Source organism: Micromonospora vulcania, assembly GCF_042658605.1.
Lineage (GTDB): Bacteria > Actinomycetota > Actinomycetes > Mycobacteriales > Micromonosporaceae > Micromonospora > Micromonospora vulcania.
Genome location: NZ_JBHSQS010000022.1, coordinates 1 through 57,671, shown reverse-complemented (window position 1 = coordinate 57,671; position 57,671 = coordinate 1). Strand labels below are relative to the sequence as shown.

Below are 57,671 nucleotides of genomic sequence, written 5' to 3'. Positions count from 1 at the left end.
TCCACCTCATGCCGTCCTGGCGCAGTCCGCTTGCTGGGCATCGACGGCTGTGTTCTCGCGGCGTACGGTCGGGGTACGCGATGTACCCACTGGGACGAGGTGCCCCCATGGTCGACCAGCAGCAGCCCACTCCCGGCGAGCGCATTGAGCGGCTTCGTCGAGCCGCTGGCCTTTCCCGCGAGCAGCTCGCCGGCCTTGCCGGCTTGTCGCCGACCACCGTCAAGTTCGTGGAGAACGGTCGGCGGAGCCTGACCTTGCGAGTTGCTCAGCAGATCGCTCCGCACCTCGGCGTGCGCGATCTCGGTGATCTGTACGGCCCGCAGGTGACCCTGTCTCTGGACGGACGGCCCAGTCACCCTGCCATCGGCGACGTCCGGCGTGCGTTGACCGCTTGGCACATCACGGTCTCCGGTGAACCGGAGTCCCCTGACTACCTGCGCGGCGCGGTCGACTCAGCCTGGCAAACCTGGCATACCTCCCGACACCAGCGCACCGAGGTCGGCATCCTGCTGCCCGGCCTGCTCGACGCGACCCAGCGAGCCGCCCGCCTACACACGGGCGGGGACCGGCGAACAAGCCTGGCGCTGCTCGCTCAGGCGTACCACCTGGCGCAGGCATACCTTGCCTGGCACGGCGAGCGTGAGCTGTGTTGGCTCACTGTCGACCGCGGCATGGCTGCGGCTCTGGACGCCGACGACCCTCTCGCCATCGCCCAGTCCACCTGGTACGCGGCACATCTGTTGCGCGCCGCTGGTCGTGGTGCTGAGGCGTTGGAGCGTTTGCGGGAGGCTCGTGGGCTGATCGAACCCCGCGTCGCGGACGGTGGCACCGAGTGGGCGGAGATGTTGGCTGACCTCCACCTGTGCACCGCGTTAACTCGGGCTCGCACCGGCGACCAGGGCGCGTGGTCCGACTGGGATGCCGCTCGCCAGGTTGTTGACCGAGCTCTACCAGCGGATTTCGTCGGGCTTCGTACTCGAGTCTCGCGCCCGCTGGTCGACGTGTACGCGGTCATGTGTGCCGTTGACCTGGGTGACCCTGACGAGGCGCAGCGACGTGCGCACTCGCTCGATCCGGCAACGATCCCGTCGACCGAGCGGCGCGGCCGACACTATGTTGAGCTTGCCCGCTCCGCAGATCTGGAGGGAGCGCGCGAAGCGACGCTGCACCTGCTGAGCCTCGCGGAGGCCGTGTCCCCGGAGACGGTTCGATACTCGCCGGCTGCCCAGGATCTGGCCGAGCGGCTGGCCCGGGAGGCACCGGCAGCGATCCGAGCCGAGGCGGCAGAGTTGGCGGGCCGAATCGCGGTTCCGGAGCTCTAGGGGTACGCCCTGTCGCTGGGTACATCACGTACCCAATTCCCATCCTCCCCCTGCATAGCGTGTTGACGCCGTCGCACTGGGGTGGTGGGCCGCCACAACGACGGTGCCCCAATGCATTCAGGGCTCCGAGGCGGAGGACGTATCGATGATCTGGCCGTTCAGCCGGCTTCACCGGCAACCCAAGAAACTGGGTCGGTCCGGTGATAGGTGAGGTGCCAACCACCGTCGAGGCCGCTATGCGAGCACGGTCGGCGCGAGGCGAGCGAGCGGTCGCCGCCTTGGAAAGCCGCCTCGCCGACCTCCACGTACCGCAGCGGCCGGAGTGGACCTGCCGAAGCTGCGAGCAGGACACACCATGGCCCTGCGCTCCGGCACGGGTACGGCTTGCCGAGGCGTACGGCAGGGATCGGGTCGGCCTGTCCATGTACCTCGGAAGTCTGCTCGTGGTGGTGATCGCCGAGCTGCCCGCCATCGCGCCGGACGAGCTGTTCGAACGCTTCGTCAGTTGGACGAGATGAGCAGTGACAGTCCCGCGATGACAAGACACGTCCAGTGTTACGGGTCCTCGCGCTGGCCCTGCTGGCTTTCCCGGATCGTCTGCTCGGCCAGTCGCTCGACCGCGCGTCGGCGTTCCTCGGCGAGGGCCCGCTCGTCCGGGCGTCGGAGCGCGGTGAGGACGGCTGTCGCGAAATCCCGCCAGATCCCAGCCACGATGTCCCCCTGCGACCGTTGCCCGACTTCCACGGTAGCTCCGCAAATCCGCAGCCGGTCGAGGTGTGCTTCGGGTCGTCGGCGGGGCTGCGGAGGGGTAAGAAGGTGCAGGAATCTCCGCACACCGGAAGGACGCGTCACCAATGACTCTGGAACGACCGATCGCCCCGGACCCGTACGAAGTGCTGCCGACGGTGCCTTCGTTCACCCTGACCAGTGACGACGTGCAGAACGGCGAGCCGTTGGACGCCCGGCACGCGCACGGCAGCACCGGAGGCGACAACGTCTCCCCGCAGCTGAGCTGGTCGGACTTCCCCGCCGAGACCAAGAGCTTCACGGTGACCTGCTACGACCCGGATGCGCCGACCGGAAGCGGCTTCTGGCACTGGGTGCTGGTCAACCTGCCGGCTGACGTCACCCAGTTGCCCACCGGCGCGGGTGGCGCGGCGGGCACCGAGCTGGGCGGAGCGTTCTCGGTCCGCAACGACTACGGCGAGCAGGGGTACGGCGGGGCAGCCCCGCCGGCCGGTGACCGACCGCACCGGTACGTCTTCGCGGTGCACGCCCTGGACGTGGACCGTCTTGACCTGACCCCGGAGGCCACCCCGGCCTACGTCGGCTTCAACCTGACGTTCCACACCCTGGCGAGAGCGGTGATCCGCCCCACGTACCAGATCAAGGACTGACCCCGCGCCCGGCGATCTTGCACATGTTGTCGGCAGTAGGGGCAGCAGGTGCAAGATCGCGCGGGGCGGCGGCTCAGGCGGGGACGCGGGCCACGGCGAAGACGGACTGGCCGAACGGGGGGAGGAGGACCTGCTCGGCGGCCTTGGTGGCGGGGAGCACGAGGGTGTCGTACACCTTGACCATCGGGCCCTCCTTCGGCATCAGCCGGAAGACCTTGGTGGCCATGAAGTAGCCGAGCAACCCCAGCGCGTTCGCGTAGTGGATCTTTTCCACGGTCAGGCCCGCCTCGGTCATCGCCGCACCGAGCGTCTTCTTCGTGTAGCGGCGTACGTGCCCGGTGGCGATGTCGGCGGGGCTCATGGCGAACTGGAACGCCGGCACGATGATGATCACGGCGCCGCCGGGCCGGACCAGGTCGCGCATGCTGCGCAGCGCGCCCACGTGGTCCTCGATGTGCTCCAACACGTTGTACGAGACCGCCGCGCTGTAGTCGCCCCGATCGTTGTGCGGCAGCAGCATCTGTCGGACATCGATGCTCGGCTGCGCGGCGAGGCGCTCCTTGAGCTGCACCAGCCGGTCCGGATCGGCCTCGGTGGCGGTGAACCGGGGCAGTAGCTGCGACCATTCCAGCGCGTAGTCACCGAGACCGCTGCCGATCTCGATCGGATCGTCACCGAGGTGGGGCACTGCCAGTTCGACGAACCAGCGACGGTGGTTGACAGCGGTCGCCAGGCCCTCCAGCACCTCGGACTGGACGCGCTGGTCCCCAGTGATTTCTGCCATGCGTCGATTCCTCACAGATGAACTCGACCCGTGCCTGGACCGACAGAGTGAATCATCCGCTCGGATGGCAGAAGAATCGGGGCAGCGGGGTGGCCGAATTGCGGTCGGGGGGGTGGGCACGTGATCGGCGGTCGGCGAACCCGGCACATGGTACGGCAGTACCCCGAAACATGTCACGGCAGCGCCATGCGCTGACTACCCTCAGAATTGTCATGACTACTCCCGAACCGGACGCGCCCAGCGATGGCCCGGCCGCCGCGTCGTCGGTACGGGGGGTCGATGACCGTGCCCGGACGGCGCGCAGCGGGAAGTGGGCCGACCTGGCCGCCGTGCTGAGCTTCGTGGTGCTCGGCTTCTGGGTCACCGGGCGGCTGTGGCTGGAGCCCGGCAGTGGGGTGCGTGACAACCGTTCCGATCAGTCACAGTTCGAATGGATGATGGCGCACGGTGCACGCGTCGTCACGCAATTCGCGTACCCATTCCATTCGGACCAGATGAACGTCCCGGACGGCGTCAACCTGATGGCGAACACGTCCGTATTATCCATTTCATTGCCAATGACGCCGGTCACCGTGCTGCTCGGACCACGTGCGGCATTCCTGCTCTTTCTCACCGCTGGAATGATCGCCACGGCCGCTGCCTGGTACTTCGTGCTCTCCCGCGTCCTGATCGGCACTCGCGGGCCGGCGTGGCTGGGGGCCGGATTCTGCGCGTTCGCACCGGCCATGGTGTCGCACGCCAATGGCCACCCGAACATCGTGTCGCAGTTCGTGGTGCCGCTGATCATCTGGCGGACGCTGCGGCTCGGCGAGCCGGGGCGCTGGCTCCGCAACGGGGTGCTCCTCGCGATCATGATCGTCTGGCAGGCGTTCCTCAACCTGGAGATCCTGCTGATGACCGCGATCGGGCTCGGGGTGATCGTCGGCGCGCTCGCCCTCGGCCGGCCGGACCTGCGCGCGCGGGCCCGGCCCTTCCTCGCCGGGCTGGCCGTCGCCGCCGGGGTCGCCGGGCTGCTGCTGGCGTACCCGCTGTACGTGCAGTTCTTCGGGCCGGGCGCGTACGCCGGGCTGTCCCGCCTGATCCGTGGCTACTCCAGCGACCTCGCGTCGTTCGTCGCGTACTCCCGGGAGTCGCTCGCCGGCAGCCCGCGCACCGCGGCGAACCTGGCCAAGAACCCGACCGAGGAGAACAGCTTCTTCGGCTGGGCGCTGCTCGTGCTGGTGGTCGCCCTCATCTGGTGGCTGCGCCGTTCGGTGGTGGTGCTCGCGCTGGCCGCCCTCGGGCTGTTCTTCGCGGTGCTCTCGTTAGGCCGGGAGATCCGTTTCGCGGGTCGGGGCACCGGCGTGCCAGGACCCTGGGCGCTGCTGGAGAATCTGCCGATCCTGCACTCGGTGGTGCCGACCCGCTGGGCGTTGGCGATCACCCCGATCATCGGGGTGCTGCTCGCGTACGGAGCCGAACGGGCTCGGGAGTTGGCACACTCGCAGCCGGCGGCCCGCCGGCAGATCCGTTTCGCCACCGCCACCGTGCTCACGATGGCACTGCTGCCGATCCTGCCGACCCCGCTACCCGTGGTCCGCCTCGATCCGGTCCCCACCTTCGTGACCAGTGGGGCCTGGCGTCCCTATGTGACGGGCGGTCGCAGTGTGGTGACCCTGCCGCTGCCGGACACCAACTACGCCGACCCGCTGCGCTGGTCCGCGGAGACCCGGTTGGACATGCCGCTGGCCCGTGGGTACTTCCTCGGCCCGGACACCCGGGGCAACGCGCAGGAGCCACGGATCGCGCTGTTCGGCGCACCACCCCGCCCCACCAGCAGCTTCTTCGGCACCATCCGGCGTACCGGCGCGGTGCCCCCGATCACGCCGCAGAGCCGGGTGAAGGCGGTCGACGATCTGCGCTTCTGGCGGGCCGGCGTGGTCATCCTCGGCCCACACGAGTACGAGGCGGCGTTGCGCCGGGGAATGACCGAGCTGACCGGGATCCAGCCGGTCTTCACCGGCGGGGTGTGGGTGTGGGACGTCCGGCCGTTGACCGACTGAGCTGAGGGTCAGGCCTGGCGGACGCAGCAGCCCTGGCAGACCTTCGGGCTGGGCAGGGTGAAGGCGAGGCAGCAGGTGCGCCGCTGCACGCTCGGCTCACCGGTCGGCCCCGGCACCAACTCGACCAGATCCGCCAGGTCGAGCGCGCCGAGCAGGGTGTCGATGGTCTGCACGGTCGAGCCGGGCAGGCCATCCGCAGCCCGCAGGATGCCGTGCGCGATGCCCGAGGCGACCGAGCCGAGCAGCGTCCGGGTGCCCACGCGGACCTCCGCCTGGATCGCCGCGATGAGCGGTGCCAGGTGGGCGTCGAGCAGCGAGGCCCGCAGCACGGCGAGCAACTCCGCCTCGCCGGCGACGACCCGGACCTGAGGGTGGTCGGAGAGCGCCAGCGGGTCGCTCGGCAGCACCGCCACGGTGGTGCTGCGGCGCAGGCCCAGAGTGATCAGCGGCCGGTGGTCCTCGAAGTGGATCAACACGTCGGACGGGTCGAGCAGCGGCACCCGTCGAGCCGAGGCCCAGCCGAGCACGACCGGCAGCGCCGTCCAGTAGCTGTACGACTTCCAGGCCAGGGCGGCGCAGGCGTGCGGCGTGCCGCCCCAGCGCAGGCTGGCCGCGCGCAGCAGCTCCGGCAGCCGACTGCCATCGATCAGGGTGGTCGCGGGCGCCCAGCCGAACTCGTCGTCGACCAGCAGGCCCCGGGCGAGCCCGGGGAGGTCGTCGGTGCCGAACATGGCCCGCAGCGCCGCGGTGACGGGGGCGAGCGGCGCGGCGGTCACGGCCCGCCTCGGCATCACCGCAGTCACCTGGGTTGCCTCCCCGTCCCTCGGACCGGGGGCGTCCCCCGGCGGACGGCCACCGCCATCCTGAGCTAAGGCTAGCCTAACCACATCCGCAAGTCTAAGGAAAGCCTGGCCTTTGTCGGATTGCGGTCCAGGTCACGGCGGCCGTCGGGTGGGCGGCGGCAACCCGCTTCGGCCTCATACCCCGCCCCGACCCCGGGAAACGCCGGCACAGCATCGACGGTCATCGGTGGATTGTCAACCGGTGTGTCGGCAAGGTGGCAGATGCGTGTGCGTCCGGGCACGGAACGTGAAACTAATACTCCCGGCCACGAGGAAGTCATGACCACCTCCCCCCTCGAACGGGCTGCCGACTCCTTCGCGGCCGAACTCGCCCGACAGCGGACCGGGCGGGGGCTGTCCAAGAAACAACTGGCGATCCTGATGGGGTTCGACCCGTCCTACGTGAGCCACGTCGAGGGGCGCAGGCACCGCCCAACCGAGGACTTCGCCCGTCGCGCCGAAGCCGTCCTGGAGGCCAGCGGCGCGATCTGGCAGCGCTACCGGGAGTACGACGAACTGCGGCACGCCCGCGTCGGCCAAGCGCACCGCGAGCCGCACCTGCCCGGCCAGTGGTTACCACCCGGCACCGGCCTCGTCGTGGAACGGGAACTCGCCACCCTCACCCACACCGACAAGGGCTACCGGTGCGTCATCCGCCGCGAGCTGTACAACGCCGGAACCGAGCCGGTCACCCGCTATCTGGTCCGGGTCGCCGTCGACCGCTACCCCAACGACCCCGGCCGCTCCAACCGGCACCACCGGGAACACCCGCTCACCTTCGCCGAGCTGCAACTGCAGGCCCACCGGGACGACGGCAGTGGCGACCCGGAGCCGATGCACTGGCGGGCCAAGCACGACCGGGACGCGTTCAAGGAGATCTGGCTGCTCTTCGAGAACGGTGAGAGGCGCTTCCCGCTCTACCCCGGCGACCGGGCCACCATCGAGTACGCGTACAGCGTCGGGCAGGAGAAGTGGGGCCCCTGGTTCCAGCGCGCCGTACGGCTGCCGACCCGGCAGATCGCCGTACGCCTGGACCTGCCGGCGGCGCTCGACCCACAGGTCTGGGGCGTGGAGACCTCGCTCTCCGCGGAGGAGGGCCCGCTGCGCACGGCGCCGCAGCGACGCGACGAGGGCGACCGGGCGATCTTCGACTGGCGCACCGACGACCCGCCGCTCAACGCCCGCTACCGGATGCAGTGGCGCTTCCGCGCTCGCCCGGAGACCGAGCCGGAGGTCGATCCGGTCGGCACCAGGGCCCGGCCCAGCGACCGGATGCGCGGCATCGGCATCGTCCAGCGCGGTGCCGACCTGCTCCGCCAGCCCGGCCGACCGTTCGACCTGCCCGCCGAGGAGCAGGTGGCCCGGGACGTGATCGACCGGCTGAACGCCGCCCTGGTCCGACTCGACGAGCTGCACCCGTTCAGCAAGGGGGTCGGCATCGCCGCGGCGCAGCTCGGCGTCGGCCGGGCGGCGGCCGTGGTCCGGCCCCCGGACCGGTCGGCGGCGCCGGTCGTGCTGCTCAACCCACGGGTGGTCGACGCGGCCCCGGACACCGACGAGCAGTACGAGGGGTGCCTCTCCTTCTTCGACCACCGCGGCCTCGTGCCCCGGCCGCTGCGACTGGACGTGGAACACGCCCAGTGGGACGGCAGCCGGATCATCACCTCGTTCGAGTTCGGCATGGCCCGGCTGGTCGCGCACGAGATCGACCACCTGGAGGGCCGGCTCTACGTCGACCGGATGGCACCCGGCGTACCGCTGGTGCCGGTGGAGGAATACCGGGAGACCGGCCGCCCCTGGCGCTACTGACGAAGAGGGGGACCGGGGCGCGTGCCCCAGGGGGCAGGGGCACGCGCCCCGGTGTGGGGGGAGGAACGTCTAGATGGCACCGAAGGTGTCGTAGCGGATGTGCGGCGGCGGCACCTCGTCCGCGGCCAGGACCCGAAGCGTGGCCCGGACCATCCGGGCCGATCCGGAGACGTAGCAGTCGTGCGTGGTCCACGGGCCGTACCGGGCCACCACGTCCGGGATCTCGCCCCGCTCGCCGTCGAAGTCCGGGTCGTCACTGCACGCCGGGGTGACGGACAACCACGGGTGTACGGCGACCAGCTCCTGCAACCGGGCCAGGCCGTACAGGTCCGCAGCCTGGCGGGCACCGTAGAAGACGTGCACCCACCGGGTCCGGTTGTAGCTGGCCAACTCCTCGACGAGGGCGTTGATCGGCGCCAGCCCGACTCCGCCGGCCACGCAGAGGATGTCCCGCTCGGAGGCGCGGTCCAGGGTCATCGACCCCATCGGGGCGGCCAGCCGCAGCAGGTGTCCGGGCTTCACCCGGCGGACCAGCGCCCCCGACACCCACCCCGCGTCCGGGGCCCGTACGTGGAACTCCAGCACGTTGTCGTCGTTCGGCGCGTTCGCCATCGAGTAGTTCCGCCACACCCGGGGGTGGTAGCGGGGCACCTCCAGGCTCACGTACTGGCCGGCACGCCAGCGCAGCGGGTACTGCAACGCGCGGCAGGTCAGCACCGCGATGTCCGGGCCGTGTCGCTCGTGGGTGAGCACCTCGGCGTGCCAGAACGGTGGCCCTTCATCGGCCGCCGCCCCGGCCATCATGCGTGCCGAGAGCACCCCGTACGCGTCCCGCCACGCCTGGTCGTACTCCAGATCCCAGCCCTCGCCGGCGATGCTGCGCAGTGCGTCCAACAGAGCCACCCCCACCGTTACGTAGTGCTGGTCGGCCACGTGGTACTTGCGGTGGTCGCGGCCCAACGACCGGAGGAACTCGTCGAAGCTCTCCGGGTCGTCGATCGCGTGGATCGCCGTGATGATCGCTTCCAGTAGGCGGTCACCCTGGCCGGTCATCTGCACCGGGAAGAGCTGCCGCAGTGCGGGATCGAGCAGGAAGAGCCGGGCGTAGAAGTGGCCGCTCAGCCGGTCCCGGTCCCCCTCGACGAGGGTCCAGCTCTCCTTCAGCAACCGCGCGACGTTGTCCACGGGCGCTCCTCCTCCAGACGGCAGCGGATCGGGCGCCCATAGAATCTCCACGGAGAGTGCACACTGGTCGCACAGAATGTGCGATCGGCTCATGCGCGCCGATCAGCAGTGCCGCCGGTGCCACCCGTCGGGCAGAGTGGTGCGGTGACCGTTGAGCTGAACCGTCCGGTGTCCCGCCGGCTGCTGGGGACCGAGACGCTGCTGGTCCTCGGCCAGTCCCTCGGCCAGTCCGCGGTCTACGCGGTGGTTTCGATCATCGCGAAGCTGACCGCCGAGGGGCCGCTCTCCAAGCAGACCGCGTCACTGAACACCTCGGCGTCGGCCCGCCCCTGGCTGGACCTGACATACCAGCTCCTCGGCATCGTCTTCGCGCTACTGCCGGTGCTGCTCGCCGTACACCTGCTCAGCCGCGATCCCGGCGACCCGGCACGGACCCTCGGCCTGGACGCCCGGCGGCCCGGTCCGGACCTGGCTCGCGGTGCCGGCCTGGCCGCGCTGATCGGCCTGCCCGGCCTGGCCCTGTTCTGGGTGGCGGCCCAGCTCGGCATCAACGCCACGCTGGTGCCGGCCTCCCTGCCCGAGGTCTGGTGGGCGGTCCCGGTGCTGATCCTCGCCGCCGTGCAGAACGCCGTGCTGGAAGAGGTGATCGTGGTCGGCTACCTGGTCACCCGGCTGCGCCAACTCCAGTGGCGGTTGGCCGCGATCATCGCGGCCAGCGCCCTGCTGCGCGGCTCGTACCACCTCTACCAGGGCTTCGGCGCGTTCGTCGGCAACGCGGTGATGGGCGTCGTGTTCAGTCTCTTCTACCTGCGTACCCGCCGGGTCATGCCGTTGATCGTCGCGCACACCCTGCTCGACGTGGTCGCCTTCGTCGGCTACGCGCTGCTGCCCCGAGACTGGTTCACCTGGCTCTGAGCGGTCAGCCCGCGGTATCCGCCGGGTCGCGTCGGTAGGCCGCCACCGCGCGGGCCGCGAGCCGATCGGCAGCCGCCGCGTCGCCCAGCGCCGCGGCGAGCACCGCCGCGCCCGGCAGCAGCCGGGACGCCAGCCGCAACACCAGCCACCCGCCGGCCTGCGCCGTGAGCGGTGCGGCCAACCGCCACGCGGCCTCCCCCGCCCGCGGCCACGCACCCTCGACCGGGTCGCCCGCCGCGAGCGCGCCAGCCAGGGCGGTACGCGCACTCGCCTCGTCCGGGTGCACCTGGGTGAGCACCAGCAGCTCGGCGGCCCGGTCCGGATGCGCCGGATCCCGGCCGTACGCCGCCGCCAGGTGCAGCACCAGGTTCGACTGGGTCCACAGCACCGAAGCCAGCTCGGCCAGCGGCGCGAAGAGCCCGGCCAACGCGGCCGCCGCCCCGCCCGCGCCCGCCGACCGCACGAACCGCCGGGTGGCCAGCCGGGCCAGACCGTCCGCCGGGGCGTCCGGATAACGGGCCCGCAGCCGCTCGGCCCAGTCGGCAGCAACCGGCCCGAGCGCACGCACGGCAGCCAGAGCCAACAGCTCCGGCGCGAAGCCCGGGTGGTCGAGCAGCCGGGCGGTAACCGCCCGGAGCTCCGATTCCGGCGTACGCGCAGACGTCGGTTCCGCCTGCCGTTCGACCTGATCGGCGGACGGCTCCGTGGTCTGCTCGATCACGGACTGTTGGACCTGGGCTTGCTCTGCCGAGGGCTGGTTGGCTCGGGCTTGCTCGGCCGGGGCTTGCTCGGCCTGTGGTGTCGGTGCGGGCGCTACAACCGTCTTCGGCGCGACCGTCTCCGGCGCAGCCTTCTTCGGTGCCGACTTGCGTGCGGTCGCCGCTCGCTTGGCCGGCGTCGCTGCCGGAGTGCTCGGGGTCACATCCACCACGGGCGGTGCCGTGGCAGGTGCCTCGCCGGCCCGCGTCCCGGCTGCCTTGCGGGCGGTGGCTTTGCGGGCGGGGGCGGTCCGGCTGGCCCGGGGCTTCGACGCCCGGGTCGGTGGGTCGACCGGCTGCTCGGGGCCGTTCTCGGACGATGGCTCGTCCGCCACAACCGCTGAGCTGATGGGGCCGGTCGGCTCGGCACTGCCCGGCTGCCCGGCACTCGCAGGACCGTTCGGCCGGTCCGACTGCTCGACGTCTCCCGTTGCCGGAGCGTCCGGCGGGCCCTGCCGGTCGGCGCCGGCCGTTTCGCGCGTGGCGGCGTCTTCGCGCGTGGCGGCGTCCGGGGCGCGGCTCGGGGCGGTGGCCGGCGTGCGGCTCGGGGCGGTGTCCGCCGTGCGGCTCGGGGCGGTGTCCGCCGTGCGGTTCGGTTGCCGGGGCAGCGGCCGGTCCGGGTCCGGTGGTTGGAAGAGGACCGGCGGGGCGGCCTTGGCCCGTCGCGGGCGCTGGCTGGCCGGTGCCGCCTTCTCCGGGGCCTGCTCGGCGGCCGGCGGTGGGGTGAAGGTCGCCCGCGTTGGGCGCCGGCGTGCCCGGTCAGCAGGCTCTCGGGGGGTCGGCTCGCTGGGCGGCTGCTCCTGCATATCGATGGAGCGTAGTCGCGATCACGCCGCCGCACAGCGCTGAAACACGGGCGCCGACGGGCTCAGGAGGCGTACCCCGGAAGTCGCTTTGCTCCCCGTGGGTGGTGACCTGTATTCTCGGGCGCGGTGGTCTGCAGGGCCACCGGGGAGACTTCGCCTAGTCTGGTCTATGGCGCCGCACTGCTAATGCGGTTGGGGTCTTAAAGCCCCTCCCGGGTTCGAATCCCGGAGTCTCCGCGCGAAAGCCGGGTGTGTACACTGGCTGAGCACCAGCGCCCGTAGCTCAATGGATAGAGCATCTGACTACGGATCAGAAGGTTAGGGGTTCGAGTCCCTTCGGGCGCACAGGCAGCCCTCTAGCAGGCCGTAAGGCAGCTAGGGGGCTTTTTCTTGTCTAGCCAGGACTGTGAATACCTTCTTACTCTCCGTGCATGGCCAAGATCAACTCGCTCTACCTCAACGCCTATGAGCGTGACTTCAAGATCCGCAACCGGTCGCCCCGCACCGCGCAGAACTACCGGGAGACGCTGCTCCAGCTCTCGGCGTTCGTCGACGAGGCAGACCTCCTGGAGCGAGCAGGGTCGAACACGGCGTCCAGCACTGAGCGGGTGCCGCAGGACAGCAGGGCACTGAGCCGTAGTTGTGGATAGCCGGAACCGCCGTTGTTGCCGCGTTGTTTGGCATAGCGGCAGCTGTTGGCGGCCGATTCCGCGACCGTCAGGAACGTTCCGTCGACCACGGTCAGTAGCAAACCCCGCCAGCGCACCTGGGCGGCGCTGGTGACGGCCGGCCCGCGCAACAGAGCGAACAGGGCCTGCACCGGTTGCGGACCGAGACGTTGCCGGGCTTGGCGCAGGGCGCTGCCGGTGGGTGCCACGAGTGGCAGGCCGGACAACCCGCTGGTCAGCTTGGACCACACCTGCCGGTGACCGAGTTCGGCGAACAGGCATCCCGCGAGCAGCAGATACATCACGACCCGGGCCGGCAACAGCCGAATCCGTGACTGCGTTCGCCTGGTCACGGCCAGGACATCATCGACCATCTCGAACGGCACCAGCCGAGTCAGTTCGCCCAGATGACCCGGCGCGAACACCCCCGCGGCTACCCTCACCGTCCGAGTTATGGCAATCTGATCAGCCAGCGGAACTCCAGGTTCAAGGGCGTCTTATAGTGACCACCCTCTATACCGGAGCTCCGCTGCTTTACGCCTTAGACACGCCTTGACGATCTGCCCAACCGCTTAACTGAACGGCGTTGCGTCTAGCCCTCGACGGTAGCCCCGGACCCGTGCGTGGAAGCCGCTAGGCGTACGCCTCGGGGGCTGCCTCGTCTCCGGGGTACTCCGGGAGGGGTGAGGGCTACGGCTTCTCGGCGACGAACGTCCCGCGAGCCGGGAGGGTTACGACGAGACCGCGCTCCCGCAGCAGGCGGATAGCCGCTCGGACCGTGCCGCGAGCTACGCCGTACTCCTGCTGGAGGTGGGCCTCGGAGGGGAGCGGCTGACGAGGCTTGAGCTTCCCGGATTCGATCTTCTTGGTGAGGAGATCCGCTACCTGGATGTAGAGCGCTACCGGGCTCATCTCGTCAACCATGGTCGGAACCTTATGGACGCCTCAGACGGGCGAGGCGTAGGGTACTAGCAAGACGTACTGTACTGATAGAACTTACTATACGAGCTATACCAGTAGGACTACGGTCGGTGGGAAGAGGTGACCGACCGTAGGAGGTCTGGTGCGAAGAGTCCGGTTTGACGACTACCTGCTGGCGACGGCGTTGGCCTTCGCCCGTCGACACCGCCCGGTCTGGTCATGGATTCGGTGGCGGTACGTCTGCCGCTGCGGGAACGAGCTTCCCTGCCGCTCCCGCCACAAGATCCCGATCAACCGAGGCCACTGGCCGCAGGAGGGGGAGCGGTGAGGCGGGTGCCGTTCCTCGTTGAGTTGGCCTGGACCACAGTCGACTCCCACCGTCAACACAAGTGCCCCGAGTGTGCGGACGGGTGCCCAAACGTCGATCTCGCCCGAGCGCGAATCTCAGCGTGGCGACGGGCGGTGGGTCGTGCCCCCATTCAAAGGTGGTGACCTCCTCCACATCACGCAGGCGGCCAGCGTTCAGTTCTCGCGGCCGTTCCTCTTCCGGCTCATCCGCGTACTCGAAGACCGGATCACGTACGACGGGTGGCTCTGGATCGAGGGGTACGAGCTGGACGCCCGGGGCGAGGCGGTAGCTCGGCGAGAACTCTTCGTCCAGCCGTCCGGTCTCCGGAAGCTCGCTCCGGCCGTCTCTCCAGGTCGTAGGGAGCCTGCCCCCATCCGGAAGGGCTCGGGGAAGCCCTCCCGCGCCTCGGGCCGTAGGGCGTAAGGGATCTTTGTAGTCCAGATCGTTACAGACGGTGATCGTCGCGTCCGGAGGGGCTTCGCAACCTTCTAACCCTCGTCGGTATCCAGGCTTTCGATCTTGCGTTTCCGCAGGTCGCAGCGTCTGCCCACAAGGGACGACTACGGATCAGAAGGTTAGGGGTTCGAGTCCCTTCGGGCGCACAGCGGTTGAGCAGGGAAACCCCTCTCCGGCCATCGACAATCGTCAACCGGGGAGGCGTTTTTGGTGCCACCTTGGTGGCACCACTGCCGTCGGCTTTGGCTGCCAGTGACGGAGAGTGGTCAAACGCGAACTTCGGCGAAGACTGACCGCAGTCCTGTCCTCCAGGTCGACCGCCGATTCCACTGCCACACGCGGACCCGTCCCGGTGGGCCGTCGCCGAGGTTCATTGCGGGCCGCACACCCAGTGGACGCCCCACCAGATCTCCGCCGGGGAGGCTGCACGGCCCGCCCGTGCCTGCCCGACGAGGAGATCTTCTGAAGATTCCTAAGACTAAGGGACGTCTCGTAACTGGGTGAAGGCGTTGCCCTCTCCGCGATCGCTAAAGACCTTACGATCTGGTTGGCCGACCGTGACTACCCCGGGCGGCCAACCAGCCGATCCTGACTTCTAAAACACGCGCTTAGCCGTCTCGAAGGAGGTGCTCGCACGGTCGTTCAGCGCCACGGTGCCAGACGCTCCCCGCCAGAGCGACCGGATAGATGGCCTCTCTCGCCTGCCGGTCGGCGGTCTCGACCGACAGTCGCATCGACACAGGCTCAGTCCCGAACGCAGTCGCACATTCGAGGCTCAGCTTGACTTCGACCCAGCCGGTACCGCCGGGACGTAGCAACACAGACTTGCCGGTACCAAGCACCAGCACGCCGGCCCGTTCCCCGGTAACTGCAACAACCGTGATCGGCGCAGGGCCAGGGTTGATCACTGCCAGCTGCCGTTCAGTCGCCTGCCGGCGCTACGAACATCTTGACGGATCCGCACGTCTCGGGTGCGTTCTTGAACTGCTCGCCGTCGATGACGTACACGAGCTTCCCCCACCTCGTCTCGGGAGAGGAAGTCTCGCTACCGCCCGTTAAAGGAATCGCCTCGATACGTTGAACGCAGGCATACAGGTGGGATGGTGCCTTGATGCTAAAGATCCGGCTCCACGACCTCCGGCATGCATCGATCGGAGCCTCGCCAACTCTCGCAGCCGTTTCCCCCATCCGGTGCATACCGCTTGTGGCGCACACAAAGGCCATGTCATTTGCAGGCATTGCCTCAGGCGGCGCATTAGGCGCGTGATAACCACCGATTGCGGCGGTCGCACCACCAGCAGCCAGAGTCGCGGCGGCAACCGCTCCAACGACCCCCAAGCGCCTCTTCCGGAAGCTCTTCTCGGGCTGCTGCGGCAATTCGAGAAGGCGGGCGAGTATCGCCTCGCCCTGAGGGCTTGTCGTGAACGTGACCTCGGCGGTGGGCCGGACGCGACTAATCAGGTCTTCGGTCTCTGCGTCGTAGTGCTTCACTCCAGCCCCCTCGTGTATCCGGTGAGATCGCCGACGAGAAACGGCTTCGGCTCCACCCGCCGATGCCCGTATACGTCCTCGAAGCGGCGCCGAGCCCGGTGTAACCGCACAGCGAACGTCGCCGTCGTGCACCCCAGCACCTTCGCCGATTCCCTGCCGTTGAAGTCGTACCAGTACCGCAGTAGCAACACCTCGCGATCGATCTCTGGCAGTTCCGCCAATGCCGCCATCACGTCCACTCGTTGGGAGGTGGACGGACCGTACTCAGTCTCATCCTGGGACTGAGAGTGCAGACGCGCCTGCAACGCCGCGTGAACTGCGCGACCGCGCCGATGTTGCAACACCAGACGTCGCGCGACCCCGAACAGCCAGGGCCGTTCCTGGCCCTCCTTGATGGTTGCCAAGCGCCGCCATGCCACGGCGAACACCTCGCTAACGAGGTCCTGCGCATCATCACCGCCCAGTCGGTCATTGGCATACGCGAAGACCGCGTCGCCGTGTCGACGGAACAAGTCAGCAAGGCGCTCACGGTCGGCGGTCGTCCTCCGCACATCCGGCACCGATCCTCCAGGTGGTGGTCTCACACCCATACTTGTCGCCGCAGCCACGGTTCCTTACAGCCATCCGGAAGGATTCTGGCTCCGGTCCCTACCCCTTGAGACGAGCCGAAGACGGCAGTGCGGACGTCATGGCTGAAGATCGGCGCTTGGCCTGGGGCCCACAGCCGGAAGCAGTCAACCGAGGATGCTCATCCGAGCGCGTCGCCGATCTTGTCGTTCATGGTGTCTCCGCCGTCGGTGCTGTTGGCGTGGACGCGGAGCAGGACGGCGACGCCGTGGCCCAGGCGTCTGGCGACCTCGTCGGCGGGACGCCGGCATTCAGCCAGAGCGAAGCCGCCGCGTGCCGCAGGTCGTAGGGCCAGCGGACGAGCGGCGAGGCGACCTGCGATTCGGTCAGCGCCTTCTCCCGGGCGAGCTTCCACCACCGGTCGTAGACCGACTCGGAGAGCGGCCCACCGTGCAGGCCCCGGAGGAGCCGGCCATCCGGGCCGATCCCGTGATTGTCGACGTGCGCACGCAGTAGCTCGACGAGCCGGGGCGGTATCGGGACCGTACGAGTCTCAGCCCTACCCGGTGCTTGAGTCCCCGCCGTTTGTGGGAGCCGCCGTCATCGGTCCAGTGCGACCCGGCGCGCGGCGATGTGCCGGCGAGCAACAGGCGGCCCCAGCGATGTTCGATCTTCTCGTGGTCGCAGGACCGGGCGGGCTTGACCGCGGCCGGGTCGTCGAAGTCGGCCCCGCAGTCGGCGCACCGGCCGGCAAGGTCGCAGTCCTCACGCCGTAGGTCTTCGGCTTCCGAGGGGCGCATCCCCGTGTTGTAGAGACAGCCAAAGAACGCGATGATCCTTGTCGGCGCGTTTGCCGAAAGATTTCACCGCCTCCAGCAGCGTGGCGACCTGGGCCGGGTTCCCCACCACGCGCCGATCGATGGACTGGGCGACCTCGGGAGGGGTCCACTGCACCCGGTCGACGGGGTTGGAGGCGATCAGCTCCAGCTCGACGGCGTACCCGAGCCCGTTGTAGAACGTCGCCCGCTTCCGCTGGACGGTGGGGCAGCCGCGGGCTTGTCGTCGAGACGTACGCACAGGCTGTCGAGGACGCGGCGGACCATCGCGGGCGAGTCCAGCTCGACGACCGGGAGCGACGCCGGTTTCAGCCAAGCGAGCGCAGCGTGGGCTGCGGTGATCACCTGTATCCAGGTGTCCTCGGTGATCGTCCTCAGCAGCCGGATACCAGGGTTGCGAGACGTCCTTAAACTCGTTCGAGAACCAGCAGGCGATACTCCATCCAGCGCTGCGACAGCCCGGCCTGGAGCGCAGACCCACCGATCATGTTGGCCCAGAACGGCGTCTCGACCAGGCGATCGTGAACCCGGGGCAGTGCGCCCGTGGCGCTTAGGACCACATCGATCACACGGTCACGCGGCCGTCCCAGGCGCAGATAGGACGTGAGATCCAAGTCCTCGAGAAGGCGCAGTCCCACACGCTGGCTCATGTCGGCCAACTCAGGCACCGTGTGCAGACTGCCAATGCGCCAGCCAGCGCGGAACTGGTCCAGGCAACGCTCACGAGCGGGCAGTCCGCGATCTTTGTCGGTCATCCAGTCGTCGCACACGATCAGACGACCTCCCGGATGAAGGCGTGCGGCCAACGACGAGATCAAGTTCGCCAGTGACGGCGAGTGCACCATGGACTCGATGGCAACCATCGCGTGGTAGCGCGGCTCGGCCGGGAGCTGGGCAAAGTCATCGCAGACAATGTGGCAGCGTTCCGTTAGACCTTCGGCCGTCAACCTTTTCTCGGCGATCTCAGCCTGCACCCGGCTGATTGTCACTCCAGTCACGTGAGCGTTCGTTGCCTTCGCCATGCGGACCACCGTCGCGCCAACACCGCAGCCGAGATCGAGCACTCGTCCTTCGCCCGCTGGTACATGGCCGCTTAGGCGCTCGACCACCATGCGGTTGATCAATTCCCCGGCTTCGGCCGCATTCGTTACGCCCGGCATCCATACGCCGCGGTGGATGGCATCGTTCGTCTCGCCGAAGCGCAGAAAGCGCCGAGTGTTGGAGTCGTAGTAGCTAGCAACCCTAATGACGTGCTCGGCTGCGGCGCCGCCAGCGGAAACCTGACTCATCGACGCAACTTATCACGCACTCACGGGCCCACATCGCCGGCGATTACTGTTAGTGATGCCTCCCATCCCGACGGTCGCCCGTGGTCAAAGGGGCGCGGAAGGTGCTCTGCTTCGCCCGGCGAGCGAAGCGGGCCCACGACGCTACTTCCTGCTGCCTGTCGATCTTCGCACGGTCGACGCTAAGTGACGATACCCTGTACTGTATCGGTCGTGCCGAATGGACTGCCCGGCAGACCGCAGCGCCCGGCAGGAAGAGGCGGATGAGTGTTTCCCCGTCCACCATTGGCCGTAAAGCGCGCCTGATCGTCACGGGGGTGCGTCGGTGGTCTGCGCTCCCCGACCGCCGTCCCGTTACGGTGGTCGCCGTGGTGCTCATCGCGGTGCTGCTGGGAGCATTCGGCGCCGCAGCCGGCCCATGGCTGGGTGCCCGCGCCTTGGCCGACCTGCCCAGTGAGGCAACGCTGGCCGACCTCACACGACGCACCGCAGGCGTCAACGAGGCGCCGGTTAGTTCGCGCGAGACGTCACCTCGGACGGCGGCGAGGTTCGTTAGGGGGTCGAGTCCCTTCGGGCGCACTACTTGAGCAGGGCATATAGCCAGTTGGCTATATGCCCTGCTTTCGTCTAAGGCGCTCTGAGACCGCTTGCCAACCGGATCAGACAGCAAAATCCGGTCGCGCGATCCCCTACTGATCGGGGGCGCATGCGCTGAGCGCCCATGGCTTCGGCGGGCCATCGCTGCGTCGGGTGTGCGTCGTTGGCGACGGCTTCCACAGAGCGAGATGTTGCACCACGAGATACTGCGCGGCGGGCAGCCGCATGATGACCAGCTCCCGATCGGTGGCCGGAGTCAGGGAACCCGGCGTCAGGCGCCGGACAAGGACCAGCGCGTCCCCGGGCGTCCGATTGAGCTGGGTGAGAGCGACCGGATCGGATGTGCTGCACAGGTTCAGCGGATCCTTGTCGGTGAGTAGCCGCACGGTGATGGGGCGGACGCTCAGGTCCAGTTCGCCAGGCGGGTCAGTGACGTATCCGTAGGTACGGACCTGTTCGGCGGCGCGGGTGGCGGCAGTGTCCAGCCGAAGGAGATACCAGATACCGCCGAGGGTCAGCAGTGCGATGGCGGTGAACGTGATCGCCATCTGCTGCGCCGGGGCTCCCGGCCAGCGCAGCGGGAACGCCTCGCCCAAGGGACGACCGAGCTGCGCCGTCCGCCGTTGCGCCGCGACAATGCCCACGGTCAGGATGCCCAGGACAACAACGACGGCGGCCCCGAGGATCGGACCTTGCAGCATCGCGTGCAGGGCCCTGACCGAAACCAGCGACATCAGCATGGCCGAACACGGGATCAGCATCAGATAGGGACCGAACGCAGAACCCAGCCTGACCGTGACGCCCGCAGCCGCACTGAGCGCGGCGAAAGCGATGACCGCACGCAGGAGACGGTCGTCGAGTACGGCAGCGACTGCGGCCAGCAGGGCGGGAGCCAGGCAGGCCAGCGTGACGACGTGGTCGATGCGTGCGGTGCGTTGCAGGCCATGGACGGATAGGTATCCGGAGACCGCCGGCAGTAGGAGCGCGACCACCAGGCCGACTGCGAGGCCGTTGATCGCGACCGGGTTGCTCGCGAAGGCTGAGGAGTCGTGGCCCACCTCGGCGGCGGACACGCCGAGCTGGGTGTAAAACGACCGGTACACGAGTGCCAGGAGGGCATGGAAGAAATAGCCGAGCGCGGCAAGCACCACCGCAGGCCCGAGCTGGGCTAGCCAGAGCCGCATCGTGCTGCCCTGCTCGCCCTCATCAGCCCGGGTCCGGCGCCTGCGAGGTGGTCGTTTCCGCTGCTGCGGCACGGGGGATCTCCAGCCAGGTCGACAGTTCAACCAGCGTGGCACTCGCCCGCAAACCCCGGGAAGGCCAGTCCCACCCACGTCGTGCTCCGGACCTCCCCGGTAGTCCTTGGGCCCTCGGCGTGGTGGATGGCCGCCGCTACGGGGCTCGGCTGGCCGCTCGACCTGAGGACATCCCAGGCGGCGGCCAGCCGATCGACCGGAATGGGCATTATCGGCCAGCGGTTGAGGCGGCGAGACCGCCGCGGGCAGACCTCACGCTCGACGACCGAAGTAGACACCAAGGACCGTGAGCGAGGCGCACCCGATGCCGCCGGCCGCAGTGAGAGCGTGGGCGGCGGCGCCGGTCAACCCGAGGGTCACGATCGCGATGAGGCTGGCCCCGGCCACGGCCGTACAGCCCTGGGCGATCCGATCACGGATGGACGACGTGTGCCTGATTCTCCTGCCCCGAGCAGCGGGAGATTTCCGTACAGTCATAGGACCCTCCAAGTTCCATCACGGGAGTTGGGAGGCAACGGGGCGGCCTGCTTGTGCGAGCAGGTCGCCCGTCTTCCGATGCGTGCGCCGGTGCCCCGCTGCCTTCTGATGGATTCTTCGGGCCTACTCCACGTCCTGGCCGCGTGGGTGCGATGCAGTCAGGGCAATTTGTCTGTCTTGTGGGGATACTTATCGGCCGGGCTTAAGATTCGCTTGACTGGGACGGCCTCAGGCAATCTACCGTCGAGTAACCTAGGTGGATCTTCGAAAGTGCCTGGTCGTGGCCTCGGGCTGAGACGTAGAGCACAATCGCTGTCTCAATGTGCGGTTGGCGGCCTCCCAGCATTCGAGCGCAGCGGCACATGATCCGACTTGCCGCACCGCGACCGGAGGCGTGCGGTAGGTGCCTGTGCAGCCGACGCTCTCGTCGCCAACCATGCGTGCTGAGGCCTGGCCCCGGGAGCGTCAGGCCGCCGCCGGGATGACGGCCTGGATGAGGTGCGGCCCGGGCTCGGCGATCGCCCGGGAGAACTGCTCCGCCAGCTCTTCGGCGGTGGTGGCGCGGCTGGCGGGTACGCCGAAACCCTCGGCCAGCTTCACGTAGTCGATCGTCGGGTTGGTCAGGTCGAACATGGGATTGGAGTCCGGGTTCTCGGGGCCGGGACTGCGGGTGAAGTACGCCCACTCGGCGCGCAGGATCGCGTACGCGTGGTTGTCGAGGATCACCGTGGTGACGTTCAACTGTTCCCGGGCCTGGGTCCAGAGCGCGGTGACGGTGTACAGGGCGCAGCCGTCGGACTCCAGTGCCACCACCGGCCGGTCGGGTGCGGCGACGGCGGCACCGACAGCCAGGGGCATGCCGTCGCCCATCGCGCCGCCGCACTGCATGAGTACGTCGTGCCGTGGTGCGCCCTCGGTGGCGGCGGCCAGAGCGGTGCCCGAGCTGACCGTTTCGTCGATCACGATCGCTCTGTCAGGTAGCAGGGCGGCGACGACGTCGGTCCAGCTCTGCAGGGTGAGTGGTCCACTGGGCAGCGCCGGGCGATGGGGCTTGTTGACGGTGGGAGCCGTGTCGGGTGCCACCAGGTCGGCGAGTTGGACGAGCGCGGCGACGGCATCCTGGCCGACCTCGGCGAGGACGTGCGTCTGCGCGTTCTCCGGGACGAGGCAGCTCGGCTTGTCGGGGTAGGCGAAGAACGAGACGGGGGCCTTGGCGCCCGCGGTGATGACGTGGCCTACCCCGGCCAGTTGCTTGGCGCCCTGATCCGGGTAGAAGCCCATCCGAGGGAACGATGGCAGGCCCGCGCCGTGCTCGAGCCGGTTGGAGTAGAGCTCCTGGAGCACCCGGACGCCGGTGGCCGCTGCGATGCGGCTCGCCGCGCAGAGACCCGCCTCGCGGACCGCCGGTCCTCCGATCACCAGGGCCGTCGCCTCACCGCTGCGGATGACCTCCGCGATCCGTGCGATCACGTCCTGGGCCACCGGTGGTGCCGGCCGGACCGCCACTGGGGCGGCGACCAATCCACCGTCGCTCCACGCGACATCGGCGGGCATGATCACGGTGGCGATCTGCCCGGGTGATTCCAGGGCAGCGGCCAGGGTGGCGGCGGCGTCGACTCCGGTGCCGGCGGCGTTCTCGGGGCGGCGGACCGAGCCGCGCAGCCAACCGCCCAGGGCAGCGATGTCCGAGGTCAGCGGTGGGTCGTAGACGTTGTGGTAGGTCGGGTGATCCCCGACGATGCTCACCACCGGGGAGTTCGCGCGTCGGCTGTTGTGCAGGTTGGTCAGGCCGTACGCGAATCCGGGGCCCAGGTGCAGCAGCGTCGCCGCGGGCTTGCCCGCGATGCGGGCGTAACCGTCGGCGGCGCCGGTGGCCACGCCCTCGAAGACGGTGAGCACTCCGCGCAGTTGCGGGACCGCACCCATCGCCCCGACCATGTGCGTCTCGGTGGTGCCCGGATTCGCGAAGATGACCTCCACGCCGCCGTCCACCAGCGTCCGCATCAGCGATTCAGCCCCGTTCACCCGCATGCACCATCCCTCAGTCAGCCCGCGCTGACGCCAGCGTATAGGGATAAAAGCCCACCAAAGCGGCGTATCGGATGCTGCTGCCCGCGACGCGGCCTATCGAGGCTCCCGGCCGGCGCTGCCTGGATGAAGAGCAGTAGGGGTGGGCCTTGTTCGGCCCACCCCTACCGTTGCTGCTTGTTGCTGGATCAGTCGCGCGGGGCCTGGAGCACCAGACGGCGACGACGGAACATCACGAGCAGCACGGCGCCGAGTGCGAGCACCGCTGCACCCGCGCCGGCGAGGGCGGCGGCCGGGGCGCCGGTGACGGGAAGGCCGCCGCCGGAGCCGCCGTTGTCGTCACCACCGGCGGTACCGGTGTTGATGACGATCCGGGCGGTGTTGTTGTCGGGCTTCGACTCGGTCGCCTCGGTGACGCTGTGGGCCACGATCGTGCCGTCGGTTCCCGGAGTCGACTTGATCTTCACCTTGACGGTCGCCTTGATCCGGCCCCAGCCGGACGCGGTGCTCGGGAACTCGCTCTCGTAGTTGCACCGGAGCTTCGCCGATTCCGGCAGCTGCTCGTGCTCGGTGCCGTCGGTGTAGCACCAGTCGGCGGGCAGCAGCACCGTGCCGGTCGGCGCGGTGATGAGCACCGAAGGGCCGCCGCCGTCGGACGGACCGTTGTTGACGATCTCGTACGCGAGGTTGACGGTCTGACCGACAGCGCCCTTCACGGCCGGGGCCGTGACCGAGATGTCGAGGGTGTTCTTCTTGGTCCAGATCGCGAAGTCGGCGTAGTTGTCCGACTCGTCGAGCTCGCGCTGCGCGGCACGCTGCTTCTTGAGGTCGGCCTTCGCGCCCTTCGCCTGCAGCTCACGGACGGCATCGGTGAACGATGCCCCGGTGCCCTTGGCGCGGTGGCTGTTCTTCGCCGCGCGTTCCTGCCCGGCCAGTGCGACGTCGAACAAGCCCCACCGCTCGGCCGGGCCGTCCAGGTTGCGGCCGAAGGTCAGGTTGAACAGCGACTCGCCGGTCTCGTCGTCGAACAGCAGCAGGCCGTCGCCGGGCTCCAGCGTCAGCGGTACGACGCAGCTGACCTCACTGGGGCCGTACACGTAGGGCTTGCCCTTGGCATTCGGGTAGTAGTCGGTGTAGGTGCAGTCGCTGTACCGCTCGACGAACGTCGCACCGGTGGGGAGACTGACCCGGACCGTGAAGTTGGTCGCGGCGGTGTCGCCCTCGTTCCCGACGCCGGCGTACAGCGGCGCGGTGTCGCCGGCGCCGACCCGGTTGTTCTCGTCGTTCACGTTCTGCACCGCTGCGACCAGATCAGGGCCGGACGGAACGATCGTGACCGGGAAGGACGTGGTGTCGTTGCCCGGGTTCATGTCGTCTTCCGCGCCGTCGATGGTGACGGTGACCGAGCCAGCGTCGCCGGGCTTCGCACCCGTCTTGCTCGCCAGCGACAGCGGGTAGATCGTCTCGATCTGACCGGCCTCGAGGACGCCGACGGTGCAGGTGACCTTGGAGTCGGCCAGTTTGCAGGTGTCGTCCCAATCGGACACGGTTGCGGTGACCGAGTCGGAGAGCTTGCTCAGGTCGAGGGTGACGGTCACCCCGGTGGCGATGGCTTCGCCGTAGTTGTAGACGTACGTGCCGATGGAGGTCCCGCTGTTGTCGATCTCGGCAACGGGCTCACGGTCGAATGAGACGAAGAGGTCGGGCAGTGCCTCGGCGGCGAGAGCTGCCGGTGGCGTGCTGAAGACAGTGGCCGTTGCCAGCACCGCTGCTGTCGTCGCGAGACGCGACCACCTGGCCTGCTTGCGATTCATGTGTACTCCGGGAAGGGATGGTAGAGGCACGCACTCTAACTGAGGATCTCGATGAACATCTGCCCGGTGTCGATGGGTTAGCCGAGGCCCCGAAGCCGGATGAGCCGGGTCAGCCGTACCATTCGGCGGATCTTGAGGGGAGCCCGGTGCCCGCCGGCCTCCCGGCGGGCACCGGCGTACCCGTCAATGTGGGCTGGTCTTGATGACGACCTCCTGGTCGTCGAACCATGCTGCCGCGCGCAGCGTCTCCATGAGCCGCTGCTGGCGCTCGGGGTCCTGCCGGTCGATGAACAGCACGCCGTCGAGGTGATCGGTCTCGTGCTGAACGCAGCGCGCGAGCAGCCCGGCCCCGACGATCTGCACGGGGTCGCCGTGCACGTTGAAGCCGGTGGCGACCACGTTCGCTCGACGCTTCGTGTCCAGGTAGACGCCGGGAATGGAGAGGCAGCCCTCCGGGCCGTCCTGCTCCTCCTCGTCGGGAAAGGTGACCACCGGGTTGATCAGGTGGTCGAGCTCGCCGTCGGACAGCTTCGGGTGGATGGCGAAGACCCGCAGGCCCACACCGAGCTGGGGCGCGGCCAGGCCGGCGCCGTTCCGGTCTGCGAGGGTCTCCTGCAGATCCTTGACCAGCTGACGTAGCTCCGCGTCGAAGGTCTCGACCGGCTTGGCCGCCTGCCGGAGTACGGGGTCACCGACGAGCCTGATGGGAAGAACGGTCATGTCCTGATCAAACGTGAGATCCCGGCTCTATTCAACCCTCGGGATCGGTAGGCAACCCCGAAAGGTTGAGTACAGCTCGGGTATCCGAAGTGTCCGTCAGGCATTCACATATATCGCACTGATCTTCTTTAGGCTGTGTATGCCCTGCTCATGGGCTTATGTCGTCAAGGGAGGCAACCGGTGCGTCTCAAGAGATCCAGGTTCGCGCTCGTCGCGGTGGCCGCGTCGGCGCTGGCCGCGGCTGCGGGAGTTTCCATCGGCGGTACGGCGAGCGCCGCCGAACCTTCCCAGTTCACGGTCGTGGGTGGAGCGATCCGTACGGCGACCGGCACGCCCGTGCCCGCCTCCGGCACGCACGCCTCGCTCTGGGGCAACTCCAGCTACGCCACCACCAGCATCACCGGCTCCGGGCGGGTGGTGATCGGTGCCATCGGCGACAACTGCCAGGGTTGGCCGACCGTGCAGGTGACGGTCGACGGTGTCAGCGTCGGGCAGACCACCATCGTCAGCGCGACCAGCTACGGCACCTACCCGGTCGGCGCGGCGGTCGGCGCCGGCCAGCACTCGGTGAAGCTCCAGTTCATCAACGACTTCCGGTCCGACACGTGCGACCGCAACGTGCACATCTCGTACGCCCGGATGGAGACCGCGGGCGCCACCGACACGAAGTTCAGCTTCGCGGTCATGCCGGATACCCAGCAGGAGGTGCTGAACAGCACCGACACCCGGTTCCTCAATCGCACCAACTGGCTGGTGCAGAACCGTTCCGCGCTGGACCTGCGCTTCGTGGCGTCCTCCGGTGACGTGGTCAACTGGGACACCCCGGACCACTCCCAGTACGTCATCGCCCGCAACGCGATGCGCCCGATCGAGACGGCGGGCATTCCGTACTCGCTGGCTCTCGGCAACCACGACACCCAGGCGACCGGCGTCGGCGGCTCGGCCCGCGACCCCGCACACACCCGGGAGCTCGTCCGCGACACCACCGTGTTCAACCAGTACTTCACGGTCAGCCAGTACGGCGCGGTCAAGGGGCAGTTCGAGGCCGGCAAGGTCGACAACTCGTACTCGACCTTCGAGGCCGGTGGCGTGCAGTGGATGGTGCTGACCCTCGAACTCTGGCCCCGGGTCGAGGCCGTCAACTGGGCCAAGAACGTCGTTCTCGCCCACCCTCGGCACAACGTCATCGTCGTCACGCACGACTTCATCGACGGCAACGCCAACATCGAGCAGAGTGCCTCGTACGGTGCGACCAGCCCGCAGTACCTCTACGACAACCTGATCAAGCAGTACGCCAACATCCGGTTCGTCTTCTCCGGGCACGTCGGCATCGCCGCCAACCGGGTGGACACCGGCGTCAACGGGAACAAGATCTACTCGTTCCTCCAGACGTTCCATTCCAACACCACCAATCCGGTACGCCTGGTGGAGGTCGACACGGCCGCCAACTCGCTGCGTACCTGGATCTACGGGCCGTACAACAACCAGTCGTTCACCGAGTACGACCGGTCGTTCACCGGCATCGGCGTGGTCCGCTGACCCGTACGACGCTCACGAGGGCGTGCGTCCCCGGGGCCGGGTCCCCGTGGCCGTACGCCCTCGTCCGGGTTGGGCCCCGGCCCGAGGGGCGGGCTACACCCGGCAGTGAGCAACGTTCACCCGATCGCGGGTTCCCCGTCCACTTTTGCCGCGTTTCCGCAGGTCAAGGCGCTTCTGACGGTTTGAATGAATCTCGTCAGTCGCCGCCTGAGTCGGTGTGGTCACGGGGGAAGGTCGGACATGGCACGAAGCAGAACGTTGCTCGGGTTGGGCCGCGGGCCCATGGCGTGTGGTGCGGCCGCCGCCGCCCTCGCCGTGGTCGCGAGCACGGGCGGAACGGCGCTGGTCAGCGACGTCGCAGACGCGTCGAGCCACCGGGAGGCGCCACTCATCGCGGGAGACCCGAAGGTCGACAACACCGATGTGTACGCCTTTGTCAGCCCGGACAAGCAGGACACTGTCACGCTGATCGCGAACTGGCTGCCGTTCGAGGAACCCAACGGCGGCCCGAACTTCTACTACTTCCAGACGAACGCCCACTACGACATCAATATCGACAACGACGGGGACGCCGTCGCGGACATCACCTACCGCTGGGTCTTCACCAACGACGACAAGCGTGACGGCACCACGTTTCTCTACAACAATGGGGTGGTCAACAACCTGACCGACCCGACGCTGCTGTTCAAGCAGCGGTACACCCTCACCGAGATCACCGAACACGGCTCCCGGGAGCTGGTGACTGACGCCATCGTGGCCCCGTCGAACGTCGGCCCCGCGTCGATGCCGAACTATGGCAAGCTGCGCAGCCAGGCCATCACGCCGATCGACGGCGGTGGAGTGACCTACGCCGGGCAGACCGAGGATCCGTTCTTCCTGGACCTGCGTGTTTTCGACCTCATCTACGGAGCCAACCTCTCCGAACGCGGCCAGGACACGCTTGCCGGCTACAACGTGCAGACCGTCGCCCTGCAGGTGCCCAAGTCCGCCCTGGCGCTCAACCGCAACGACACCAAGAACCCGGTGGTCGGGATCTGGAGTGCGACGTCAAAGGAGACCCTGGACGTCAAGTCCTCCCGCAGCGGTGGCGACCAGGTCCAGGTTTCGCGGCTGGGGAACCCGCTGGTCAACGAGCTGGTCCCGGCCGCGAATCAGAAGGACGGCTTCAATGCCAGCACCCCGGCCGACGACGCCAAGAACCAGGCATTGGTGAACCGGGTGCTGAAGCCGGAGCTGCCGCAGGTGATCCAGGCGATCTACGGGATCCCGGCACCCGCGGCACCGCGCAACGATCTCGTGGAGATCTTCCTGACCGGCATCGCGAAGAACGCGCCCACGCTGGACGGGTCTACCGCGCCGATCCAGGCCGACCTCAACTCGCAGATCCTCAACGCCGACGTGGACCCGAAGAACTTCGTGCCGGCCGAGGAGTTGCGTCTCAACATGAGCGTCCCGGTGACCGCACACCCGAATCGTCTCGGCGTACTCGCCGGTGACCTCCAGGGTTTCCCGAACGGCCGCCGGCTCACCGACGACGTCGTGGACATCGAACTCCAGGCGTTCGAGGGCGCGGCCCAGACCGGCGTCCTGGTGCCCGCCCTGGCCGCAGGCGACAAGGTCAACGTCAACAACGTGCCGTTCGGGAACACGTTCCCGTACCTCGCGTTGCCGAGCAATGTCGGGGTCAACCAGATCGACGCTGACGGCATGCCGTCCGGCGGCGTTCCCGGCGGTGCCGGCGGCACCGCCTTCACCGGGACCGGCTGGGTAAGGATCGCCAGCGGGCTCGGTGCCGTCGCCTTCCTCGGCGCGGGATTCGTGCTCGCCCGACGCCGCAGGCAGCATGGCCTGCCCGGCACGCCGGTCAGCACCAACTGATGCACCGGAGCTGCGGTGCGACCGACCTGGTCGCACCGCAGCTCGGTATCCCGATGCCCGAGATGGAAGGACACGGTCAATGGACCGCTCGGTGCCGCCGTGGTCCGGTCGTTCGCTGCTGACCAAGAGGGCGGGCTGGCTGGTGGCGCTCGGCCTCGCCGCGGTGGCCGTCGCCTACCTCGGTGTCCCGGCACGACGACCGTCGGCGCCGGTCCACCCGTCCGGTACGCCGACATCGGCGCTCGTCCCGGCGCCCCGGGCGCTGCCGGCAGCAGGGCTGCCGCCGGCAGCCGCGCCGTCGGTGGGCTCGCCGGGGGAGCAGGCGCAGCCCGTCGAACTCACCATTTCGTCGATCGGTGTCCGGTCGAGACTCGTGGACCTCAACCGAAACCCGGACGGGACCCTCACCGTCCCGTCGGACTATCAGGTCGCCGGCTGGTACGCCAACGGCCCGAGCCCCGGCGACTCCGGCGGCCCGCCGGCGGTGGTCGCCGGGCACGTCGACTCCGCGGACGGTCCGGCCGTCTTCTACCGGCTGAAGGAGCTGAGAGCGGGCAGCGACATCGCGGTCCGCGGCATCGACAATGTCGTCCGCCACTTCACCGTCTACCGGATGGCCGAGTACGCCAAGACCACGTTCCCCGCCGGCGAGGTCTACGCCCCGAGTGGGAAGGCCGAGCTGAGGTTGATCACGTGCAGTGGCGACTTCGACCGCCGCTCCGGTAGCTACCGCAGCAACCTCGTCGCCTACGCCACGTTCACGAGAGTTGGATCATGAGGGCTCGGATTGTCCGGCGGCTCGCCGCCTCGGCCCGAGGGCTGAAACGTCTGCCGGTCGTGTTGCTGCTGGCCAGCCTCGTGCTGCTGGCCGGCACCCCCCTGGTGTGGAACTGGCGCGACGCGGCACGACACGACCAGGCTGCGCCCGCGCCGAACGGGCCGGTCAACCCCCAGGCAGGCGGACGGGCATTGGAGTCGACCATCAAAGCCGCTCAGCAGCGGCTCAAGGATCTGCCCAGGGACTGGTCGACCTGGGCGAGACTCGGGTCCGCCTATGTCCAACAGGGCCGGATCACCGCCGATCCGGCCTACTACCCAAAGGCCGAGGGCGCCTTGCAGAAGTCGCTCGAACTCAAGGACACGGCGAATTGGCAGGCCATGGTCGGGATGGCCGCGCTGACCAACGCCCGCCACGACTTCCGCACCGCTCTCGACTGGGGCCGCCGCGCCGAGCAGGTCAACCCCTCCGCCGGAAGCGTCCACGGGGTGCTGGTCGACGCGCTGACCCAACTCGGCGAGTACGAGAAGGCGCGCGACTCGTTGCAGCGGATGCTGGACGTCGAGCCCGGAGTTTCGTCGTTCACGCGGGCCTCGTACGACTTCGAACAGCGCGGACAGGTGGTCAAGGCCCGCGATGCCCTGCACCGGGCGCTCGCCGATGCCGCCTCTCCCGCCGACGTCGCCTTCTGCCGCTACTACCTCGGTGAACTCGCGTTCAACAACGGCGACCCCGCCGAGGCGCTTCGCCAGTACGAGCAGGGGATCGCGCACGACCCGGACTACCAACTGCTGTACGCCGGCCAGGCCAGGGCCCAGGCGGCCCTCGGTCAGACCGCCGAAGCCCTCGCCGGATATGACCGCGTCACCCAGGTCCTCCCTCTGCCCGAGCTGCTCGTCGAGTACGGCGACGCGCTCCAGGCGGCGGGGCAACCGGACAAGGCCGTCCAGCAGTACGATCTGCTCACTGCGGCCCGGCAGTTGTTCACCAGCAACGGCGTGGTCGACCACCTCGCCACGGCGACCTTCCTGGCCGACCACGGGCAACCGGCCGAGGCGCTGCAACAGGCGCAGGCCGAATGGAAGTCCCGCCGCAGTGTGCTGGCCGCGGACGCCCTGGCCTGGGCGTTGCACCGGAACCGCCGCGACACCGAGGCGTTGAAGTACGCCCAGATCGCGACCGGACTCGGTTGGCGCAACGCGACCTTCCACTACCACCGGGGAATGATCCTCGACGCCATCGGCAGACGGGACCAGGCCCGCCGGGATCTGAGCACCGCACTGGCGATCAACCCGTTCTTCGACGCCCTGCAAGCGCCGATCGCGCGCACGCTCCTCGACACGCTCGGCGGCCCGGTATGAGCTGGCCGCGACGCTGCGCCCTGGTGCTCGCGGCCCTGGTGGTCGCGCTCATCCCGATGTCTCCGGCCAATGCCCACCCGTTGGGCAACTTCACCGTCAACCACTACCACGGTCTCCGTCTGTATCCGGATCGCCTCGACGACACCGCGGTGCTCGACGACGCGGAGATACCCACCCTGCAACGGCGGGCCACCGTCGACGCGGACCGGGACGGCACGGTCAGCCCGGCAGAGCGGGACCGTCATGCCGCCACCACCTGCCGGGATCTGGCCGAGAACCTCCGTACTGAGATCGACGGCCGTCGCGTCACGTGGCAGGTCATCAGCGGTGGGTTCACGTACCGGCCCGGCGCGGCGAACCTCCAGACCGGCCGGACCGAGTGCCGGCTCACGGCCACCGCCGACCTCGGTGCCCCCACCACCGTCTCGTTCCGGGACGGCTACCAGTCCGACCGGATCGGCTGGCACGAGATCACCGCGGTCGGTCAGGGCGTGGGGCTCCGGGATTCGTCGGTTCCGACGACGAGCATCAGCGACGAACTGCGCGCGTACCCCGACGATCTGCTCGCCTCCCCGCTCGACCAACGCAGCGTCGCATTCCGGACGGCCCCGGGTGGTACGGCCACCAGCGAGGTGGCCGAGCCGGCGATCCCGATGGCGGGTCCGTTGACCCGTGCGACGAGCGCGGTGGGAGATCGCCTCAACGATCTCGTCGGGTCGGGTCGCCTCACACCCCTGGCCGGACTGCTCGGTATCCTGCTCGCCCTCCTGCTCGGTGCCGCGCACGCCGCGCTGCCTGGGCATGGCAAGACCGTGATGGCTGCCTTCATCGCCGGCCGGCAGGGCACCTACCGCGACGCGGTCACCGTCGGTGTCACGGTCACCGCCACCCACACCAGTGGCGTACTCGTCATCGGGCTGCTTCTCACCACCGTGTCCAGCCTCGCCGGGGAGACGCTCCTCGGCCTGCTCGGTGTGGCCAGCGGTCTCGTCATCGGCGTCATCGGCGCCGGCCTGCTCGTCTCCGTTGTGTCGGCGAGGTGGAGCCGACGACGGCGTATCCGGGTCGAGATGCCGGTGCACGAGCACCACCACGACCCAGGCGGTCATACGCACGGCCACTCCCACGGCCACTCCCACGGCCACTCCCACGGCCACTCCCACGGCCACTCCCACGGCCACGAACACCATCGGGCCGCGTCCCGTCGTCGAGGGCTGATCGGCATGGGCGTGGCCGGCGGACTGGTGCCGAGTCCGTCCGCCCTCATCGTGCTGCTCGGCGCGGTGGCCCTGGGGCGGACCTGGTTCGGCGTCCTCCTAGTCATCGCCTACGGCCTGGGGATGGCCGCAACCCTGACCGCGGCGGGGCTCCTCCTCGTCCACCTGCACGGACGCCTCGCGCACCGCGTCGGCGCGCTCTCCGGCAGACTCGCCGCCGCCACCCCGGCGGTCACGGCCACGCTGGTGCTGATCGTCGGCGTCACGTTGGCAGCACGGTCGGCCGGACCACTGCTCGGTTGAGCCGACCGAGCAGAAGGGCCGTGACCAGCGCCCTTGCTGGCCACGGCCCTTGCGTTGGGTGGGAATCAGCGCTGTGCGCCGACGAAGTTCTGGCCGGGCCCTCGCGACTCCACGAGTTCGGGGTGCGCCCGGTCCGGGTCGGCGTACGTGTTCCCGGCGTGATCCTTGCCCCGGGCCAGGAATATCTGGTGCTTGTGCCCGATCCCGTCGTGGTTGAACCGGGTCCGGGTGCTGATATAGCGCATGGTGAAGCCGCACCGCCGCAGCGCGCTCCGGTTGACCTCGCTGCTGTGCACCAGCGCGCCCGAGTGGATGCTGTACTGGTTGGGGCGCAGCTGCACCGGCACGGCCCGGCCGGCGTCGACCTGGTTCTGGTCGAGTTCCTCGTCGAACACGCTGTTGTCGTCCGACACCTGGCGGTAATCGCCGTCGCCACTGGTGTGGCTACCGGGGATGACCTTCATGCACCCGTTCTCCAGAGTGGACGGGTCGATGGCGAGCCAGATGGTCATCGCCTGACCGGCGGGCTCGATCATGTCGCGCCAGAAGTATCCGTCGGTGTGCCACGGGACGCTCTTGCCGTCACCTGCCGGCTTGCAGAAGAAGTGGGACGTGAACAGGGCGATGTCCGGCCCCACCACGCCCTCGACGACGTCGAGCACGTCCGGGTCCAGCAGCCACCGGAACAGCTCCGGGTCGGTGAAGTGCGGCACGTCCATGTCCTCGGGCCGCTCGCCCTCGGGCAGAGCCGCCAGCTTGCGCTCGAAGTGGTCCTTGAGTGCGACGAACGTGTCCGGCTGGAACAGGCCGTCGCCGACCACGTACCCGTCGGTGCGGTAGGTCTCGACCTGTGCCGGGCTCAGTCCTCTCGTGGTGTGCGTACTCATCGTGTTGCCATCCTTTCCGGCGCCAGTATTGACGCCGTCGTGGTTACCTCCCGGTCCGGGAGGAAGTCGCTGCGCACCCGTTGGTGTGCCCTTCTGCCGATCTCCTGGCGGTCGACCTCGCCCGCCAGCGCGGCGGTGATGATCTGGCCCAGCCACCGCAGGTCACTGGGATCGGGGAGCAGGAAGCCGTCGACGCCGTCGGTGATCTGGGCGCGAATGCCACCGACGGCGCTGCCGATGACCAGCCGGGACTTCCACATCGCCTCGGCCACGGTGAGTCCGAAGCCCTCGGCGAGGCTTTTCTGCACGACCACGTCCGACGCCCGCTGGATCGCGTTGACCAGCAGGGCGTTCTCCGTGGGGTCGGTCATCGAGAGGCTGATCAGGCTCACCCGCCGCCGCTGGGCCGCCGGCAGGCCGCGCCACCGTTCGACGCAGTCGGCGTACCAGAATTCCTGCTCGACGTCGTCGGCGATCGCGGCCGGGTCCGGGCCGACCAGGGCAAGGTGCCCACGGGGTACGTGAGCGGTGACGGCGGTGAGCACGCCGGCCATGTCCTTGAGCCGATCCCACCGCGACACCTGGGTGATCAGCGGATCGCCGAGCCGGCGGGGGCCATCGGAGAGCACGCTCGGGGCGGACCGGAGGCGGACCGGGCCCGCGCCGGTGTCCAGCACCGCCGGGGCCCTGCCCCCGGCGCTCTCCGGCGAGAGCCCGCAGTGCGCCAGGCAGGCATCGATCGCCTCGACCGTGAGGTCGCAGTTCTTCGCGTCGAAGGGCGAGATGAACGGCGGCAGGACCTGGATGTCGCGGTCCCGCAGCCGCGCCGGGACGTGCGCCTCCACCGAGAAGATCAACGTTTCGGCGGCGTTCAGCATCGGCGCGAGGAAGTCCCAGCCCCGGTCCGACGCGGGCGTCGGCTCGTCGACACCGATGTGGCAGCGCCAGTGCACCGACGCGACCTGGTCCGCGAGGGTCGCCACCAGCCCCGCCGTCTGATGGTCGTGCAGGATGACGACGTCGCGGCGATCGACGAGCTGGACGAGGCTCTCGGCGGACGGCGACAGCGCCGCGAGGTACGCCGCGCGCTCGTTCGGACCGAGCGGGCCGCCGTCGCCGTCACTGCCGTAGAGCGCGACACCGAGCCGCTTGGTGATGGCGAAGAAGGTCTCGTCACCACCCACCACCGCCCATCTCGCCTCGACGCCGAGTTCGGCGTACAGGGGCAGCAGCGTCCGGAGCATCTCCGCCACCCCACCGCCGGCGGGAGTGGAGTTCACGTGCCAGAGGGTGCCGCCGTCGAGCCGGTGGTGGATCTCGTTGGCTGCCTCCCGAAGCCGGGTGGCCCGCTGCGGACCGATGATCTGGTTGAGGGACGCGAGCGCCGGGGTCGACCGGAGTGTTGGGATCGTCAGCATGGGGGACCTTCCGTCTGCTGTCCGGGTGAGGGAGGGGTGCGCCCGGCCTAGACCTCCTGGCTGACGCGCTGCTTGAGCAGGCCGACCAGCATGTGGTTGACCGAGAGCATGGCGTCCTCGAAGTGGAAGTTGTTGTCGTTGCGGCCGGTCTGGCCGGGGAACCGGGACGTGCCGGGTACGACGAGGCAGACGTCCGCCAACTCCCGGCACCGCCCGCCGTCCCCCTTGGTCATGGCGAAGGTCCGGGCACCGGCCTTCGCCGCGGCCTCCAGCGCACGCACCACGTTGGGCGAGTTGCCACTACCGCTGTACGCCATCACGAGGTCCCGTTCGGTGGCGAACGGCTGGATCGACGCGCTGTACATGCTGTCCGGGCCCAGGTCGTTGACCAGCCCGCTGAGCTCCGCCGCCGAGCCACAGAGGTTGACGAACGTGAGTCGTTTGACCGTCGTGGACAGCGGTTGACTCTTGTCCTCCGAGACAAAGGGATGGTGCTTGAAGTCGCAGTAGGCGTGGTCCAGAGTGCCGGCGTTGCCGCCGTTGCCCATCGCGTAGACGATGCCGCCCTCGTCGTAGGTGCGGAACAGCATCTCCGCGGCGGCCTGGACGTCCTGGACCGGGAAGGCGTCGATGATGGCCCGCTTCTCGGTCAGGTACAGCCGGATGTCCTCGTCAATCTTCATGCCCGGGCTCCAGCGTGCTCGACCTCGATGCGGCCGTTGCCGCGGTTGGTGTCGTCGGCCCACCTGATCACGTCGTCCAGCTCGGGGGTCGACACCTCGACCGAGGTGTAGTCCGAGTGGGCGATCACCCGGTGCAGCACCGTCGCCGCCGACGACCAGCCGGACCTGCGCTTGTACACCGCGCGGGGCAGGGTGGCGATGTCGATGACCGCACTGTGGTCCTGTGGCGCGGGAAGCCCGTTGAGGACGGTCGCCTCGCCGTCGACCACGTAGTTGGTCTCGACCTTGCGGTCGTGCGACTGGAGCGAGGACTGATGCCCAGCGGTCATGTGGATCTGCTTGAGGGCGTAGGGCACCCCGTCGAGATTGTTGGTGTACCAGACCTCGTGCCCCCAGGGCTTGTCCACCTGGTAGGAGTCGACGTCCCGGCAGCATGCGGTGTCCGGGCCGAACGGTGCCACGTCCCAGGACTCGTGGGTGGGACCCAGCGTCGAGCCGGCCTCCACCACCACCGCCGGCTCGACGCCGACCTGGGCGAACCGGTAGGTCGCGCCGGGCTCGGCGTGCCAGCCCCGCAGGCGACCGTACTCGCGGTATCCGGTGCCATCGGCGTGCCGCGACTCCAGCCGGACCCGTCCTCCGATGACGATGAAGCTGCGGTGGTCCCGGGGGTGGTACCGGTACGGCGAGGTCTGGTCGGCCGGCAGCTCGTGTTCGACGAACAGATAGGGCACCTCCCTGAGGTCGTCGGTCAGGCTCTTCGGTCGGACTGAGTAGGTCATCGCTGGGTGTCCTTTCCGCGGTCGGAATCTGCCGACGCCGCGCTGGTCGCGACCCGGATCCGGTTGGCGACGCCGGTGGCGTCGAGTTCGTAGCGCTCGTAGAGCTCCTCAGGGGAGGCGGCCTGTCCGTAGTCGTCGACCCCCCAGGCGTGGAACCGTAGGTGCCGATCGAGATCCAGCACGATCCGGCCGACCTCGTCGATGAGGCCGCCCTTGACGAAGTGGTCCTCGAAGACCAGGACGTGCCGGTACGCGCCGAGCAGTTCGTTGGTCGCCTCGTGGTCCATGGGCAGCGACGAGGCGTTCACCACGGTTGGCCGCAGACCCGTGTCGGCGAGCACGTCGACGGCGTCGAGTACCACGGGCACCATTCCGCCCATGGTGAAGATGACGACGTCTTCGCCCGGCCGTACGACGTCGGGATGGCCGAACTGGAACCGGTAGTCCTCGTCGTGGACCTCGCGCTGTGGCTGTCGGCACAGCCGCAGGTAGGTGGGACGGTCGTGGCTGACGACGTGCTCCAGCATCTTTCGGGTCTCCACCCCGTCGGCGGGCTGGAGCACCTCGACGTTGTGCAGGGTGCGCATCAGAGCCAGATCGCGTAGGCCCATCTGGGTGGGGCCGTCCTTGCCGATGGCCAGCCCGGCGTGGGTGCCCACCAGTACGACGCCCGAGTCGTTGAGGCCGACCGACTGGAAGATCTCCAGGAACTTGCCGGTCAGGAAGTGGCCGAAGCTGGCGACGAACGGCCGGAACCCGTCCTGTGCCATCCCCGCCGCGACTCCGATCCCGTTCGCTTCCGCGATGCCGACCTCGAAGAACCGGTCGGGGTAGGCCTCCTTGAACTTGGAGGTCTTGGTTGCCGAGGCGAGGTCGCAGTTGACGACGACGACATTCTCGTGTTTGGCGGCGACGTCCACGAGCCCGTCACCGAACCAGTCCCGGGTCGCCTTCACACCGTCGTCCTCTCCAGGTAGCCCACGGCGTCCTCGTACACCTCCGGCGTGAGGACACCGCTGTGCGAGCCGTTGAGCAGGACCTCACCCGGGCCGAGGTAGCCCTTGCGGGTGTGCGCGATGATCACCGAGGGCTGCATCCAGTTCTCCCGGGCGTTGTTGATCGCGTCCCGGATCGCCAGCTGGGAGTGGCCGTTCACCTCCTGCACGTGCCAGTGAAACGACCGGAACTTCTCGGGCAGCGGATGCAGCGGGACGATTTCCTCGAGCGTTCCGTCGTTCTGGCTGCGGTTGTAGTCCACCAGCAGCACCACGTTCGCCAGACCACGTGCTCCGGCGTACGTGATCGCCTCCCACATCTGGCCTTCCTGCAGCTCACCGTCGCCGACCAGGCAGTAGACGGACGAGTCGTCGTTGCGCATCCGGCGGGCCTGGGCCCGGCCGATGGCCACCGAGAGGCCCTGCCCGAGTGCACCCGTGCTGACCGAGACCAGGTCGAGTCGCTTGCGGTCGGGATGTCCCTGGAGTCGGCTGTCGATGCGGCGCAGGGTGCCGATCTCCTCGGGATCCAGCTCGCCGGCGACCATGAGGGCGGCGTACCAGGCGGGCGCGGCATGTCCCTTGGAGAGTACGAAGACGTCCCGGCCGGAGGCGTCCATCTGGTCGAACTTGAGGACGCTGATCAGATCCGCACAGGACAGCGAGGAGCCGACGTGACCCGACCCGGCAAGGTGAATCATCTTGAGCAGGTGCGCGCGGACGTCATTGGCCAGCTGCCCGATCTGGGCCAGCCGGTACGGCAATTCAAATTCGTCGTCGACCAGATTCGGATGGGTGTCGGCGGGTGGCGAATCGAGATACGTGGTACTCGCAGTCACTGCGTTTCCTCTCTCTCTTGTTCAGTGGTCTCCGGATGGTGTGTGCAGATTTTCCGATAAATGCAGCACGAATTCTGGCAGCATCCATCGACAGTTCGCCACGAAAATGGAAACCGCTATGAATGGGCAGGACCGATCGACCGTAGGCGGGTGCTGCTCTGCCAACCGGTGGTTGCGCCATGGGGCGGCGGGACCGCTGACAGTGCCGTCTAGCAGGCCTTATGTGTCGCGTCGAGACACTGCAGGGCCAGGTTCCATAGGGTGGCTCCCCGTTGCAGACATTGTCGTACGCCTCTATTTACAGGCTGTCATAACCCTCTCGGAGGGTCAAGCGAACAGCCGGATTCATTTCAGTCGATCGGCTATTTTTCCGCAAACCATGAGCTGCGTCACACCGCCGCCGGGGGGAGTCCCACCGGCTGCCAATGCCAGGAGCCTGCGAAGGCCTTTCATTGCGGACATGTTAACGGCGTCCGACCCCTTTATTTCGGGATGGACGCCGCTGTATATCGGTCGATCTTGCCGGAGCTGAGCGCTGGAAAAGGCGTTGCCGTAGCGGGTGTATCAGTCCAGCGCCACCACCGCGTGTGGCTGGTAGCACTCCTGCAGATGGCCGACCTCCGTCGGGTCCAGCTCGACGTCGAAGGCACCGAGGGCGTCGTCGAGATGGTGCACGGTGGTAGCGCCGACCACCGGGGCGGTCACCGCCGGGTTGGCCAACAGCCACGCCAGCGCCACCTGTGCTCGTGATCGTCCCTGTTTCCGCGCGACATCGGCCAGTCGGTCGGCCACCAGCCGGTCCGCCTCCGCCGTCCGGGCGTACAGGCCGTGACCGAAGTCGTCGTCTCCGGTGCGGCGGGTGACGGTCGCCCAGTCCCGGGCCAGCTTTCCCCGGGCGAGCGGGCTCCACGGCAACACGCCGACCCCTCGGTCCCGGCAGAGCGGCAGCATCTCCCGCTCCTCCTCCCGGTAGATCAGGTTGTAGTAGTTCTGCATGCTCACGAAACCCGTCCAGCGGTGCCGCTCGGCGGTGTGCAGCGCGGTGGCGAACTGCCACGCGTACATCGACGAGGCACCGAGGTAGCGGACCTTCCCGGCTCGGACCACGTCGTGCAGAGCCTCCAACGTCTCCTCGATCGGAGTCGTCGGATCCCAGCGGTGGATCTGGTAGAGGTCCACGTAATCGGTGCCCAGCCGGCGCAGGCTGTTGTCCAGTTCGGCGAGGATCGCCTTTCGGGAGAGCCCGCGTTGGTTGGGCCCCGGACCCATCGCACCGAAGACCTTGGTGGCGATCACGACGTCGTCCCGCCGGGCGTACTCCTTGAGGGCCCGGCCGAGGATCTCCTCGCTGGAGCCGTCGGAGTAGACGTTGGCGGTGTCAAAGAAGTTGATCCCCGCGTCCAGCGCCCGCCGGATCACGGATCGGCTGTCCTGCTCGGACAGCGTCCACGAGTCGGCGCCCCGGTCCGGTTCACCGAAGCTCATGCCGCCCAGGCAGAGACGGGAGACGTGCAGTCCCGTCGATCCAAGTCGTGCGTACCGCATCGTTGACCCTCCTGTCGGTCCTGCGTCGATCGCGCCGTGTGGTCAGCTCACCGGACCGCCCTTGGCAGCGCCAGCAGCACCAGGACCGCGCCGGCCGTCATGACCGCGAAGATCATGCCCAGGCCGAGGGCGTCGGTGAGCGACCCGACCACGACGGGCGCGGAGATGGCGCCCATCCGGGACAGCGCCGAGACGATGGAGGCCGTCCGGGCCGCCGGGATGCCGTGTCGTATGGACAGGTGGTCCGCCGCTCCGAAGAGCAGCGGGAAGACCGGCCCGGCACCGAGCCCGGCCACCGTGACCGCTGCCAGGGCCCACCAGGCCGATCCGCCGGCAAGCGTGACCACGAAGCCGACGGCCGCGGCGGCGATCATCGTGGTGCCGCTGAACACCGCCACCGTGGCCGGGCCGGACCGCCGAACCGCGGCGTCCAGCACCAGACGGGAGACCACCAGCCCGGCGGCGAAGAGCACCGGTGCCACTGCCGCCACCTGCGGCGCGGCGTCGAACCCTCGACTGAGCAGCAGGCCCGTCCACTCCTGCCCGGGGCTCTCCACGTAGCTCGCCGCGAGCGCCGCGAGCCCCAGCACAGGCAGGACGTGCCGGAGTCGGACGCGGATCCCGCGCTGCCGTGGCGGGCCGGTGGAGGCTGCCGCCGGACCGGGTGCGCCGGCGGGCGTACGACCCCTGCTGCGCAGGGCGACCGCGAGCTGAAGGACGAGCGCCGTGGCGGCGGCGACGCCGATATGAACCGCCACCGGTACGCGCAGACCGGCGGCCACGGTGCCGAGCCCACCCGCGCCGGCCAGGGAGAGCGACCAGGTGGCGTGCATCCGGCCCATCAGGGTGCTGCCGCTGGCCTGCTGGATCCGTACGGCGAACGCGTTCATCACCACGTCGTGCGCGCCGTCGAGGAGACCCAGCAGCAACAACGCCCCACCGAGCACGGCCAGCCGTGGTGCCCAAGCGACGCCGACGGCGAGCAGCGCGTAACCGACGCCGGCGAGCAGGGTCGCCGCCCACTCGCCGACGGCCCGGGCGAGCAGCGGCGCCACCAGCGAACCGAGCAGACCGCCGATCGCCGACGCGAACAGCACCATTCCGAATTCGGTCTCGCTGGCGGAGACCCGGTCCGCGATCTCCGGAAAACGGGTGAGCAGGCTGCCGTAGAGGGCGCCGTTGACCGCGAAGGCCGAGGCGGGGACGAGCCAGTCACGACTCGTCTGCCCGCCTACGCCCGGCGTTACATCGACGCCCATGGTGGTAACTTATACGTATCAGAAGGCACGCACAACTTATGGAGTGTCCGGATGTCCAGCGACCCACCGCCCCGCATGCGGGATCTCGCGCGAGCGCTCGGCGTCAGTCAGGCCACGGTGAGCAACGCCTTCAGCCGCCCCGACCAGCTCAGCCGCGAGCTGCGCGACCGGATCCTGGATGCGGCTCGCGAACTCGGCTACCCCGGCCCCGATCCGATCGCCAACACGTTCCGGCGTGGACGCACCGGAGCCGTCGGCCTGATCACCCGCGAGCCCCTGCAATACCTCTTCGAGGACGCGGCAGCGCGGCTGACCATGGCCGGGATCGCCCGGGTGTGCGGCGAACGCGGTTCCTCGCTGGTGCTGGTGCCGCGCGCCGAACCGGGTCACCCGGACGTGGTGCCCACCGCCCTGGTCGACGGCTTCGTCGCCTTCTGCGACCCACTGGAACCCGAGCGGCGGGAGCTGCTGCGGGCCCGGCGACTACCGGTTGTCGGCCTCGACGCGCCCGTCGCCCCGGGCGAACCGTACGTCGGCATCGACGACCGGGCCGCCGCGCTGGCGGCAGCGGCCCACCTGGTCGACCGCGGCCACCGGCGGGTCGGCGTGATCAGCTTCGCCCTCGCTCAGGATTCGGAGCCGGGGGTCGTACCATCGGGCCTCGCCGCGCCCACCGCCTACGTCGCCAACCGGGCCCGCCTCGCCGGCTATCAGGATGGCCTCCGGCCCGCGCTGGCCGCCGGCGGTCGGGTCGTCGTGGTCGCGGCGCGTGGTGTTCAGGAGGCCGACGGCGCCGCCGCGGTGGCACCGCTGCTGGAGATGGCCGAGCCGCCCACCGCGATCCTGGCGATGAGCGACCGGTTGGCGCTCGGCGCGATCGCGGAGGCCGCCCGGCGCGGCGTCCGGGTCCCGGAGAATCTGTCCGTCGTCGGATTCGACGACGTGCCGGCGGCGTCCGCGGCGACGCCGCCGATGACCACCGTGCGCCAGCCGCACGACCGTAAGGGTGCCGAGGCCGTCCGGATGCTGCTCGGGGAAACCTCCGCCCGGGCCGCCCTGCTCCTGCCGACCGAGCTCGTCATCCGCGCGTCGACGGCACCGCTGCGCTGAACGCACCCGGCGGTCCCTGGTTCAGTCCAACCAGAGCACGATCCCGGTGAGGTCGTTGAGTACGGCCGCGGCACCCGCCCGGATGGCGTTCGCGCAGCGCTCGGCCGTGAACGACGTGGGGTCGTACGTCGAGGACATGCCGAGCCCCTCGCCACGGAACGACGCGCCGGACCAGTCGACCGACGTGACGTTGTGGGTCGGCTCGGCCAACTCCGCGCCGACCACGAGAAACTGCTGCGCCAGGTGGTTCGGGGTCACCAGTGCGAGGGCGTCGATGAGTTCGTTGCCCGCGCTGACGATCAGGTCCGGGCCCAGGTCCATGGCCTTGGTGATGCTGGGTACGGCGTCGTTGGGGTTGCCGACGACGATCGTCCGAAGGTCGACGTGCTCGTCCTCGGCCCAGTCCTTGACCGCAGCCACCAGGCTCTTGGTCGGGCCGTCGTCGCCTGCGGTCAGCAACACCACCCGGTAGTCCTTCGACGGATGGACGCCGGCCCACGAGCCGGGCTGCGGCTTGACGGTCGCCTCCGGGGCGGGCGCGGACGGGCCGACGAACCCCGGGCCCAAAGTGCCGACGGCGGACGGCTTGGGATGCGGCCGTGACCAGTCGTCGCCGGAACTGCAACCGGCGATCAGCGCGGCGGTCGCGGCCAGGATGGCAACGGCCCGAAGCGGGGGGCGCAAGGTGATCGTCCTCCGAGGGGTGACGGGAAGGTACGCGTACTGCCCGCTATTCCTATCGCAATTCCGGCCACTCCCAATCCACCGGTCATCGGTCCGGGATTTTGTTTCCCGGCGGTTCGTCAACGGGCGGGCTCGTGTTCACCCGTCCCATGCAACGTGCACTGGCCGAACCGAGGGAGTCGCATGCTGGGCCGCGTCCGCCGTACCGTTATCGTCGCCGTTGTCGGGATCGCAGCGGCGGTGATCCCCTTTCTGGGCGCTGGGCCAGCGTTCGCGCACGGTTTTTCGTCGACCGTCTACGCAAATATCACAGCGGGAGACGAGGGTCACATACGCACGGCGTTGGGGCTCGAATACGACCTCCTCGTCGTGTCCGCCGCCGATTCCGGCCACGACGACCCGCTCTTTCAGACCGGTACCGCCGCGTTCGACGCCGGTGACACCGCGGCGCAGGTCGCCGCGCTCGACGAGCACGAGAAGTCGGTCGACGCGTACGTCGCCGACCGCTTCTCGGTGACCTCGCAGGGGGCCGCCTGTACGCCGACCCGGGTCGGCGCCGCGACGGTCGCGGAGCGCGACGGCGTGCCGTACGCGAATCTGCTGCTCGACTGGACCTGCCCCGAGCGGTCCGACGCGCACGAGGTGCGCAGTGGCCTGTTCCCGGATGGCGAGGGCTACGTCAAGGGCACCAAGACGATCGTCACCTACGAGATCGACGACCGATCGGGCAGTGCGGCGCTCGACGCCGCCAACCCCAGCTTCTCCACCGCCCAGTCCTGGTACCAGCGCTTCGGCGAGTTCTTCCTGCTGGGCGCCGAGCACCTGCTCTCCGGGATCGACCACATCCTGTTCCTGCTGGCGCTCATCGCCGGGTCGCGGCGGCTGCGGGAGATCGTGCTCGCGGCCACCAGCTTCACCCTGGCGCACTCGGTGACGTTCATGCTCGCCGCCCTCGGTCTGGTCGACGTGCCGGCGAGTGTCGTCGAGCCGGTCATCGCGTTGTCGATCGCCGTGGTCGCCGGCTGGCACCTGTGGGGGATCTGGCGGCGCGGTGACCACGCCACCGACCTGGAGTCGGCGGGCGGCGGCCACTTCAGCCTGGACCGCTCCGGCTGGATCCGCCTCGCCGTGGTGTTCTGCTTCGGCCTCGTACACGGCCTGGGCTTCGCCGGCGCACTGGGCATCGACGAGGCGTGGTCGTGGACGCTGCTGTGGTCCCTGCTGGTGTTCAACGTCGGTATCGAGGTCGTGCAGTTGACGATTATCGCGGCCGTCTTCCCGCTGCTGATCGTGTTGCGACGCCGCGCGCCGAAAGCCGGCCTTTGGGCGACCGGTGTCGTTTCCGCAGGGGTGTCCATCATGGGGCTGGTCTGGTTCATTCAGCGCGTGTCCGGGGCCTGAGTCTGCGCAGGTGATTCGGGAAGTGCAGCAGCTCGCAAGATCACGTTCATGGCCGGTTCATCACGCAGCGAAAGCTTGAGTTTGCTTCCCCATTTCGGGAGAAGATCATCCATTTCTCTATTTGAAAAGGGAACAATGTCGATGACATTGAGCACCTCCCCGGGGTCCTCCGGGCCCGTGCGGCGGCGCATGGTCGCCGCGGTCGTAGCGGGATTCCTGGGAACGGCCGTGGCGTTCGGCAGCGGCCTGACCGCCGGTGCCAGCGCTGCCGACGCCACCAACGTGACCGGCATCGTCCTCGGTGTGGGCGCCAACGAGACCCAGCGCATCGTCACGTGGTACTCGTCCACGGACACCGCGCAGAAGATCCAGCTCGCCCCGACCGCTGAGCTGGCCAACGGCGAGTTCCCGGCCACGGCGGCGACCTTCGACGCCCTTGGCGGCGCGAACATCGCCAGCAGCGGCGGCTTCAACCGCCACGCGACGATCACCGGCCTGAAGGAGAACACGGCGTACTCCTACCGGGTCGGCGCCGAGGGCAGCTGGTCCCCGGCGTACGCCTTCAAGACGCAGGACTTCGAGGGCAACTACGACTTCCTGTTCTTCGGCGACCCGCAGATCGGCTCCTCCGGTGACCCGATCAAGGACCAGGCCGGTTGGCAGGAGACCCTGAAGGTCGCCACCACGGCCAACCCGAACATCGAGCTGCTGGTGTCGGGCGGTGACCACGTCGAGTCCGCCAACAACGAGACCGACTGGAACGCCTTCCTCGGCCCCGACGAGCTGCGTCAGTACCCCGTCGCCGCCACCATCGGTAACCACGACGTCGGTGGCAAGGCGTACGAGCAGCACCACTTCACCCCGAACACCGACCGCTCGGCCGCGTACTACAACAACGGCAACCCGGCGGGCGCCAACTCGGGTGGCGACTACTGGTACATCTACAAGGACGTGCTGTTCATCGACCTGAACAGCAACAGCTACGCCACCTCCCAGGGTGGCGGCGGCGACGCGGCGCACGTCTCGTACGTCACCAACGTCATCAACCAGCACGGCTCCGAGGCCAAGTGGAAGGTGCTCGTCTACCACCACTCGATCTACTCGCCGGCCGACCACGCCAAGGACACCGACAACAAGGTGCGCCGGGTCGACTTCCCGACCACCTTCTCCAAGCTCGGCGTGGACATGGTGCTGCAGGGTCACGACCACAGCTACTCCCGCAGCTACCTCATCAAGAACGGCGAGAAGGCGAACCCGGCTGAGAAGCCCGGTGCCGAAGACGTGTTCGCCGGTCCGGGTGGCGTGCTCTACGTGACGGCCAACTCGTCCTCGGGCTCGAAGTACTACGACATCACCAAGCCGGACAGCAGCGGCACGAGCGGTGCCGGTAACGGTGCCGACCCGCTGAACCCGGACAGCTACTGGTACAACTCGGTGCAGAACCAGGAGCACGTCCGGACCTACGTCAAGGTCGAGGTCCGCAACGACAAGCTCGTCGTCAACAACGTCCGGAGCGGCACCTGCGCGGCCCCGAACGCGGCGGTCGAGAAGGGTCTCTCCTGCATCAACACCCCCGAGGGTCAGCCGGTCGGCTCGATCGTCGACAAGGTGACGGTGCACCCGTACCGCGGTGACGGTCAGGCCATCCAGGTCAACGTCCCGAACCCGGCCCCGGGCGAGTTCGGCTGGACCATCGACGGCTACAACGGCCTGGTGGACCTCGGTGTCGCGCAGGAGCGCAACGGCACCTACTTCGAGGCGACCGGCAAGATCAACCCGATCCTCGTGTCGGACAGCCGCCGCACGCTCGCCCCGTGGTCGATCTCGGCCAGCGTGGGTGACTTCCAGGACGCCGACAAGAAGTTCGCCGGCTCCTACCTCGGTTGGACCCCGTACGTGCTGGACGCCGGTGCCGGTGCAGTGGCCGGTGCTCCGGTCCTGTCCGCGTACGACGACCAGGGCAAGGGCCTCGCGGCCTCCAGCGGCCTCGGTTCGGCCGTCCAGGGCCACCCCCGCGGTGGGGCCAAGCTCGGTGCCGACCTGGATCTGAAGATCCCGGACAGCATCGCGAAGGGTAACTACCGCACCACGCTCACGATCACTGCGCTGAGCAGCTGACCGGAGACGCTCAACTCGGCGGGGTAGGCACCTTCGGGTGCTTGCCCCGCCGCTCCGTTCCAGACCCGACCAAGATCCTTTGAGGACCTGAGATGTATGCGCCCGTAAAGCGTCGGAAGACCACCGTTACCGCCCTCCTTCGTACCGCCGCCCTGGCCCTGCTCGCCACGTCCGCGGTCGCCGGCCTGGCCACGGGCCCCGCTCTGGCGGCGGACGGCGACGTCGCCTGGACGGTCCGGACGGCCTCCAACAGCTTCGGCGCCGCCCGGTCCAGCTTCAGCTACTCCGCGAACCCGGGCAGCCGGGTCGAGGACGCCATGGTCGTCGCGAACCGTGGCCCGGTGCCGCTCAACCTTGCGGTCTACGCCGCGGACGGCTTCACCAACGCCGGCGGGCAGCTCGACCTGCTCGCCAAGGACGGGAAGTCCGTGGCGGTCGGCGCCTGGGTGCACGCCGCCAGCGGCAGCGTCACCATCCAGCCGGGCAAGACCGCCCAGGTCCCGTTCGCGGTCAGCGTGCCCGACAACGCCACGCCCGGCGACTACGTGGGTGGCATCGTCACGTCCCTGACGCAGGCCAACGACGCCGCGAACATCAACGTGGACCGGCGCCTGGGTATCCGGATCAAGCTGCGCGTCGGCGGCGAACTCAAGCCGAGCCTCGCGGTCGAGGACCTGCACGTGGACTACGCGGGCACGTCCAACCCGTTCGCCAAGGGCGACGCCACCGTCAGCTACAAAATTCACAACACCGGCAACGCCGCCCTGTCGGCCCAGCAGACGGCGTCGGTCTCCGGGCCGTTCGGCCTGCTGCGGGTACGGGCGGGAGACATCGCCGCGCCGCCGGAGCTGCTGCCCGGTGAGAGCCGGACGATGACGGTACCCGTGCACGGCGTGGCGCCCGCGCTCCGGCTGGCGGCGACCGTGACCCTCACGCCCCTGCTCACCGACGTGTCCGGCTCCACCACCTCGCTCAAGCCAGTCGAGGCCACGGCGCACGGCTGGGCCCTGCCGTGGATGTTGGTGCTGCTGCTCGTCGTACTGATCGCCATCATGGTCGCAGTGATCCTGTACCGGCGCCGCAGCCGCCTCCAGCGCAAGACGCGCGAGGACGCCCGAGTACGCAACGCCGTAGAGCAAGCCCTCCGCGACCAAGAATCGCCCAAGTCCTAACCCGCCCCCGCGCCCCTCTCCCCGCCCCGCGCCCTCTCCGCCGCGCCCTCTCCCCCCGCCCTCCCCCCGCCCTCCGCCCCGCGCCCTCTCTCCCCGTCGATCTAGGGCAAATCGTTGCGAACGGAGATCCACTAGCAGCGATATGCCCTAGATCGACGCGGCGGAGCGGGGCGGACACGGCACGGCGGGGCGCGGAGCGGGGCGGCGGCGCGGGGCTGGGTGGGTGTTTAGAAGGGTTCGGTTAGCTGGCCGCGCAGCTTTACCAGGGCGCGGGTCAGCAGCCGGCTGACGTGCATCTGGGAGACGCCGATCTGGTCGGCGATCTGGGACTGGGTGAGGTTGCCGTAGAACCGCAGCGTGAGAATCTTCTGCTCGCGCTCGTCGAGGGTGGCCAGTGCCGGGCCGAGGGAGGCGCGCAGTTCGGCGAGTTCGAATTCGGCGTCTTCGCCGCCGAGCATGTCGCCGAGTTCGGTGGCGCGTTCGCCGTCGCCGGTGGGGGTGGACAGGGAGACCGCGTTGTAGGCGCGGGCGCCTTCCAGGCCTTCCAGGACCTCTTCCTCGGTGACCTTGAGGTGGGCGGCGATGTCGGCGACGGTCGGGGAGCGCCCGAGGGTCTGCAGCAGGGAGCTGTTGGCGTCGGAGATGGCCAGGCGTAGCTCCTGCAGCCGGCGGGGGACCCGGATGTCCCAGGTGCGGTCGCGGAAGTGCCGCTTGAGCTCCCCGACGATGGTCGGGATCGCGTAACCCGCGAAGTCGACGCCGCGCGTCGGGTCGAACTTGTCGAGCGCCTTGATCAGCCCGATCGCGGCGGTCTGGACGAGGTCGTCGCTCGGCTCGCCGCGCCCGCTGTAGCGACGGGCCAGGTGGTTGGCCAGCGGCAGCCAGGCCTCGATCGCCCGGTCCCGCAGCGCGGCCCGGGACGGGTGGCCGGCGGGCAACTCGGCCATCGCGGTCAGCAGCTGAGCTGCCGACGCGTCGGCGGCGACGTGGTCGGTGCGGGTGCCTGTCGGGGCGGGGCGGTCCGTCGTGGTGGTGGTCATGCTTGGTACCTCCGCTGATCCCACGCGGCGCTCCGCGAGTGCCGCGCCAACCGTTGGACCGAGACTAGACCTACGGCCGACGAAAAGATAGCCGAAAGGATGATGGCGTGTCGCCCGGTTAGTCATCGCCTGGGGCGGGTGTCGTCCGGCGGGCGAGGCGGACGGCTACCGCGATCACCGCGATCACCAGCACCGCCGCCAGCGCGGGCGCCCAGGTGGGTGCCGCACGCAGCCCGAGCGTGCCGAGCACGGCACCGGCGATCAGCCCCACCAGGCGACCGGTTCCGCCCACGTCGGCGAACCGGTGCGGGTCGAGGACGCGGCGTCGGACCAGGTCGGTCAGCGAGCCGGTCAGGTAGGTGGTCGAGGCACCGCGTATCCCGGCACCTATGGTGATCACGCTCTGGATCCCGCTCGACACCGACGCCACCGCGAGCAGCACCAGCCCGGTGGCGTACCCCGGACGCCCTGCACAGGCCATCCAACCCGCCGCGAATCCGAGCAGCAGCACCGCTTCGGTCGCGGTGACCACTGCGGTACGGCGGTTCCAGCCCGGCCGGATCCGACGTAACGGCAGCGTGGCGCCGGCCACGCCGACGGCGTAGCCGCCGACCGCCGCCACCGCACCGCCGAGCGAACGGCCGTCCGCCGTGGCGATCGCGTGGCCGAAGTGCACCAGGTTGCCGGTGATCACGCTGGCGAAGAACCCGTCGAGCCGGGTCAGGCAGATCACGTCCAGGTAGCCGGAGGCCGCAGCCAGCACCACCAGGAGCCCGGCCGTGGCCGGCCGCGACGGAGCGCGCACGAGGGTCCCTTCCTGTCGTCCGATCGGTCCGTCTCGCGCACCGACGGGCGACCGCCGTACGTGCCCGGTGTCGCCTGACTCCGGGTACGCAGCCATTCCCGCGCCCGCGCCGACTAGGCCACCGACCTGGGGACCGGCCGAGCAAGAAGCGCGGGCGGTCGCCCTTGTGGGTGAACGGTGCTCAGCCCCGGACCCGACCCGCCGTGCGCACGGCATGCTGCGACGGTGACGCCGGCAGGGAGAGGGAACCCACATGGTTGACGGGGATGTGCCCGAGCGGATGCAGGCCGCGGCCTTCGACGAGTTCGGCGGGCCAGAGGTGATCACCCTGCGGATCCTGCCCGTACCGGAGATCGCCGCCGACGAGGTGCTGATCAAGGTGTGGAGCGCCGGGGTCGGGGTGTGGGACGTGTACGAGCGCCAGGGCGTGCTGGTGCCCGAGGGTGCCGCGTTCCCGATCGTGCCCGGGTCCGACGCCGCGGGGACCGTCGCCGCAGTCGGCAACCAGGTCAGCAACGTCGCGGTCGGCGACCTGGTCTACGTGTCCGCCGCCAACCACCCGAAGGGTGGCTTCTACGCCGAGTACGCGGCCACGAAGGCGAAGTACGTCGCGAAACTGCCCGACGGCGTGTCGGTGGAGCACGCCGGTGCCATGCCCACCGACGCGTTGACCGCGCTGGCGGGGCTGGACGCCCTCGGCCTACCGGCCGGTGCCTGGCTGCTGATCTTCGGTGCCAGTGGTGGTCAGGGCCATCTGGCGGTGCAGTTGGCCAAGCGGCAGGGGCTCAACGTGATCGCCGTGGCCTCCGGGGCCGACGGCGTGGCACTGGTGACCCGGCTCGGCGCCGACGTGTCCCTCGACGGCCACGGTGACATCGTCGAGCTGCTCGCGCTGATCCGGGATGCGGCCCCGACCGGTGTGAACGGCATCCTGGCGATGGCCGGCGGCGAGACCCTGGACCGGCTCAGCGAAGCGCTGTCCAACGACGGCGCGGTCGCTTTCGCCCACGGCGTCCAGCCGGAGCCGAAGAAGCGCCCCGGTGTCACGGTCCGGGCGTACGACGGCGAGGCGAATCCACGACAGACGCAGCGGCTCAACGAACTCATCGAGGCCGGGCCGTTCGTGGTGCATATCGCCGAGACGTTTCCGCTGGGCAAGGTGACCGAGGCGCACCGGCGGCTGCAGACCTCCTACCTGGGCAAGCTGCTGCTGACGGTGAGCTAGCGCTCAGCGCTCCCGTGGTTGCGGAACGCGTACCGAAGCCATGCCGGCCGCCGTCGCGGCCTGGATGCCCAGGTCGGTGTCCTCGAAGACCAGGCAGGAACCCGGGGGTACGCCGAGCTGCTCCGCCGCGAGCAGGAAGGCCTCCGGGTCGGGCTTGGCGCGGGTGTAGTCGTCGGCGCAGACCAGCACGTCGAACCGGTCCAGCAGGCCGAGCGTGTCGAGGGAGGCGGTGACCGAGGCCCGGGTGCTGCCCGAGACGACAGCGAACGGCACCCGCTGGTGGGCGTCGTGGATGTGTGCCAACACCTCCGGCACGGCGGCGAGCTGCGGTAGCAGCTCCTGGTAGTAGCTTTCCCGGCGCTCGACGACGGTCGCCACCGGCATGGCCAGGCCGTGTTGCTCGTTCAGGGCGACGATGATGTCGGCGGTCGGCCGGCCGCCCCACGCGTAGAAGAGTTCCTCGGGGAACGCGCAGTCCCATTCGTCCAGGGCCCGCTGCCAGGCCACGTAGTGCAGCGGCATCGAGTCGACGATGGTGCCGTCACAGTCGAACAGGTACGCCGCGAACTCGCCGGGTGGCAGGGGCAGACTCACCGGAGCAGGGTACAGCGAGCGAAGCTCAGTCGGTCGTCACGGACTCCAGCCGCCGGCGCAGGTGCGCCCGTTCCGGCTCGGTGCCGACCAGCGTCAGTGCCTGCCGGTACGCCGCCGCGGCCTCGTCGAGCCGGCCGAGCCGGCGCAGCAGATCGGCCCGGGTCGCCGGATAGAGGTGGTACCCGCGTAGCCGGGGGTCGTCGGCCAGCTCGTCCAGCAGGGCGAGCCCGGCACCGGGACCGTCCCGCATGGCGACCGCGGCGGCCCGGTTGAGCGCGACGACCGGCGACGGCACCAGGCCGAGCAGCACGTCGTAGAGCGCCACCACCTGCGGCCAGTCGGTGCTGGCCAACTCGGGGGCCTCGTCGTGCAGCGCGGCGATGGCGGCCTGCACCCCGTACGGCCCGGGCGCGCGGCCGGTCAGCGCGACCACCACGAGTCCACGCCCCTCGTCGATCATGGGGTGATCCCAGCGTGTCCGGTCCTGGTCGTCGAGCAGGACGATCCCGCCGTCCGGCCCGGTACGGGCGGCACGCCGGGCGTGGATCAGCAGCATCAACCCGAGCAGCCCGGCGACCTCCCGTTCGGCGGGCAGCAGCCGACGCAGGATCCGGGCCAGCCGGATGGCCTCCTCGGCGAGGTCGGTCCGTTGGAGGTCCGGGCCGGAGCTGGCGGCGTACCCCTCGGTGAAGACCGAGTAGATCGCCTGGAGCACGGTCGGTAGGCGTTCGGGCAGCTCGTCGGCGCCCGGCACCCGGAACGGGATACGCGCGTCGCGGATCTTCCGTTTGGCGCGGACGAGCCGCTGGGCCATGGTCGCGGACGGCACCAGGTAGGCCCGCGCGACCTCGGCCGTGGTGAGACCGGCCAGGAAGCGCAGGGTGAGCGCACCACGGTCCTGCGCGGCCAGCGCCGGGTGCGCGCAGGTGAAGAAGAGCGCCAGCCGGTCGTCGGGCAGGTCGCGGTCCGCGTCGGCCGGCGGGGCGTGGTCGGCCCGCTCGGCCTCGGCCTGGAGTACGGCGAGCCGGGTGGCCAGGACACGGTCGCGACGCAGCCGGTCAACGGCACGGCGGCGGGCCGTGGTGAGCAACCAGGCGCCGGGCCGGGTCGGTACGCCGTCGGTCGGCCAGTGCACCAGCGCCGCCTCGATCGCCTCGGAAGCGACTTCCTCGGCCAGGTCGAGATCACCGAAGCGATGCACCAGCGAGGCGAGCAGCCGGCCACGTTCCTCCCGGAACACCGCCTCCACCGACGAACCGGCGATCCCCGCCCCGGCCGACTCCTCGCCCGACACCGTCAGACCTCGACCTCGATCTCGGCGACCGGGCGCACCTGGACCGATCCACCACCGAGGGCACCCGGGCTACGGGCCGCCCAGTCCAGCGCGACGTCCAGGTTGGGCACGTCGATGATGTCGTACCCGCCGAGCACCTCGCGTGTTTCGGCGAACGGCCCGTCAGTGATCGTGCGCTCGCCGGCCGCGCCGACCTGCACCGTCGTGCAGGTGGTGAGGTCCTGCAACGGGTGCCCGGACACCCAGATCCCGGCGTCCTTCACCTCCCGGTCGTAGCGGACCCAGTCCTCGAACGTGCACCCGTCGACGACCTCCCCGTCCGTCGTCACGGGGCTCATGAACAGCAGCATGTACTTCACGTCTCGGCTCCTCTCGGTGCGGCGGCTCGCCGTACAGCATGACGACGAACGAATACCGGGGACATCGACACGGCGACCGGAAATCTTTCCCGGCTCACGGGCGGAGCGGCCGGGTCGGGTCGATCGGGTCGTCGCGCCGGTCCATCCGCCGCTCGTACCAGGTCACCCCGATCAGGAAGACGGTCAGCAGGGCGAGCGCCGCCAACGCGGGCAGCGACCGGCCGACCGGCAACAGGACCAGCGGCAGGAGGGCGGCGACGACCTGCGTCGGGTAGACGGCACGGACGGTGATCCGGCGAAAGACCAACCTGCTGAGCAGATAGAGGGCGGTGCCGCCGAAGAGGGCGGTCGCGGCCGTCCAGCCCAGCCGCTCAGCGTGCGGCGATTCGTCGGTGAGCTGATCGAGCACCTCCTCGATGCCGAGCGCGACGTAGATCGCACCGATGATCAGGGGTGAGTGCCCGAGGCCGTACGCGTCGCCGGCCACGTCAGCCCGTCGCTCGCCCGGCACGTTGGTGATGGCCTGCCGCGCCGCGGGTGCCAGCCGATCGAAGTAGAGCCACCAGAGGCAGACCGTGCTGGTGAGGCCGAGCAGCGCCGCCGCCAGGCCAACTCCGACCGGCCCTGCGTCACTGGAGCCGGCACCGGCGGAGATCAGCGACTCACCGAGCGCGATGATCAGCACCAGGCCGAACCGCTCGGTGAAGTGGTCCACGCTACGCAGTTGCCACGGCCGGAAGGAGGACGCGATTCGGGCGCCGCCGATGTCCACCAGGAACGCGACCGTCCAGAGCACCGTCTGGGCGGTGCCGCCGAGCAGCGCGCCCACGATGAGCGGAATCCACGCCACCGTCACCGGCACGCTGAAGAACCGGAGGGTCGATCGCAGCGGCGGATTCGTCGAGCTCACCCAGAACAGCACCACGAGCTGCACCGCCCGACCCACCACGTACGCCAGGGCCAGGGTGAACGGCGCGTCGAACAGTTCCGGGCCCTGCCGCCAGGCGTCCGGTAGCACCAGCGCGGCCACGAAGATCGCGGCCATCGCGACCAGGGTCGCCGCGCGGGCCGGGCCGACGTCCGGGCGGACCAGGTTCCCCACCCAGGTGTACGGGCCCCAGGAATAGAGCAGCAGCACCAGGAGCAGCAACCCCTGGGCGAGGGTGAGCGCGGACGGCGTATCCGCCATGAACGTGATGACCCGGGTGAGCGCGAAGACGAAGACCAGGTCGAAGAAGATCTCGAACATCGTGGTCCGGTGCGTATCCGCAGCCGGCACCGGACGAACGTCAAGAATCCCCCTCATCCTCGCATTCTGCGCCACGAGGGGGGCGGATCAGTCGGTCTCCGCGTTGGGCGGCGCGGAGAAGAGCGGGAAGAACTGCTCGGCCACTCGCCCACCGCGCACTACGTCAGCGGGGAAACCGAGGTCAACGGGCTGGTCGTACCGACGCGGCGCCGGATCCACCGCCAGGGGGACCGTACGCCGGACCTGTCCTGGACGCCGATCACGGTCGACCTGGCGGACGTCGACATCCGCTGAGGTCCTCCGGATCGGTGTGGCGGCGGGCCCGGCACCACGTCGGTAACCGGACCTCGGCGTCGGGCCCGGGCGTCCGCCCGCCGGCGGCTTCGCTCGGCCCGCCGTCGCACCTGCTGGTACGCGCCGGTCAGCCCCATCGCCCGGCGTACCTCGACGAGCGTCTGCCGCACCTCCAGGCGGGTCCGCTCGGTGCCCTCCACGATCAACTGGTCCACCAGTCCGCGGTCCGCTTCGAACTGGGCCCGACGCTCCCGGATCGGTGTCAGGAACCGCTCCAGCGCGTCGATCAGCCGCTCCTTTACCTCCACGTCGCCGACCCGCCCGGCGCGGTAGCGCTCGGCCAGGTCCGCGACCTCGTCGCGGTCCGTGTTGAACACCTCGTGGTACGCGAACACCGGGTTGCCCTCGACTCTGCCCGGCACATCGGCCCGTACCCGGTTCGGGTCGGTGTACATGCCGAGCACCTTGCGACGCACCGTGGGCGGATCGTCCGACAGGGCGATCGTGTTGCCCAGGCTCTTACTCATCTTGGCCGCGCCGTCGGTGCCCACCAGGCTCGGCGTCTCCGCCGCGATCAGCTCGGGCACCGGGAAGACCGGTCCGTACAGATGGTTGAACCGGCGGGCGATCTCCCGGGTCACCTCGACGTGCGCGGCGTTGTCCTTGCCGACCGGCACGACCTCCCCCTTCACGCAGAGGATGTCCGCGGCCTGTAACACCGGGTAACCCAGCAGCCCGTACGGCATCTCCTCCTTGCCGGCGTCCCGGGCCATGTCCTTCAGCGACGGCACCCGTTCCAGCCGGGGCACGGTCACCAGGTTCTGCAGGAGCGTGTTGAGGTCGCCGACCTCCGGGATGGCCGACTGGAGGTAGAAGGTCGCCCGCGCCGGGTCGACGCCGGCCGCGAGGATGTCGGTCACCATCTCGCGGGCGTTGCCGGAGACCTGGTCGATGTCCTCACGGCGGTTTCTCGTGGTCAGCATGTGCAGGTCGGCGATGATGAAGAAGCTCTCGTAGCGCTGGTGTAGACGCACCCGGTTGGCGATGCTGCCGACGTAGTGGCCGAGGTGCAGGCGTCCGGTGGGCCGGTCGCCGGTGAGCATTCGTGCAAGGGACATGGTCGTGCCTCTCGTGCGGATGGTGGGTTACGCGTGGGCGCGCGCCGAGCGGGACGGAATCGCCCCCTCGGTCAGCGGGATCGGCTCAGCGAGCCGTCCGCCATCGCGCGCCGGCGCGGAACCGAAGCCCGCCAGCACGAAGTACGTCCAGGAGTTGCTCACGGCCGTCGCCGGAGCGGGTCGGGAAGGCGAGCACCACACCGAGCGGGAGGCCGTCGACCACGTCGACCGCCTCCACCGTGCAGATACCCGTCCGGACCACGGCTTCACGGTACCTCCGTGCCGTGCTCTCAGGCGTCCTTGTTCCCGGCGCTCTCGGTTCGGGATGGCCGGTAGCTCTCGGCGTAGTAGCCGCCGACGAGTTCCCGGTACTCCGGGCCGGTCGACTCCGAATCGAACGGTGGCGCGTCCTTGATCTGCTGCCTCGTCCGGTCCACGTGCACGGTGCGTTCCAGATGGTCCACCCGGGTGACCGTGCCGGCCGGCAGCAGCACCTTGTGGCCGAGGATCCACGGCCCGGTGTCCACTACCAGGTAACGCGCGGCCGACTCGTGGCTCGCCTCATCGATCGTGCCGATCCGCCCGTCACTCGCCTGCACCCGGTAGCCGACCAGGTCGACCGGAGTGCCGGGACCGGGGGCGTTCGGCCCTTCGTGCCCACCGTCCGGGCCGTCCGGCGGGGTGACCGAAGGGGTGGCCTGCTCGTACCCGCCAGCGAGGGCCGACGGGTCGCGCCAGTCCCAGGGATTGAAGATCGAGGGTTGCACGGGCACCTCCGGTGACGGTCGTCGGCATGTCCCGTTCCGCAGTGCCCATCGGGTCGCTGGCGGAAACAGTTCGGCAATTGCGCTTCATGAAGAAAGGCGGCTGCGAAATTGGTGATAGCCGTCGCGAGTCGACGGGCGGCAGAACCAAAGACCTGGTCAGCGTGGTCGCAGCGGTTCGTCCGCAGGTCTGTCGCCAGGGCGCTGTGTCCACCCGACACATTCGAGGCGGCGTCCGCCGCCGACCATTCTGGTCCCGCATTCAGGTCATGCCGAATAAGTGGGCCGCAGATGTACCGCACCATCCGGCGGACCGGCATCGCGCTCGCGCTCGTGCTGGGCCTCCTGACCGGGGCCGGCTCCGCTGCCCAGGCGGGGACGGTGAACCCGTACACCCCGCAGGCGCTCTGCGGCTGGGTACGCGGCGGTGGACCAGGACCCGATCCGGGCGTACGTCCGGGGTGGTTGCGCGATCTGGGGTGGCCTGTTGGCCGACCCGAGCGGGTCCGTCCACCGTCACGACCGTGCCAACCCGGCGATCGGCGGAATCGGGACCTGCCTCTGAGCGCCGCCGCCTGCTGAATCAGTTCCGCGGTCGGGGCACCGGTCCAGCTCCACTGGCATACTCGGCTGCCATGGTGCTGTCGCGAGGATGGGCTGTCTTCCTGGTCGGAGTCGGTGTCTGGACCTGGGTGATCTGGCCGAGGTTCGCGGTGGCCATCTGGCAGGACCCGCGCTCGTGGGCGTCCGGCACGGTGGGGGACGGCGCGGCGACCAGCTTCCTGTGGGTGCACGCTCTGCTGATCGGGGCGTCTCTGGTCATCGGCACCACCGTCGGCGTCCTCGGTATCCGTGCCTGGTTCGCCGCCCGCCGTCGACCGGGCCGAACGGGCGCCTGACGGAATCACCCGGCACTGATCAACGCGAGATCGGCGTTGTCGAGGTGTTTCGACGTCGCCGCGCGGGAGTGGGAGTACTTCGTTGAAGGACGGGGTATGGGTCTTTCACGGCCCCGATGCCCCCGTCGGGTCCGGGCCGACGGCGCCATCCAGGCGGTACGGCGACCGTCTCCAGACATGCCTATCGGTTCTGAGCTGGGGAAACGTCCTCCAGCCGCGAATGTGACGCGGGCCGCTACCCGCGGATTTGACGATCAAACCCGCGGACGCGTAACTTTCTCTCTGCCAGCGCGGAACGGGGCAAACAGGGCGAAAGTCCTGAGGCACCGGATCGGGCAGGCACCGGGTCAAACAGGGGTTCGCTCCTGTGGGACACGGTCCGGGCGGGGCTCGCCGGATCGGCCGCGAGGCGGATTTGGTGCAGCGGAAGCGACCGGGTAAGGTTCACGACCGGCAGGGCACCGGGCGAGCTTGCGGGAAACCGCAGCGGCCGGCCTGCCGAATCCGACGACCAAGCGCAGCGGTTCGCTGCTGCGCGAGTGCGCCGGGACCAACCCGCACGAAGCATGACAGACCGGTACACACGGTTTGACACGGCCGAGACGGTGAGGTAACGTAGTAAAAGTGCCCGGCGCGAGAGCGGCGGGGACGCGAGCTAGAAAAGCCCCGAGTTGGGGTTCCACTGAGTGTGGGGCTTCTGGTCGGTGTGTGGTTGTTCTTTGAGAACTCAACAGG

General features: G+C 69.2%; 48 protein-coding genes, 2 tRNA genes and 1 pseudogene. 18 read left to right on the top strand and 33 right to left on the bottom strand.

Translation table 11 applies throughout. From position 1 onward, the window contains the following. Positions 1–107 precede the first annotated feature (107 nt). Positions 108–1,322, top strand: coding sequence for a helix-turn-helix transcriptional regulator (locus tag ACFQGL_RS26520; RefSeq protein WP_377515186.1), 1,215 nt, complete (start codon positions 108–110; stop codon positions 1,320–1,322). Between the two features lie 555 nt (positions 1,323–1,877). On the opposite strand, the gene ACFQGL_RS26515 is transcribed toward ACFQGL_RS26520, so the two are convergent. After that, entirely contained in the window at positions 1,878–2,033 is a 156-nt protein-coding gene (locus ACFQGL_RS26515) for a hypothetical protein (protein WP_377515185.1), read from the bottom strand. 143 nt (positions 2,034–2,176) lie between these two features. Between ACFQGL_RS26515 and ACFQGL_RS26510 the strand changes: the two genes are divergently transcribed. Further along, entirely contained in the window at positions 2,177–2,719 is a 543-nt protein-coding gene (locus ACFQGL_RS26510) for a YbhB/YbcL family Raf kinase inhibitor-like protein (RefSeq protein ID WP_377515184.1), read from the top strand. A 73-nt stretch (positions 2,720–2,792) separates the two neighbouring features. Here ACFQGL_RS26510 and ACFQGL_RS26505 read toward each other — a convergent pair whose 3' ends face one another. Beyond that, positions 2,793–3,503, bottom strand: a complete 711-nt coding sequence (locus ACFQGL_RS26505; protein WP_377515183.1) for a class I SAM-dependent methyltransferase — start codon at positions 3,501–3,503, stop codon at positions 2,793–2,795. Between the two features lie 212 nt (positions 3,504–3,715). On the opposite strand from ACFQGL_RS26505, the gene ACFQGL_RS26500 reads away from it, so the two are divergent. Next, complete coding sequence (locus tag ACFQGL_RS26500; protein ID WP_377515182.1) at positions 3,716–5,545, top strand: DUF6311 domain-containing protein; 1,830 nt, start codon at positions 3,716–3,718, stop codon at positions 5,543–5,545. Positions 5,546–5,553: 8 nt separating this feature from the next. On the opposite strand, the gene ACFQGL_RS26495 is transcribed toward ACFQGL_RS26500, so the two are convergent. Next, positions 5,554–6,336 carry an IucA/IucC family C-terminal-domain containing protein gene (locus ACFQGL_RS26495; protein WP_377515218.1) on the bottom strand — a complete coding sequence of 261 codons (783 nt, stop codon included), beginning with the start codon at positions 6,334–6,336 and terminating at the stop codon, positions 5,554–5,556. Between the two features lie 330 nt (positions 6,337–6,666). Here ACFQGL_RS26495 and ACFQGL_RS26490 point away from each other — a divergent pair, with 330 nt between their 5' ends. Beyond that, the gene (locus ACFQGL_RS26490; protein ID WP_377515181.1) at positions 6,667–8,196 is read left to right on the top strand and encodes a peptide deformylase; all 1,530 of its coding nucleotides are present in this window, start codon (positions 6,667–6,669) and stop codon (positions 8,194–8,196) included. Positions 8,197–8,265: 69 nt separating this feature from the next. Here the strand turns inward: ACFQGL_RS26490 and ACFQGL_RS26485 are convergent, their stop codons facing one another. Then, positions 8,266–9,381, bottom strand: coding sequence for a globin domain-containing protein (locus ACFQGL_RS26485; protein ID WP_377515180.1), 1,116 nt, complete (start codon positions 9,379–9,381; stop codon positions 8,266–8,268). Positions 9,382–9,525: 144 nt separating this feature from the next. On the opposite strand from ACFQGL_RS26485, the gene ACFQGL_RS26480 reads away from it, so the two are divergent. Beyond that, complete coding sequence (locus ACFQGL_RS26480; RefSeq protein ID WP_377515178.1) at positions 9,526–10,296, top strand: CPBP family intramembrane glutamic endopeptidase; 771 nt, start codon at positions 9,526–9,528, stop codon at positions 10,294–10,296. 4 nt (positions 10,297–10,300) lie between these two features. Here the strand turns inward: ACFQGL_RS26480 and ACFQGL_RS26475 are convergent, their stop codons facing one another. Further along, positions 10,301–11,860: a hypothetical protein gene (locus tag ACFQGL_RS26475; RefSeq protein ID WP_377515177.1), complete on the bottom strand. Its 1,560-nt coding sequence runs from the start codon at positions 11,858–11,860 to the stop codon at positions 10,301–10,303. A 146-nt stretch (positions 11,861–12,006) separates the two neighbouring features. Between ACFQGL_RS26475 and ACFQGL_RS26470 the strand changes: the two genes are divergently transcribed. Both ACFQGL_RS26470 and ACFQGL_RS26465 read left to right on the top strand, forming a co-directional pair. Then, positions 12,007–12,097 (top strand) — tRNA-Ser (locus ACFQGL_RS26470). Positions 12,098–12,132: 35 nt separating this feature from the next. Further along, a tRNA-Arg gene (locus ACFQGL_RS26465) sits at positions 12,133–12,205 on the top strand. 169 nt (positions 12,206–12,374) lie between these two features. Here ACFQGL_RS26465 and ACFQGL_RS26460 read toward each other — a convergent pair. From ACFQGL_RS26460 to def, 9 genes are all read right to left on the bottom strand, one after another. Further along, positions 12,375–12,953, bottom strand: coding sequence for a transposase domain-containing protein (locus tag ACFQGL_RS26460; RefSeq protein WP_377515216.1), 579 nt, complete (start codon positions 12,951–12,953; stop codon positions 12,375–12,377). A gap of 265 nt (positions 12,954–13,218) precedes the next feature. Beyond that, positions 13,219–13,452 (bottom strand): GntR family transcriptional regulator, encoded by a 234-nt coding sequence (locus tag ACFQGL_RS26455; RefSeq protein WP_377515176.1) that lies wholly within the window; start codon positions 13,450–13,452, stop codon positions 13,219–13,221. A gap of 1,723 nt (positions 13,453–15,175) precedes the next feature. Further along, a complete protein-coding gene (locus ACFQGL_RS26450) occupies positions 15,176–15,745 on the bottom strand; it encodes a hypothetical protein (protein WP_377515175.1) in 570 nt (189 codons plus the stop codon). Further along, positions 15,742–16,305, bottom strand: a complete 564-nt coding sequence (locus tag ACFQGL_RS26445; RefSeq protein WP_377515174.1) for an RNA polymerase sigma factor — start codon at positions 16,303–16,305, stop codon at positions 15,742–15,744. The genes ACFQGL_RS26450 and ACFQGL_RS26445 overlap by 4 nt, the downstream gene beginning before the upstream one ends. A 1,250-nt stretch (positions 16,306–17,555) precedes the next feature. Then, positions 17,556–18,437 carry an SAM-dependent methyltransferase gene (locus ACFQGL_RS26440; protein ID WP_377515173.1) on the bottom strand — a complete coding sequence of 294 codons (882 nt, stop codon included), beginning with the start codon at positions 18,435–18,437 and terminating at the stop codon, positions 17,556–17,558. A 686-nt stretch (positions 18,438–19,123) separates the two neighbouring features. Then, complete coding sequence (locus ACFQGL_RS26435; RefSeq protein ID WP_377515172.1) at positions 19,124–20,287, bottom strand: hypothetical protein; 1,164 nt, start codon at positions 20,285–20,287, stop codon at positions 19,124–19,126. Positions 20,288–21,229: 942 nt separating this feature from the next. After that, positions 21,230–22,789 carry an acetolactate synthase large subunit gene (locus ACFQGL_RS26430; protein ID WP_377515171.1) on the bottom strand — a complete coding sequence of 520 codons (1,560 nt, stop codon included), beginning with the start codon at positions 22,787–22,789 and terminating at the stop codon, positions 21,230–21,232. 191 nt (positions 22,790–22,980) lie between these two features. Beyond that, positions 22,981–24,606 carry a COG1361 family protein gene (locus ACFQGL_RS26425; RefSeq protein WP_377515170.1) on the bottom strand — a complete coding sequence of 542 codons (1,626 nt, stop codon included), beginning with the start codon at positions 24,604–24,606 and terminating at the stop codon, positions 22,981–22,983. 183 nt (positions 24,607–24,789) lie between these two features. Beyond that, positions 24,790–25,326: a peptide deformylase gene (gene def, locus ACFQGL_RS26420; RefSeq protein ID WP_377515169.1), complete on the bottom strand. Its 537-nt coding sequence runs from the start codon at positions 25,324–25,326 to the stop codon at positions 24,790–24,792. Between the two features lie 180 nt (positions 25,327–25,506). Here def and ACFQGL_RS26415 point away from each other — a divergent pair, with 180 nt between their 5' ends. From ACFQGL_RS26415 to ACFQGL_RS26395, 5 genes are all read left to right on the top strand, one after another. Then, the gene (locus tag ACFQGL_RS26415; protein WP_377515168.1) at positions 25,507–26,865 is read left to right on the top strand and encodes a carbohydrate-binding domain-containing protein; all 1,359 of its coding nucleotides are present in this window, start codon (positions 25,507–25,509) and stop codon (positions 26,863–26,865) included. 240 nt (positions 26,866–27,105) lie between these two features. Then, positions 27,106–28,743: a DUF4331 domain-containing protein gene (locus ACFQGL_RS26410; RefSeq protein ID WP_377515167.1), complete on the top strand. Its 1,638-nt coding sequence runs from the start codon at positions 27,106–27,108 to the stop codon at positions 28,741–28,743. Positions 28,744–28,822: 79 nt separating this feature from the next. Beyond that, positions 28,823–29,521, top strand: a complete 699-nt coding sequence (locus ACFQGL_RS26405) for a class F sortase (RefSeq protein ID WP_377515166.1) — start codon at positions 28,823–28,825, stop codon at positions 29,519–29,521. Then, positions 29,518–30,882, top strand: coding sequence for a tetratricopeptide repeat protein (locus ACFQGL_RS26400; RefSeq protein WP_377515165.1), 1,365 nt, complete (start codon positions 29,518–29,520; stop codon positions 30,880–30,882). Before ACFQGL_RS26405 ends, ACFQGL_RS26400 begins: the two co-directional genes overlap by 4 nt. After that, a complete protein-coding gene (locus tag ACFQGL_RS26395) occupies positions 30,879–32,402 on the top strand; it encodes a HoxN/HupN/NixA family nickel/cobalt transporter (RefSeq protein ID WP_377515164.1) in 1,524 nt (507 codons plus the stop codon). Before ACFQGL_RS26400 ends, ACFQGL_RS26395 begins: the two co-directional genes overlap by 4 nt. Before the next feature lie 65 nt (positions 32,403–32,467). Here the strand turns inward: ACFQGL_RS26395 and ACFQGL_RS26390 are convergent, their stop codons facing one another. From ACFQGL_RS26390 to ACFQGL_RS26355, 8 genes are all read right to left on the bottom strand, one after another. Further along, positions 32,468–33,289, bottom strand: coding sequence for a phytanoyl-CoA dioxygenase family protein (locus tag ACFQGL_RS26390; RefSeq protein ID WP_377515162.1), 822 nt, complete (start codon positions 33,287–33,289; stop codon positions 32,468–32,470). After that, entirely contained in the window at positions 33,286–34,707 is a 1,422-nt protein-coding gene (locus ACFQGL_RS26385) for a glycosyltransferase (RefSeq protein WP_377515161.1), read from the bottom strand. Before ACFQGL_RS26385 ends, ACFQGL_RS26390 begins: the two co-directional genes overlap by 4 nt. 47 nt (positions 34,708–34,754) lie before the next feature. Then, positions 34,755–35,390: a phosphoheptose isomerase family protein gene (locus ACFQGL_RS26380; RefSeq protein WP_377515159.1), complete on the bottom strand. Its 636-nt coding sequence runs from the start codon at positions 35,388–35,390 to the stop codon at positions 34,755–34,757. Then, positions 35,387–36,172, bottom strand: coding sequence for a cupin domain-containing protein (locus ACFQGL_RS26375; protein ID WP_377515157.1), 786 nt, complete (start codon positions 36,170–36,172; stop codon positions 35,387–35,389). Before ACFQGL_RS26375 ends, ACFQGL_RS26380 begins: the two co-directional genes overlap by 4 nt. Next, on the bottom strand, positions 36,169–37,128 hold the full coding sequence (locus ACFQGL_RS26370) for a transketolase family protein (protein WP_377515155.1): 960 nt from the start codon (positions 37,126–37,128) through the stop codon (positions 36,169–36,171). Before ACFQGL_RS26370 ends, ACFQGL_RS26375 begins: the two co-directional genes overlap by 4 nt. After that, a complete protein-coding gene (locus ACFQGL_RS26365; protein ID WP_377515154.1) occupies positions 37,125–38,006 on the bottom strand; it encodes a transketolase in 882 nt (293 codons plus the stop codon). Before ACFQGL_RS26365 ends, ACFQGL_RS26370 begins: the two co-directional genes overlap by 4 nt. A 564-nt stretch (positions 38,007–38,570) precedes the next feature. Continuing rightward, positions 38,571–39,551, bottom strand: coding sequence for an aldo/keto reductase (locus ACFQGL_RS26360; protein WP_377515153.1), 981 nt, complete (start codon positions 39,549–39,551; stop codon positions 38,571–38,573). Between the two features lie 47 nt (positions 39,552–39,598). Next, positions 39,599–40,810 carry an MFS transporter gene (locus ACFQGL_RS26355; protein WP_377515152.1) on the bottom strand — a complete coding sequence of 404 codons (1,212 nt, stop codon included), beginning with the start codon at positions 40,808–40,810 and terminating at the stop codon, positions 39,599–39,601. Between the two features lie 51 nt (positions 40,811–40,861). Between ACFQGL_RS26355 and ACFQGL_RS26350 the strand changes: the two genes are divergently transcribed. Continuing rightward, entirely contained in the window at positions 40,862–41,920 is a 1,059-nt protein-coding gene (locus ACFQGL_RS26350; protein WP_377515150.1) for a LacI family DNA-binding transcriptional regulator, read from the top strand. A 21-nt stretch (positions 41,921–41,941) separates the two neighbouring features. Here the strand turns inward: ACFQGL_RS26350 and ACFQGL_RS26345 are convergent, their stop codons facing one another. Then, a complete protein-coding gene (locus tag ACFQGL_RS26345) occupies positions 41,942–42,604 on the bottom strand; it encodes a type 1 periplasmic-binding domain-containing protein (protein WP_377515149.1) in 663 nt (220 codons plus the stop codon). A 183-nt stretch (positions 42,605–42,787) separates the two neighbouring features. Here ACFQGL_RS26345 and ACFQGL_RS26340 point away from each other — a divergent pair, with 183 nt between their 5' ends. Next, positions 42,788–44,005 carry a HupE/UreJ family protein gene (locus tag ACFQGL_RS26340; RefSeq protein WP_377515148.1) on the top strand — a complete coding sequence of 406 codons (1,218 nt, stop codon included), beginning with the start codon at positions 42,788–42,790 and terminating at the stop codon, positions 44,003–44,005. Here ACFQGL_RS26340 and ACFQGL_RS26335 read toward each other — a convergent pair. Then, positions 43,984–44,160, bottom strand: a complete 177-nt coding sequence (locus ACFQGL_RS26335) for a hypothetical protein (protein WP_377515147.1) — start codon at positions 44,158–44,160, stop codon at positions 43,984–43,986. The genes ACFQGL_RS26340 and ACFQGL_RS26335 overlap by 22 nt on opposite strands. A gap of 73 nt (positions 44,161–44,233) precedes the next feature. Here ACFQGL_RS26335 and ACFQGL_RS26330 point away from each other — a divergent pair, with 73 nt between their 5' ends. Together ACFQGL_RS26330 and ACFQGL_RS26325 are read left to right on the top strand one after the other, a co-directional pair. Continuing rightward, positions 44,234–46,123, top strand: coding sequence for a purple acid phosphatase family protein (locus tag ACFQGL_RS26330; protein WP_377515146.1), 1,890 nt, complete (start codon positions 44,234–44,236; stop codon positions 46,121–46,123). A gap of 92 nt (positions 46,124–46,215) precedes the next feature. Continuing rightward, the gene (locus tag ACFQGL_RS26325; RefSeq protein WP_377515145.1) at positions 46,216–47,295 is read left to right on the top strand and encodes a COG1361 family protein; all 1,080 of its coding nucleotides are present in this window, start codon (positions 46,216–46,218) and stop codon (positions 47,293–47,295) included. Positions 47,296–47,522: 227 nt separating this feature from the next. On the opposite strand, the gene ACFQGL_RS26320 is transcribed toward ACFQGL_RS26325, so the two are convergent. Next, on the bottom strand, positions 47,523–48,335 hold the full coding sequence (locus tag ACFQGL_RS26320) for a SigB/SigF/SigG family RNA polymerase sigma factor (RefSeq protein WP_377515144.1): 813 nt from the start codon (positions 48,333–48,335) through the stop codon (positions 47,523–47,525). A 118-nt stretch (positions 48,336–48,453) separates the two neighbouring features. After that, positions 48,454–49,140 carry a YoaK family protein gene (locus tag ACFQGL_RS26315; RefSeq protein WP_377515143.1) on the bottom strand — a complete coding sequence of 229 codons (687 nt, stop codon included), beginning with the start codon at positions 49,138–49,140 and terminating at the stop codon, positions 48,454–48,456. A gap of 253 nt (positions 49,141–49,393) precedes the next feature. Between ACFQGL_RS26315 and ACFQGL_RS26310 the strand changes: the two genes are divergently transcribed. After that, positions 49,394–50,365, top strand: coding sequence for a quinone oxidoreductase family protein (locus tag ACFQGL_RS26310; RefSeq protein ID WP_377515142.1), 972 nt, complete (start codon positions 49,394–49,396; stop codon positions 50,363–50,365). A gap of 3 nt (positions 50,366–50,368) precedes the next feature. Here the strand turns inward: ACFQGL_RS26310 and ACFQGL_RS26305 are convergent, their stop codons facing one another. The 7 genes and pseudogenes from ACFQGL_RS26305 to ACFQGL_RS26275 all read right to left on the bottom strand — a co-directional run bounded on the left by ACFQGL_RS26305 (position 50,369) and on the right by ACFQGL_RS26275 (position 56,040). Continuing rightward, positions 50,369–50,959, bottom strand: a complete 591-nt coding sequence (locus ACFQGL_RS26305; protein WP_377515141.1) for an HAD family hydrolase — start codon at positions 50,957–50,959, stop codon at positions 50,369–50,371. A gap of 25 nt (positions 50,960–50,984) precedes the next feature. Continuing rightward, entirely contained in the window at positions 50,985–52,253 is a 1,269-nt protein-coding gene (locus ACFQGL_RS26300) for an RNA polymerase sigma factor (protein WP_377515140.1), read from the bottom strand. A 2-nt stretch (positions 52,254–52,255) separates the two neighbouring features. Next, complete coding sequence (locus tag ACFQGL_RS26295) at positions 52,256–52,603, bottom strand: YciI family protein (protein ID WP_377515215.1); 348 nt, start codon at positions 52,601–52,603, stop codon at positions 52,256–52,258. 103 nt (positions 52,604–52,706) lie between these two features. After that, positions 52,707–53,918, bottom strand: a complete 1,212-nt coding sequence (locus tag ACFQGL_RS26290; RefSeq protein ID WP_377515139.1) for a low temperature requirement protein A — start codon at positions 53,916–53,918, stop codon at positions 52,707–52,709. 311 nt (positions 53,919–54,229) lie between these two features. Further along, a pseudogene (gene trpS, locus ACFQGL_RS26285) lies at positions 54,230–55,273 on the bottom strand (tryptophan--tRNA ligase); the annotation flags it as partial. An 85-nt stretch (positions 55,274–55,358) separates the two neighbouring features. Continuing rightward, positions 55,359–55,535 carry a hypothetical protein gene (locus tag ACFQGL_RS26280; RefSeq protein ID WP_377515138.1) on the bottom strand — a complete coding sequence of 59 codons (177 nt, stop codon included), beginning with the start codon at positions 55,533–55,535 and terminating at the stop codon, positions 55,359–55,361. Positions 55,536–55,563: 28 nt separating this feature from the next. Next, positions 55,564–56,040, bottom strand: a complete 477-nt coding sequence (locus tag ACFQGL_RS26275; protein WP_377515213.1) for a PRC-barrel domain-containing protein — start codon at positions 56,038–56,040, stop codon at positions 55,564–55,566. A 632-nt stretch (positions 56,041–56,672) separates the two neighbouring features. Between ACFQGL_RS26275 and ACFQGL_RS26270 the strand changes: the two genes are divergently transcribed. Beyond that, positions 56,673–56,936 (top strand): SCO4848 family membrane protein, encoded by a 264-nt coding sequence (locus ACFQGL_RS26270; RefSeq protein ID WP_377515137.1) that lies wholly within the window; start codon positions 56,673–56,675, stop codon positions 56,934–56,936. The last annotated feature ends 735 nt before the right edge of the window (positions 56,937–57,671 follow it).

Coding starts and splice junctions, on each gene's coding strand:
- ACFQGL_RS26520 (WP_377515186.1), top strand. CDS start 108: ATGGTCGACCAGCAGCAGCCCACTCCCGGCGAGCGCATTGAGCGGCTT.
- ACFQGL_RS26510 (WP_377515184.1), top strand. CDS start 2,177: ATGACTCTGGAACGACCGATCGCCCCGGACCCGTACGAAGTGCTGCCG.
- ACFQGL_RS26505 (WP_377515183.1), bottom strand. CDS start 3,503: ATGGCAGAAATCACTGGGGACCAGCGCGTCCAGTCCGAGGTGCTGGAG.
- ACFQGL_RS26500 (WP_377515182.1), top strand. CDS start 3,716: ATGACTACTCCCGAACCGGACGCGCCCAGCGATGGCCCGGCCGCCGCG.
- ACFQGL_RS26495 (WP_377515218.1), bottom strand. CDS start 6,336: ATGCCGAGGCGGGCCGTGACCGCCGCGCCGCTCGCCCCCGTCACCGCG.
- ACFQGL_RS26490 (WP_377515181.1), top strand. CDS start 6,667: ATGACCACCTCCCCCCTCGAACGGGCTGCCGACTCCTTCGCGGCCGAA.
- ACFQGL_RS26475 (WP_377515177.1), bottom strand. CDS start 11,860: ATGCAGGAGCAGCCGCCCAGCGAGCCGACCCCCCGAGAGCCTGCTGAC.
- ACFQGL_RS26455 (WP_377515176.1), bottom strand. CDS start 13,452: ATGGTTGACGAGATGAGCCCGGTAGCGCTCTACATCCAGGTAGCGGAT.
- ACFQGL_RS26440 (WP_377515173.1), bottom strand. CDS start 18,437: ATGAGTCAGGTTTCCGCTGGCGGCGCCGCAGCCGAGCACGTCATTAGG.
- ACFQGL_RS26425 (WP_377515170.1), bottom strand. CDS start 24,606: ATGAATCGCAAGCAGGCCAGGTGGTCGCGTCTCGCGACGACAGCAGCG.
- def (WP_377515169.1), bottom strand. CDS start 25,326: ATGACCGTTCTTCCCATCAGGCTCGTCGGTGACCCCGTACTCCGGCAG.
- ACFQGL_RS26410 (WP_377515167.1), top strand. CDS start 27,106: ATGGCACGAAGCAGAACGTTGCTCGGGTTGGGCCGCGGGCCCATGGCG.
- ACFQGL_RS26405 (WP_377515166.1), top strand. CDS start 28,823: ATGGACCGCTCGGTGCCGCCGTGGTCCGGTCGTTCGCTGCTGACCAAG.
- ACFQGL_RS26400 (WP_377515165.1), top strand. CDS start 29,518: ATGAGGGCTCGGATTGTCCGGCGGCTCGCCGCCTCGGCCCGAGGGCTG.
- ACFQGL_RS26395 (WP_377515164.1), top strand. CDS start 30,879: ATGAGCTGGCCGCGACGCTGCGCCCTGGTGCTCGCGGCCCTGGTGGTC.
- ACFQGL_RS26390 (WP_377515162.1), bottom strand. CDS start 33,289: ATGAGTACGCACACCACGAGAGGACTGAGCCCGGCACAGGTCGAGACC.
- ACFQGL_RS26385 (WP_377515161.1), bottom strand. CDS start 34,707: ATGCTGACGATCCCAACACTCCGGTCGACCCCGGCGCTCGCGTCCCTC.
- ACFQGL_RS26380 (WP_377515159.1), bottom strand. CDS start 35,390: ATGAAGATTGACGAGGACATCCGGCTGTACCTGACCGAGAAGCGGGCC.
- ACFQGL_RS26375 (WP_377515157.1), bottom strand. CDS start 36,172: ATGACCTACTCAGTCCGACCGAAGAGCCTGACCGACGACCTCAGGGAG.
- ACFQGL_RS26360 (WP_377515153.1), bottom strand. CDS start 39,551: ATGCGGTACGCACGACTTGGATCGACGGGACTGCACGTCTCCCGTCTC.
- ACFQGL_RS26355 (WP_377515152.1), bottom strand. CDS start 40,810: ATGGGCGTCGATGTAACGCCGGGCGTAGGCGGGCAGACGAGTCGTGAC.
- ACFQGL_RS26350 (WP_377515150.1), top strand. CDS start 40,862: ATGTCCAGCGACCCACCGCCCCGCATGCGGGATCTCGCGCGAGCGCTC.
- ACFQGL_RS26340 (WP_377515148.1), top strand. CDS start 42,788: ATGCTGGGCCGCGTCCGCCGTACCGTTATCGTCGCCGTTGTCGGGATC.
- ACFQGL_RS26325 (WP_377515145.1), top strand. CDS start 46,216: ATGTATGCGCCCGTAAAGCGTCGGAAGACCACCGTTACCGCCCTCCTT.
- ACFQGL_RS26320 (WP_377515144.1), bottom strand. CDS start 48,335: ATGACCACCACCACGACGGACCGCCCCGCCCCGACAGGCACCCGCACC.
- ACFQGL_RS26310 (WP_377515142.1), top strand. CDS start 49,394: ATGGTTGACGGGGATGTGCCCGAGCGGATGCAGGCCGCGGCCTTCGAC.
- ACFQGL_RS26295 (WP_377515215.1), bottom strand. CDS start 52,603: ATGCTGCTGTTCATGAGCCCCGTGACGACGGACGGGGAGGTCGTCGAC.
- ACFQGL_RS26290 (WP_377515139.1), bottom strand. CDS start 53,918: ATGAGGGGGATTCTTGACGTTCGTCCGGTGCCGGCTGCGGATACGCAC.
- ACFQGL_RS26270 (WP_377515137.1), top strand. CDS start 56,673: ATGGTGCTGTCGCGAGGATGGGCTGTCTTCCTGGTCGGAGTCGGTGTC.